The sequence below is a fragment of the Cypionkella sp. TWP1-2-1b2 genome (assembly GCF_049896245.1).
GTDB lineage: Bacteria > Pseudomonadota > Alphaproteobacteria > Rhodobacterales > Rhodobacteraceae > Cypionkella.
In genome coordinates, this window is sequence record NZ_JAFCTX010000027.1 from 1 (window position 1) to 57,671 (window position 57,671).

Genomic DNA, 57,671 nt, shown 5'->3' on the forward strand with positions numbered 1-57,671 from the left:
GGCGTTGTAAGAGCGCCAGTTCGTCGTGCGGTAGGTCGGAGGTGCAGGTTTGCTCATACCCTGCGACTAACACCTTGCAGTCACGCAGGGAATCCCTCACGATTTGTGCAACAGAGCCTTTGCTTGACCTCAATGAAAATCACCTCTGCGCCATCGCGCGCAATCAGATCAATCTCCCCCGCCGAGCCGCGCCAGCGCCGCGCACAAACCGCCCGCCCCGAACGGTCATAAAGCTGCGCTACCTGTTCTTCGGCGGCAAATCCTGCGTGATACGACCGTGCTCCGCTCATGCGCCTGCCCTTTTCAATGCCAGTTGATACACATCCCGCCGCGCCAAGCCATAAGCCTGCGCCACCGCCGCCGCCGCATCTTTCATCGTCATATGCGTCAAAGCCAAATCCAACGCCTGTTCTACCGTTGCCGCATCTGCCGCCTGTTCCGGCGCGCGATCAATCAACACGACGATTTCGCCCTTCACAACGCGCCCGTCAAACGCCACAGCCAATTCGCCCAATGTCCCGCGCGAGATTTCTTCGAATCGCTTGGTCAACTCCCTGCACACAACACTTTTACGCCCTTCCCCCAACTCTCGCACCAAATCATCTAATAATGCCTTAACGCGCTTGGGCGATTCATAAAGAATCACCGTCGCCTGCACCTGTGCCAATTCGCGGATAAACGTCTGCCGCGCGCCCTTGGTCGCTGGCGGAAAGCCTGCGAACAAAAACCGATCCGACGGCAGCCCCGACACCGTCAGCGCGCATAAAACCGCCGATGCCCCCGGCGCGGACAGCACGGGATAGCCTTGCGCAATCGCGGCACGCGCCAACTGGAAACCGGGGTCCGAAATCAGCGGCGTTCCTGCCTCCGAGGCATAGGCCACCGACTTGCCTTCCGCTATCGCGCGCAGCAGGCGCGGCAAGGCGGCGTCGTTGTTATGCTCGTGATAGGCCACCAGCGGGCGGTCCCCAAGGCTAACCCCATGAATTTCCATCAGATGCCGCAGCGTTCTTGTATCTTCCGCCGCCAGAACATCCGCCGAGGCCAGAATATCCAACGCCCGCAAGGTGATATCCCGCGCCGCGCCAATCGGTGTGGCCAAAAAATACAACCCTGACACAAGGCGCTGTTTTTCCGGCGCCGCTCTGCTGATCGTCACCCGGATCGCCTCCCTGACAAGTTTACTTCCCGCCCCGATGCGCTTAATCTGAACATCAGTCCGCCAAGGGTGAGGGAGTTCTATGTTGTCCGTTTTGATGCGGGCCCGCAAGTCGCTGGGCCAAATAGTTGTTGCCGCTGCCGCACTGGTCTTGGCCGCTTGCGTGCCAAGCTCCGGTCCAACTGCAGGGGGCGGCAACGCCTCGGGCAAGATCCAAGTCGCTTTGCTGGTGCCCGCAGGCTCCGGTCAGGCCAGCGATGAGCTGCTCGCCCGCTCGTTGCAAAACGCCGCCCGGATGGCGATTTCTGATCTCGGCGGTGCCGCCCGCGTCGATCTGCGCGTCTACAACACCGCAGGTCAGCCTGCGAGGGCCGCCGCGATGGCGACCCAAGCCGTGGCGGACGGCGCGCAGGTCATCCTTGGCCCGGTGTTCGCGCAAGAGGCCAATGCCGCAGGCGTCGCCGTGGCAGGCTCTGGCGTCAATGTGCTGGCGTTCTCGAACAACCCCGATATTGCCGGCAACAACGTTTTCGTGCTCGGCCCAACCTTTGGCAACACCGCCAACCGTTTGGCATCTTATGCGGTCCGGCAAGGCAAATCGCAGATCATGATCGTACATGATCGCAACACCGCAGGCGAATTGGGCCGTACCGCCATCGCGCAAGCCGTGGCGCAGTCTGGCGGCTCGGTCGTCGCCACCGGCAATTATGAATTCTCGCAAAATGGCGTGGTGGCGGCCGCCCCCGGCATCGCAGCCGCCGCGAAATCCGCAGGCGCGCAGGCGGTGTTCCTGACCGCAGACACCGCTGGCGCTTTGCCTTTGGTCAGCCAGCTTTTGGCCGACAATGGCCTGTCCAGCGCCTCGGCGCAGTTCATTGGCCTGACCCGCTGGGACATTCCCGCCGCCACCCTCGGCCTGCCCGGTGTGCAAGGCGGTTGGTTTGCACTGCCCGATCCGGCGCTTTATGCGCAATATCAAGCCCGCTACCAATCCACCTTCAACGAGCCGCCGCATCCGATTTCCGGCCTTGCTTATGATGGCATCGCGGCGATTGGGGCTTTGATGAAAAAGGCAGGCTCCGGCCCCTTGTCGAAACAAGCCTTGACCCAAGGCGCGGGCTTTGTCGGCGTCAACGGCATCTTCCGTCTGCGCTCGGATGGCACCAATGAACGCGGTCTGGCCATTGCGCAAATCCAAGGTGGCCGCATCGTGGTCATTGATCCCGCCCCGCGCAGCTTTGGCGGCTTTGGGTCTTAAGGCATAGGGCGGAGTCCCGCATGAAACGCGCCGTGGCCCCTGCGGCTGGCCTTGTTGCAGCACCCGATCTGTTGATCCCCGCCGCCGATTTGATCGACGGCGGGGCTTTGCTGGCCGCGATCCGCGCTGAACTTCCCGCAGCCGATGCCCGCGCAGGCCGCGCCGTGGCCGTGCGCCATATGATACAGGCGAAAAACCGCGCCAATGCGGCACTTGAGGCCGCCTTCCTGCTGAACCCGCTGAAAGCCCGCGCGCTGGTTTCCGCGCAATCGCATGTCACCGATGTGCTGGTCACCACCGCCCTCATGATCTCCCGCGATCATCTGCACCGCACCGCCAACCCCACCACCGCCGAGCGCCTGACCGTCCTCGCAGTCGGCGGCTTTGGCCGCGCCGAGATGGCGCCGCATTCCGATGTAGACCTGTTGTTCCTCACGCCATGGAAAATCACCCCGTGGGCGGAATCGGTCATCGAATCCATGCTCTACATGCTGTGGGATCTGAAGCTGAAGGTCGGCCATTCCAGCCGCACCGTCGCCGATTGCATCCGTTTGGGCCGTGAAGACATCACCATCCGCACCGCTTTGCTAGAGCACCGCTTCATCGCGGGCGACGCATCCCTCGCGGCAGAGTTAAACGAACGCCTCTGGTCCGACCTGTTCCGCAACTCCGGCCCCGAATTCATCGAAGCCAAACTCGCCGAACGTGCCGAACGTCACAAACGCCAAGGCGGTCAGCGCTATGTGCTGGAGCCGAATGTCAAAGAGGCCAAAGGCGGTCTGCGCGATCTGCAAACGCTGTATTGGATCGGCAAATATCTGCTGCGGGTGTCCTCCTCCGCTGGCCTCGTCGCCGCAGGCCTGCTGTCGCGCGAGGAATACGACAAGTTCGAGCGCGCCGAGAATTTTCTCTGGGCCGCCCGCTGTCATCTGCACTACATCACCCATCGCGCCGTCGATCAGTTGACCTTCGATGCCCAAGTCGATGTCGCCGCCCGCATGGGCTACCACGATGCCGCAGGCCGCCGCGCGGTTGAGCTGTTCATGCAAGACTACTTCCGCCACGCCACCCATGTCGGTGAGTTGACGCGGATCTTCCTGACCGAACTTGAAGCCCGCCATGCCAAGCCCGAATCCAGCATCCTCGGCATGTTCAGCCGCAAAAAGGTAAAACCGCCCTATAAGCTGGTGCAAAGCCGCATCGACGTGGCCGATCCCACAGCCTTCCTGTCAGACCCGCTCAACCTGCTGCGAGCCTTTGAAGAAGCCTTACGCTCGCGTCACCTGTTGCACCCCAACATAATGCGGGTGATCGCCGCCAACCTTGATCTGATCGACGATAGCCTGCGCGACAATCCCGAAGCCCAGCGCATTTTCCTCGATCTGATGCTGAAACACGGCAACCCCGAGCGTGCGCTGCGCCGGATGAACGAACTCGGTGTATTATCCGCCTTCATCCCCGAGTTTGAAAACATCGTCGCGATGATGCAGTTCAACGTCTACCACCACTACACGGTTGACGAACACATCATCCAAACCATCTCTGTTCTCGCCCAAATCGAGCGCGGCGAGTTGATCGAAGACCTGCCGCTGTCGTCCTCGATCCTGAAAGCCGGGGTCAACCGCCGGGTGATCTATGTGGCATTGCTGCTGCACGATATTGGCAAAGGCCGCCCCGAAGACCATTCGATTATTGGCGCGCAGATGGCCCGTCGGATCTGCCCGCGCTTGGGGTTGAACCAAGAAGAAACCGAAACCGTCGAATGGCTGGTGCGCTATCACCTCTTGATGTCCGACATGGCGCAAAAGCGTGACATCGGCGATCCCCGCACCCTGCGCGATTTCGCCAAAGCGGTGAAAACCCGCAAACGCCTTGACCTTTTGACGGTGCTGACGGTCTGCGACATTCGCGGCGTTGGCCCCACCACTTGGAACAACTGGAAGGCCATGTTGCTGCGCCAACTCTACAGCCTCACCGCTGAAGCCCTGCAAGGCGGCTTGGAAACCATCAACCGCGACAAACGCGAGGATGAGGCGAAAGCCGCGCTCCGCCTCCGCCTCAGCGATTGGACCGAAGCCGAGATCAAGCTTGAAAACGCCCGCCACTACGCGCCCTATTGGCAAGGCCTCAGCACCGACACCCAAGAGGTGTTCGCCCGCCTGCTGCGTGGCCTTGGCGACCATGAGATTCGCATCAACCTGCACCCCGAGCCCGCCCGCGACGCCACCCGAGCCTGCTTCGCTTTGGGCGATCACCCTGGCATTTTCAGCCGCCTCGCAGGCGCACTCGCCTTGGTCGGGGCTAATGTCGTCGATGCTCGCACCTATACCTCAAAAGACGGCTACGCGACGCCGGTGTTCTGGATTCAAGATGCCGACGGACGACCCTACGATGTCGAACGCCTGCCCCGCCTGCGCGGCATGATCGAAAAAACCCTGCGCGGCGAAGTCATCCCGCGCGAAGCCCTCGCAGGCCGCGATAAGGTGAAAAAACGCGACCGCGAGTTCCGCTTCCCGACCCATATCACATTCGACAACGAAGGCTCGGAAATCTACACCATCATCGAGGTCGACACCCGTGACCGCCCCGGCCTGCTCTATGATCTGACCCGCACCTTAGCGGCCAACAACATCTATATCGCCAGCGCGGTGATCGCGACTTACGGCGCGCAAGTGGTCGATGCGTTCTATGTCAAAGACATGTTCGGCTTGAAACTGCACACCAAAAGCAAACAAGAAACGCTGGACCGCAAACTCCGCCAAGCCATCACCGAAGGCGTCGAGCGGGCACAAAACTCCAACTAACGCCTGACCCACTCCCCGGTCAACAAGCCGGGGCCACGACGTTTAAGATGCAACGCAAAAGACCCCGGATCAAGTCCGGGGCGGCGTGTTTTCTGCACAAGCCGAGCTTAGAGGCTAAATCAACCCCGGCCACCCTCTCTGCTCAAACATCCCTCGGCAGTTTGCCATTGGTTCGAGAACTCAATGGCATGGGGTTTGGCACTAACCCGAGTGGGGTGTGAAACCCCCAAAACACCGCCAGCATCACGCGCGTGCAAAAGCAATACTCCAGCGGGGGGACTGGGGGTGCGTAACCCCCAGCCTTTCCGCAAGCACTTACTTGGCAGTCGCGCGCAACATCCAGGCCGCCTGTTCGTGAAACGCCGACCGCCGCGTCGCCAAGTCGGCCGTCACAGGGTCGCTGTTCTTCTCGGCCAGCTTGAACAACGCATGGAACCCAACGGCCACCGCCGCGTGGTCCTTCGCCAGATCTTCGACCATCTCCAGCGTCGACGGCAAGGCCGCCGGATCCTTGATCACCGACAGCTTCATCACCTCGGCAAGTGAATGTGGTGCCAACTGCCCCAAAGCCCGGATCCGCTCGGCCAGATCATCGGCGGCGGGGAACATTTCCTTATACTGCGCGTCCGTCAGATGATGCACCGAGTAAAACAACGGCCCCTCGACATTCCAATGATAAGAGTGGGTCTTGAAAATCAACCGATAGGTATCCGCCACCGCCTGCGTCAATGCCACAGCCAACGCCTTGGTATCTTTTACCCCGGTCTGAACCTTCTCGGCTTTCGGCACCACTTTCATTTGCTCGGTCATTTGGCATCCTATCTTGCATGGCAGCAGCACGGGTTGTGTTGCGATCACAACCTAACGCGTCGCCACCCCAATGGTTCCATACCGCAACACCAGAGGTAGGGTGCGCGATCTCACGCACCCCGCCAGATCGGTATTGCCTACTTCTTCAGATTAACCGACTCTACCGCCATGCTGGTCAGCTTGGCATTGGCCGCCTTCTCCATATCCAGAATTTGCGACAAAAGGTCGTGCGCCTCGGTATGGCCCAAAACCTTTGCCCATTCCCGCAAAGTGCCGTAACGCGCGATCTCATAATGCTCCACCGCTTGTGCCGCGCCGATCAGCATCGCATCCAATGCCGCACCGCTGGCCTCTTTGATGATGCCCTCGGTCTCTTTGATCAGACCCTCAATCGCATCACATTTGACACCTTCGGGCTTTTCGCCAATCGCGGCGAACACTTTTTTCAGCAGCACGATCTGCTGCTTGGTTTCTTCCAAATGATGCATCACCGCCTTTTTCAAATCGGCATTGCCCGCCGCAGCCGCCACTTTCGGCAGAGCCTTGGTCAGTGCGGTTTCGGCATAATAGATGTCTTGCAGGGTATGGTGAAACGCTTCAGCCAAAGTTTTCATGATCATCTCCACAGGTTGGTTTGAGGGAACCGCGCCAAGCCAGCGTCAGTTTTGCAAGAGAAAACCGCCCGCAGCAGTTAAACTGCGCCCGACTTTCTGTCGTCCAGCGCGCCAGACCACTGGCGCGATCGTGTAAGCGTCAGATATAGCCCTTGGCATCCTCGGCTGTCGGCAACCGCCCGTCCGGCGTCATGCCATGCACCGCATCCGGGATCACCCGCGCCAGCCGCTCCAGCAAGGTCTCGCGGCTCAGACCGGTCTTCGCAGTCAACTCGGCCAAAGTGTCCTCACCCAAAGCTGCCGCCAAGTCTTGGCCCGCCACGGGTTTGTTATCGCCGGTGGACACCCAGCTGTCCGCAGCCTCGGCATGACCGTGGCCACGGAACCGGTCCACCAAGCCACCAAGCCCGCCCGAAAGCGCGCTAGCCCCCGACGATCCGGTGAAAAACGACCCAATTTCAGACAGCACGTTTGAGATCGACTGACTGTTATGCCCATCCAACCCGGTTGAGGGCTGATCACCAGAACTGCCCGCCTTACGCAGCATATCGCTGATCTTGTCGCGGTTCTGATAGCCAGCAACCGCCAAAAGCGCCAGCAGCGCCGTCATAGAAGGCATACCTTTAGCCATAGTCTTTCTCCTTAATTGTTCGCCACTGCACCTCAAACCCTTAGGCGCGCCGCGAGGCAAAGCTCCAAACCAGCAGCACGATCACCGCGCCAACCACAGCACCGATCAGACCGGCACCTTCATAGGGGGCATACCATCCCATCGACTGACCCAAATATGTCGCTATAAACGCGCCCACGATGCCAAGCACGGTGGTCAGAATGAACCCCGACGGCTCGTTGCTGCCCGGCGTCAAGAATTTGGCAATCACGCCAGCCACAAAACCTATCAAAACTGTCCAAATGATACCCATGTCATGTCCCCATTCCGATTTCGAAAACCGTTGAACTCCGGCTTGGAAACGCGGCTAGGCCGCAAGCGTTCCATAAGGCCGCACGAATTTATCAACGCCCGCGCCTGCCCTTCATCACCGATAACGGCGCGTAGCCGCCAAAACTCGGTAAGGGTGCGTAATTTCATGCACCTAACCCAGCCCCGCCTTAAACCTTTAACAACCCCTTAACACCCCTGCCCTAACCCCTTGAAATCCCATACCCCACCCCACTGTCCATGCGTGGACACATCCGCGTGGCCACCCTCACCCCGTCAAATTTCCCAATTCACCCCACCGCCAATCCCCTGTAAGCCTTGCCCAAACCAAAGGGCCGCCCATGAAACCGATCAGCCTGCTGCGCTCCATCCTCACCGTCGGCGGCTGGACCCTTTTATCCCGAGGCGCCGGATTCGCCCGCGACATGATGATGGCCGCCTACCTCGGCGCGGGCCCCATCGCCGACGCCTTCAACGTCGCCTTCAGCTTGCCCAACATGTTCCGCCGCTTCTTCGCCGAGGGGGCCTTCAACATGGCCTTCGTGCCAATGTTCGCCAAAAAGCTGGAGGGCGGGGAGGATGCCAACGGCTTCGCCCGCGACGCCTTCAACGGCCTCGCCGCGATCCTGATCCTGTTTTCCATCATCGGCACCTTCGCGATGCCATGGCTGGTCTGGGCGATGGCCAGCGGTTTCGCCAATGACCAACGCTTCGATCTCGCCGTCCTCTACGGCCAGATCGGCTTCAACTACATCCTGTTCATCAGCCTCGTCGCCCTGCTGTCCGGCGTCCTGAATGCCTACGGCCATTTCACCGAGGCAGGCTTCGTCCCCGTCCTGATGAACCTGATCTTCATCGCCATGATGTTCCTCGCCGCCAAATTCGGCTGGGACATCGGCCTGACCCTCGCATGGGCCGTCCCGATCACAGGCGTCGCCCAACTCGCCTTCACTTGGTATTCTGCGGCAAAACTCGGCCTAACCTTCGCCCCCAGATGGCCAAAGATCACTCCCGAACTGAAACGCCTCGCCATCATCGCGGGCCCGGCGATCCTGTCGGGCGGCGTGGTGCAAATCAACATGTTGGTCGGCCGCCAAGTCGCCTCCTACACCGAGGGCGCGGTCAGCTGGCTGGTCTACGCCGACCGCCTCTACCAACTCCCCCTCGGCGTCGTCGCCATCGCCATCGGCACCGTCCTGCTCCCCGACCTAAGCCGTCGCCTGCGCGCCGGAGACGAAGCCGGAGGCCGCGAAAGCTTCAACCGAGGCACCGAACTCGCCCTCGCCCTCACCTTCCCCTGCGCGGTGGCCCTGATGGTGATCGCCCTGCCGCTCACCCAAGTCCTCTATCAACGTGGCGCCTTCACCGCCGATGACACCGCCGCCACCGCCCTTGTGCTCGCGATCTACGGCGCAGGCCTGCCCGCATTCGTGCTGCACAAAGTCTACCAACCGCTCTACTACGCCCGCGAAGACAGCCGCTCGCCGTTCCGCTTCGCCATTGTCTCAATGATCATCAACGCGGCCATCGCCGTCGGCCTGATGCCTTACATCGGCTTCGCCGCCGCCGCTCTAGCCACCACATTGGCAGGCTGGATGATGGCCGCCCAACTCTGGCTTGGCACCAAGCGCATGGGCGACGCCGCCCGCTTTGACACCCGCTTTCGCAGCCGCGCCCCCCTCATCATCATCGCCGCCATCGTGATGGGTTTTGCCCTATATGCCGCCCAAGCCGCATTGGGCGATATGCTGGCAAGCCACGGCTGGCGCTATGCTGGCCTCGCTTTGTTGATCGCGGTGGGCGGCCTGACCTACTACGCCGCAGGCACCGCCATCGGCGCGTTCAAACTCTCAGATTTCCGCAAACTGCGGCGGCGTTAAACCGCATTGGTCGCTGCCATCGCAGCGACCATGCACAGCATTTCCCCGCAAACCCCGGTGGGCCAAAGCCACCGGACAGCGCCTGACCTGCCCATGGCAGGCGCTTCTCGCCCACCAGGTCAGGCGCCGTCCTCTGTCATCTCAGCCGGAAGCGGTCTACCGGATACGTTCCCACATGTGCGGGGCCGATCCTCCATCGGAGGATCGACTTTTCCCGCCCAACCCAAGAACGCCCCTAATTTCCCCATCCCTTGATCCGCTGCCGAACGCGCCCCAACCCGCCCGGACTAACCACAAACGACAGCAAAAATCCCGCCACAAACCCCGGCAAATCCGCCACCCAAGACCAATCATGCCCAACCTGCCCTATGCTGGGCATCAGCATCGGCAACAGCGTGAAGAACGCGCCATAAACCGCCTGAAACACCATCAGCGCGCCAATCAGACTGAACGCGCGCAACTGGTTCACCCCCGTCCCCGCCAGCTTGACCCAGATCAGAAACGAAAACGCCCCGATCAGCCCATAAACTCCCGGAAACGCACCATAAAGCGGCTGGTTCGGCACCAAAAACGCATAGGCCAAGGCCCCCAGAGCGCCCGAGCCCAGAAACACCAAAGCCACCGCCCAGCCCTTGAACACTTCACCGACGAACTTGCCCAAAGCCATCGTCATAGCCACGCCAAACAGCGCCTGCGTCGCTGATCCATGCACAAAGGCAAAACTGAAAAACCGCCGCAACAGCGGCATATCCACCGCCCCGGCCGCCAGATTTTGCCGCCAAAACTCGGGAAACACCCCGTAATCCTGAATGGCCGCAATCCGCCACCCCACCGCCTGCGGTCCACCAATCACCCCGGCATCGGCGAGCGAAAACAAAATCTCCAACGCAATCATCGGCAGCGCCAACAGCCACACCACCCCCGGCAGCTGATTGATCGGCGCAATCTGGTCGGCTCTCAAATCGTCTTGCATCTCACCCCACTTTGGCACCACTGATTGACGCCCCCACCGCGCAGCGTTAAGCCCAAAGCGCAGTAATTTCCAGCCCGCAGCCTTTTCGGGCTGCACCAATTCCAGATGGAGTATCCCATGTCCGAGCCGGTCCAAACGCCTCAGACTTTCCCGACCCGCATCTTCTCGGGCATCCAGCCTTCGGGCGGATTGACCCTTGGCAACTACCTCGGTGCGCTGAAACGCTTCGTGCAAAAGCAGGATGAGGGCATCGAGACGATCTACTGCCTCGTTGACATGCACGCGATCACCACTTGGCAAGACCCCGCCAAACTGCGCCAACAAACGCGCGAAGCCGCCGCTGGCTTCATCGCCGCTGGCATCGATCCCGCGCGCTCAATCCTGTTCAATCAGTCTCAGGTGACAGCCCATGCCGAACTCGGCTGGATCTTCAACTGCGTCGCCCGCATGGGCTGGATGAGCCGGATGACCCAGTTCAAAGACAAGGCGGGCAAAAACTCCGAGAACGTCTCGCTTGGCCTCTATGCCTACCCCGCCCTGATGGCCGCCGATATTCTGGCCTATAAAGCCACGCATGTCCCGGTGGGCGAGGATCAAAAACAGCATATCGAACTCACCCGCGACATCGCACTGAAGTTCAACAACGACTACAAGGTGAACTTCTTCCCCATCACGGAACCCGTAATCGAAGGTGCCGCCACCCGCGTGATGTCCCTGCGCGATGGCACCAAAAAAATGTCAAAATCAGACCCGTCCGACCAATCCCGCATCAACCTGACCGATGATGCCGACACCATCGCCAAAAAGTTCCGCAAGGCCAAAACCGATGCCGAACCCTTGCCCAGCGATCTCGAAGGCCTGTCCGGCAGACCTGACGCCCGCAACCTGATCAACGTCTACGCGGCCTTGGCCGATATGACGCCCGAAGCGGTGATCACCGAATACGCAGGCGCGCAATTCGGCACATTCAAGCCCGCCTTGGCCGATCTCGCGGTGGCAAAACTCTCGCCAATCACCAGCAAGATGAGCCAGCTGATGCAAGACCCCGCCGAAATCGACCGCATCTTGGGCGAAGGCGCCACCCGCGCCGATGCCATCGCCCGGCCCATCGTTGATCAAGTCTACGACATCATCGGCATGATCCGCTCGCGGCAAGTTTGAAATCGTGCCAGCCTGCTGTCATGGTAGGCTGGCACCCGCGCGACGGAGCATAAGATGATCCCCCCGAACCGCAAACCCAATGCGCCCCGCCGCCACAACCGCCACCCGGCGGCGCGAGCGATCTGATGTGGACCCGATGATCTGGAGGCGCATCACCCGCCTGATCCTGCTTGTCATTCTGGCAGGCTCGCTCGCCGGAACCAGCCTCACCGCCGCCCGCATCGCCTCTGATCCGCTGATTGCGCCGTTTGTCGAGGCCAGCAAAGACCAGATCACGGCCACAACCGAACGGATGTTGACTACCGCCGCCACCCCCGAAACCCTCAGCGCCCATATCGCCAATCGCCTCGCAGAATCCCCACGCAACTGGCTTGCGCTCGATGCGCTGGTGGACCTCGCCTACGAGCGCAATATCGCCATCCCCTCAGCCCTGAACGCCGCCGTGCAAACCGCCCGCGAGGATGATCACAGCTATTACGCCACCCTCACCTCTTGCGCCGCCTGCGCTTACGACCCCGCGCAATGCTCCTTAAGCGAAGTGATGATCTGCCAAGCCCCCATCGTCCTCACCCCTATCGGCGACATCGCAGGCATCACCCGCGCCGGCGTCGCCTATGCCAGCGGTGCCGAAGTAGACCAAATCGACCTCGCCCTATCGGTCGTAGGCCTAGGCGCCACCGCCGCCATCCTCGCCTCCGGCGGCACATCCGGCGTGGTCAAAGCCGGAGCCAGCCTCGCCAAACTCGCCCGCAAAATGGGCCGCCTCTCGCCGCGCTTAGTGGAAATGGCGGTAGACGCCGCCCGCACCGGGGTAAACTGGGCCAGCCTCCCCGCCGTGCGCTCCATCGACGACCTGACCGCCGCCATCCGCACCGAATCCTTTCTGCCGCTGACCAACACCCTCACCGACCTCAGCCGCCTGAACACCGCAACAGACGCCACCACCGCCCTGCATTTGCTGCCAATGGTCGATGATGCAGCAGACGCCCGCCGTCTCGCCATCGCCGCCGAAGCCCTTGGCCCCAAACTGGTAGGCCGCGCCGAAGTCCTCGGCAAAGCCCGCCTGTTCCGCGCCACGCTGAGATTTTCCGAAACCGCATGGGCGCTCGGCGCGGGCCTCGTCAGCCTGATGATCTCTACCGCCACTTTGATCAGCAGCATGATCCAACACACCCTGCTCAAACGCCTGCGCCGCAGCCTGAAACAAAAAGCCCCGCCCAAACCAAGAGCCTCCGGCGGAGATATTTGAGCACAGAGGATGATCTAAAGGATTTGCTCTTTTCAAAATACTCCCGCCGGAGGCATCCGCCGCCCGCGCCGAACTCCCAAGCTGATCTGTTAAAACCACCATCAATGCCACGCCGAATTTCGTCTTAGCTTGAAATTCGCCTTCACCAAGATCACTCCGCCATCATCGCCCGCAAAACCGCCTGCGCCGCACCCGAATCCCATTCTGCATCGCCAATCAACCGCGCCACTTCCTGCCCTTCAGGGTTAACGATCACCGTCACCGGCAGCCCCAGCACCCCCATCTGATGCGCCAACCCCGATTTCGGATCGCGCAACACTGGCAGCGAGGTCACCCCCGCCTCGCCGTAAAACTTCACGATCTGCCCGACATCATTCCGCCCCGTCGCCACCGGCACCACCGCAATTTCCGGCATCGCATCCGCCAACCGTTGCAACGCGGGCATCTCCTTGCGACACGGCGCACACCATGTCGCCCAGAAGTTCAGCACCATCCACTTGCCGCGATACTGCGCCAGTGAAGTCTCAAGACCCGCCCCATCCAACAAAACCGCTTCTGGCAAAGCCACAGGCTCCACTACCGCCAGCTTCTTCATATCACCCACCAGCAACCCCTCAAGGCTACCTGCATTTGCACCCCCGACATTTGCACCGCAAGCAAAGGCCGTATACAGAACCACAAACAGCATCTTGCGCATCATGTCGAAGGCCCTTCCATGACCAAACCCGAAAATTCCGCCAACCAGATGTGGGGCGGCCGCTTTGCCTCTGGCCCTGACGCGATCATGACCGCGATCAATGCCTCGATCGGCTTTGACCAGCGGCTTTACGCGCAAGACATTGCAGGCTCGCGCGCCCATGCCGCCATGCTCGCCGCCACCGGTATCCTGACTTCTAGTGATGCCGAGGCGATCGGGGAAGGCCTGCTCACGGTGTTGTCAGAGATCGAGGCCGGGAATTTCACCTTCTCGACCGCCCTCGAAGACATTCACATGAACGTGGAAAGCCGCCTGAAAGACCTGATCGGCGCGCCCGCGGGCCGCCTGCACACGGCGCGCTCGCGCAACGACCAAGTCGCCGTCGATTTCCGACTCTGGGTGCGCGATCAATGCGATGCCGCCATCCAAGGCCTGACCGCTTTGATGAAAGCCTTCCTCGCCCAAGCCGAAGCAGGCGCCGATTGGGTGATGCCCGGCTTCACCCATCTGCAAACCGCGCAACCCGTCACTTGGGGCCATCATATGCTCGCCTATGTCGAGATGCTGGCCCGCGACAAATCCCGCTTTGAAGACGCCCGCCGCCGCATGAACGAATGCCCCCTTGGCGCTGCCGCCCTCGCCGGAACCTCCTTCCCCATCGATCGCCACATGACCGCCAGCGCCTTGGGCTTCGACCGCCCCACCGCAAACTCACTCGATAGCGTCTCTGACCGCGATTTCGCGTTGGAGTTTCTGTCGGCCTCCAGCATCTGCGCCATGCACCTGTCGCGCTTCGCCGAAGAACTGGTGATCTGGTCCTCCGCCCAATTCCGCTTCGTCAAACTGTCGGACAAATGGACCACCGGCAGCAGCATCATGCCGCAAAAGAAAAACCCCGACGCCGCCGAACTTCTGCGCGCCAAACTCGGTCGCATCCTCGGCGCGACCGTCGCGCTGTTCACCATCATGAAGGGCCTCGCCCTGACCTATTCCAAAGACATGCAGGAAGACAAAGAGCAGGTGTTCGACGCCGCCGACACCCTGATGCTGGCGCTGGCCGCGATGACCGGCATGGTCGGCGACATGACCGCCAACCGCGAGGTGCTGGCGACCTCGGCAGCCGGTGGTTTCTCCACCGCCACCGACCTTGCCGACTGGCTGGTCCGCGCGCTGAACCTACCGTTCCGCGACGCCCATCACGTCACCGGAACGCTGGTCGCCCTCGCTGAATCGAAAGCCTGCGACCTGCCCGACCTGTCGATCACCGAAATGAAATCCGTCCACGACGGCATCACCCAAGAGGTCTATTCCGTTCTGGGCGTTGAGAATTCTGTCCGCAGCCGGATGTCCTACGGCGGAACCTCGCCCACCCGCGTCGCCGAGCAAGTCGCCCGCTGGAAAACTCTGCTGGCCTAAGCCACCCTGCCCGAAACCACAGAAAGCCGCCATGCGCCCGCTGATCCTAGCCCTGTTGCTCACCGCCTGCACCGACCCCTACTTGGGCGCAGGGATCGGCATCGGCCCCAACGGCGCAACCATCCGCCCGGTGATTTCAGGCGCAATCGGCGGTGGCCGCATCAGCTATTCCCCGTAAGGATCAAACATGAAATTCCTCCCGCTCATCGCCCTTCTCGCCCTCGCCGCCTGTGGTGCTGATGGCCAACCCACCGCCCCCGCCGCCTCCGGCGTCACAGTGTCTGGCGATGCCCTCGTTGGCGTGACCACGGGCGAAACCCCGTAATCTGCAAAGCCCCGCCACCTTGAATTGCGCCGCGCTTCGCTTCTGCTATACACCAAGCGACTGATTTCATAAGGGCCCGCCGGATGGACCATTTCCTATATCGCGACGGCATCCTGCATGCCGAAGACGTGGCCGTCGCCGACATCGCCGCCCAAGTCGGCACGCCGTTCTATGTCTATTCCAGCGCCACCCTGGCCCGACATTACACTCTGTTCACCGAAGCACTCTCGCCGCTGCCTCACCTCGTCTGCTTTGCAATCAAATCACTGTCGAACATTGCAGTCCTCAAACTGCTGGGCGACCTTGGTGCGGGCATGGATGTGGTCTCCGGCGGCGAATACCGTCGCGCGCAGGCCGCTGGTGTGCCCGGCAACCGCATCGTGTTCTCCGGCGTCGGCAAAACCCGCGACGAAATGCGCCTCGCGCTAGAAAACGGCATCCGCCAATTCAACGTAGAATCCGAGCCCGAACTGCGTGCGCTGTCCGAAGTCGCCACCGCCATGGGCACCACCGCCCCGATCACCATTCGGGTCAATCCAGACGTCGACGCCCGCACGCATGAGAAAATCGCGACGGGCAAGAAAGACAACAAATTCGGCATCCCGATCAGTCGCGCATCCGAAGTCTATGCCGAGGCCGCCAAACTTCCCGGCCTGCAGGTGATCGGCATTGACGTGCATATCGGCAGCCAGCTGACCGAACTCGAACCCTTCGAGCAAGCCTACAAAAAGGTCGCCGACCTCACTCTGCGCCTGCGCTCCGAAGGCCATGTCATCTCGCGCCTCGACCTTGGCGGCGGCTTGGGCATCCCCTATGAACGCTCCAACACCGCCCCCCCCCTCCCGCAGGAATATGGCGCATTGATCAAACGCACCGTCGGCCACCTCGGCTGCGAGATCGAGATCGAACCCGGTCGCCTGATCTCCGGTAACTCCGGGCTGCTCGTCTCAAAGGTGATCTACGTCAAATCCGGTGAGATCAGCGATTTCCTGATCGTCGATGCTGCGATGAACGACCTCGTGCGCCCCTCGATGTACGGCGCGCATCACGACATCATTCCCGTCACCGAAGCCAAAGCCGCCACCTTACCCCACACCTACGACGTGGTTGGCCCGGTCTGCGAAACTGGCGACACTTTCGCCAAAGCCCGCCCACTTGCGCCCTTGAAGGAAGATGATCTGATCGCGTTCCGCTCGGCTGGCGCTTATGGTGCGGTGATGGCCTCCGAATACAACACAAGGCCCCTGATCCCCGAAGTGCTGGTGAAAGGTGATCAATTCGCCGTCATTCGCGCCCGCCCTAGCTATGAAGATATCCTGAACCGCGATACCATTCCCTTGTGGCTTTGAAACTGAGAGGCCGATGACCGAAAGCAGCGAAGCGCAAGCATTAAAACGTATTGAGACCCCACTGCGGATCACGCTTGCGGGGCTTTGGGCTGAACGCATCACCCGCGCCTTCTGGCCGTTCTGGACCATCGCAATCACCAGCCTCGCCGCCGCCGCCTTTGGCCTGCAAGACCTGCTGCCGATCGAGGCCGCATGGTTCGGCATGGTCACAGTCACCCTCGGCCTGAGCTGGGGCATCATCCACGGCATCCGCGCCTTCCGCCGCCCCACACGCGTCGAAGCCCTGATCCGGCTGGACAGCAAACTCCCCGGCCAACCCATCGCCGCCCTGCGCGACACCCAAGCGATTGGCATCACGGATGAGGCGTCAAAAGCCGTCTGGGCCGCCCACCGCGCCCGCATGGCCGCCCGCGCTTCCGGCGCGAAACCCGTTCAGCCCGACCTACAACTGTCCTCGCGTGACCCGTTCGCTTTGCGCTATGTCGCCCTCACCGCGCTGGTGATGGCCCTACTGTTCGGCTCGATCTGGCGCGTCACCTCCGTCGCAGGCCTCACCCCCGGCGGCACCGCCAACGCCGCCGCTGGCCCGGCATGGGAAGGCTGGGCACAGCCGCCCGCCTACACCGGCAAACCCGCGCTTTATCTCAACGACCAGACCGCCGACGCGCTCACCCTCCCAACCGGCACCAAACTGCAAATCCGGCTTTACGGCGAACCCGGCGCGCTGATCGTTTCGGAAACCGTCTCAGGCCGCACCGATGCGCCCCCAGCTTCCCAGCCCACGCAAGATTTCACCGTCACCACCTCCGGCAAACTCGCCATCGAAGGCGCTGCAGGCCGGGAATGGAAGATCATCGCCACCCCAGACAACGCCCCCAGCATCACCCCCGCGGCTGAGATCACCCGCGACGGCGAAGGTCGCTTCAAGCAAAAATTCACCGCCAAAGACGACTATGGCGTCACCAAAGGCGAAGTCACCATCGCCCTCGACCTCGCCGCCGTCCCCCGCAGCTTCGGGTTGAAAACCGACCCCGAATCCATCGCACCCGTCACCCTAGACCTGCCGCTGCCGTTCAAAGGCAGCCGCGCCGAGATCAAAACCACCCTCGTCGATGATCTATCGGAATCGGTGCTGTCGAACCTGCCGGTCACCGTGACCTATGCCGTCACCGACGCCGCAGGCAACACCGGCACTGCCGAGCCCCTCCACCTTATCCTGCCCGGCAAACGCTTTTTTGATCCCCTCGCCGACGCTCTGATCGAAATGCGCCGCGATATCCTGTGGTCGCGCGCCAATGCTCCGGCTTCGCTGGAAATCCTGAAAGCCGTCAGCAACCAGCCGGGCGATATCTTCCCCGATGACACCTCCTACAACCGCCTGAAAGCCGTGATCAAACGACTGGATGCCGAGGCGAAAACCCTCTCCCCGAAAGCCCGCGATGAGATCGCCAAGGAACTCTGGGCGATTTCGTTGATGATCGAAGACGGCAAGCTGAACAACGCCAAAGACCGCATGATGCGCGCGCAAGAACGCCTCGCCGAAGCCATCCGCAAGGGTGCCTCGCCCGAAGAAATCCAGAAACTGATGGATGAGATGCGCGACGCATTGGACGAATACATGGCCGAAGAAGCCAAGAAAAACCCGAAAGACCCCAACGACGAAACCTCGCCGCAGCAAAACGGCCCGAGCATCACCCAAGACCAGATCGACCAGATGCTCAATAAGCTGCAAAAGCTGATGGAAGAAGGCAAAACCGCCGAAGCCGCCGAACTTATGAAGCAACTTCAAGATCTTATGAACAACATGAAGGTCCAGCAAGGCGACGGCACTGGCGGCAAAGGCAGCCCCGGCAAACAGGCAATGAAAGACCTCGGCAACACCCTGCGCGACCAACAGGGCCTTTCCGACGACAGCTTCCGCGATCTGCAAGACGGTCAGGAAGGACCCGGCAAAGACGGCAAAACCCTGTCTGAACGTCAGCAAGAGCTGCGCGACAAACTGCAAGAACTGCGTGACGGCGGCAATCTGCCCGGCCAGGGCGGCGGCAAAAACGCCGAGGGCAAACAGAACCTCGATGACGCGGGCCGCGCCATGGAAGACGCTGAACGCGCGTTGAATGACGGCGATCTGCCCGGCGCATTGGACAAACAAGCCGAGGCGATGGACAAAATGCGCGAAGGGATGCGCGATTTCGGCGAGGCTTTGGCCGATCAGGATCGCCAGCAGGGTGCCACACCCGATGGCACTCAAAAGACCGAAGACCCGCAATCCGGTGGCCCGCGCGATCCCTTGGGTCGCGAGAATGGCCTGCACATCGGTTCCGATGGCAACTTGGCTGAGAACAAAGACATCTACAAACGCGCGCAGGAATTGCTCGACCAGATTCGCAAACGCTCCGCCGATCAATCCCGCAGCGATCAGGAACGCAGCTATCTCAACCGCCTGCTTGATCTGTTCTAACCCGCCGATCACCCTGATTCTTTTTCCGCCCCCCTTGTTTTCCCGCCGAAATTGGCGCATGTAGGCAGAGCGAAACGCTATCTATCGAACATCTGTCTCCTCTCTAGGCCTCAGTTCTCGATTGCTACGACTGAGCCACGTCATCGCATTCCGCGGATGGCACACCAAAACTAGGAGACACACGATGGCCAACGGCACCGTGAAATGGTTTAACGCAACCAAAGGCTTCGGCTTTATCGCACCAGCAAACGGCAACAAAGACGTGTTCGTGCACATTTCCGCAATGGAACGCGCTGGCATCCGTCAGCTGAACGACGGTCAAGCAGTGACCTTCGACATCGAAGCTGGCCGTGATGGCCGCGAGTCGGCGATCAACCTCGCTTTGGCATAAGCCAACCGGGCGGGTCACACCGCCCATCGAGATTTGAGACGGGGGGAGCGCAAGCTGCCCCCGTTTTGCTTTGCAGCACCCGCGCAACACGTGGGCACTTACCCCCAAAACAAAGGCCCCACGCAACCGCAGGGCCTTTCCTTCAAATTTGATTAAAATTTGCTTTCAGACTGGCGCAAATACTCCACGGGAGGTCCGGAGGGTGTGAAACCCTCCGGGGCCCGCCCAGCAAAGCTTAGGCCGCCAAAGCATCCACTTCCGCTTCGCCCTTGGCAATCGCAGCTTCCGGCCCGTAAGCCATCGCATCCGCCGCTGCAAACTGCACATCGGTGATGCCAAAGAAGCCCAGCATGTGGCGGACATAACCCGAAGCGAAATCAATCTCCGAGCCAAACTTGGTGCCATCCGAGGTGAACGCCACAATCGCGCGTTTGCCGGTCAGCAGGCCAACCGGACCGGCTTCGGTATAGTTAAAGGTCTCGCCTTTGCGGGCCAACTGATCAATCCACGACTTCAGCTGCGCTGGCACGCCAAAATTATAGACCGGCAGCGCAATCACCAGCAGGTCAGCGGCTTTGACTTCGGCCAGCAGCGCATCGGCATAAGCCGCAGTCACTTTCTGATCGTCATTGCGCGCGTCCGCCGGGGTGAACACAGCGCCGAGCCAAGCGCCGTCAATCGCAGGCACGCCGGCCGACAGATCGCGGGTCACAACATTTGCGCCCGGATTGGCAGCCAGTACACGCTCCATGATGCGGTCGGTCAGACGGCGCGACACAGCGCCAGCAGGTTTGATCGAGGATTCAACGCGCAGAATATTGGTCATTTTCAGGGTCCAGTTCAGGAGGAGGAGGAATTCTATGCACCCTAGATGCGCCTTTTCCCCTCTCTGCGCAATTAGAGGAATCGCACCCCCGCTGCGCATCTGCGCACATAAAATCACGGAACGGACACATCAGGGAATCCGCTATTCTCAGCCTATTCCTTAATACTTCCTGAACGCCTCCATGTAAGCCGTTGATTTCACTCAGCTCCAAAATGGTCCCGAGTTGGGACCGCAAGTGCCGCCAAAGCAAAAAGGCCGCGCAACCCGCGCGGCCCCTCTGCAAACTCAAGGCAAAGATCACCCCAAAGCCGGATAATCCGTGTAGCCCTTTTCCCCCGGCGTGTAGAACGTGGCAAAGTCCGGCGCGTTCAACTCCGCCCCGGCCTTGTAGCGCGCCACCAGATCAGGGTTGGCAAGGTATGCCCGGCCAAACCCAACCAGATCCGCAGCACCACTGTCCACCGCCGCCTGCCCGGAGACCGCATCAAGACTACCACCGATAATAAACGTCCGGGGCCAAGCCGCCCGCAACTTGGCGCGGAACTCCGCCGGGATCGCCGGATTGCCCATCGCGGCATGATCGACCAGATGCACATAGACCAGCCCGATCTTGTCCAGCGCCGCCATCAGCCCCAGATAAGTCTCATCCACCTCAGCATAAGCCGCCATCCCCGAAGCCGTGCCATAGGGCGAGATGCGGATGCCAACCTTGTCGCCGCCGATCGCCGCCACAACCTCCTGTGCAACCTCCAGCAAGAACCGCGACCGCTTGGCAACCGAACCGCCCCAGCCATCTGTCCGCTTGTTGGTATCGGGCGAGATGAACTGCTCCAGCAAATACCCATTCGCCGAGTGCAACTCAACGCCATCAAATCCCGCAGCAATGGCGTTTTTCGCCGCCGTCACGAACTCCGCCTTGGCCTGCTGAATATCTGCCTCGGTCATTTCCTGCGGCACCGGATAATCCTGCATCCCCTCGGCATCGGTATACATCTGGCCGGCCAAAGCGATCGCCGAAGGCGCCACGATCTTCGACCCGGCAGGCATGTTTCCCGGATGGCTGACCCGCCCGGTGTGCATGATCTGGGCGAAGATCACCGCCCCTTTGGCATGGGCCGCCGCCGTTACCGGCTTCCAAGCCGCCACCTGCGCCTCGCTCCACAGCCCCGGCGTGCGGGCATAGCCACGCCCGTTCGGGCTGGGCGCGGTGCCTTCGGTGACGATCAGCCCAGCCGTGCCGCGCTGGCCGTAATAGGTGGCCATAATCGGCGTCGGCACCGCATCCGCATCGGCGCGCGAGCGGGTCATCGGGTTCATCACAACCCGGTTTTGTAGTTTATGCGAGCCCATCTGGGTCGAGTCAAAAATCGAAGCAGTCATCGTTTTGCGTCCTTTGACAGAAATCTGAACCCGCAAGTTTAGCCACTTTCCCCGCAGAAACCACGCCTGTTTGCGCCCTAACCCCTGTGCAGAAATGCACGCCTGCGCCCCTTGAAACCGGGTGAGGCGGCAACGGTCTGCATCTGTGAAACCCTTAAGATTTCCTTATAAGAAAATGTCATGGCCTTGATAAACATATCAATAAAAATCTGTCCACGCGTGGACACTACCCACGCGCGCTGAAAAAGTCGCTGATCACCTTAGCCATCGCCTCGGATACCCCTGGCACCGCCATCAAATCCGGCACCCCCGCCCTCGACACCGCCTTGGCCGAGCCAAAATGCGCCAGCAATGCCCGTTTTCGAACCGCACCCACTCCCGGAATATCATCCAGCGGCGTGATTGAAACCTGCTTGGCCCGCTTCGCCCGATGCGCCCCATTCGCCCAGCGATGCGCCTCGTCCCGCAGCCTTTGAATGAAGTACAGCACCGGATCATTGCGCTGCAACGCCATCACTGGCATCCCCGTGCGGTAAAACTCCTCCTTGCCCGCATCGCGATCAATTCCCTTCGCAACCCCCACCATCGCGATATCATCGACGCCCAGCTCCGCCAAAATCCCCGCCACAGCCGAGACCTGCCCCGCCCCGCCATCAATCAGCAGCAAGTCCGGCCAAGATCCCGAGGTCCGCTCCGGGTCTTCCTTCAACAGCCGCTCAAACCGCCGCGTCATCACCTCGCGCATCATGCCGAAATCGTCTGAATTCTTCCCCGCCGCCGACTTGATATCAAACTTCCGATACTGCGATTTCAGGAAGCCCTCAGCCCCCGCCACGATCATGCCGCCAACAGCGTCCGAACCCTGAATATGCGCGTTATCATAGACCTCAATCCGCGTCGGCGGCGCATCCAGATCAAACGCCTCGGCCAGCCCCGCCAACAGCTTGTTCTGCGTCGAGCTTTCCGACATCTTCCGCGCCAGACTTTCCCGCGCGTTCCTCACCGCGTTTTCCACCAGTTCCGCCTTCTCCCCGCGCTGCGGCACCGCAAGCTCAACCTTGCGGCCTGCCCTCTCCGCCAGCAGGTTGCTGACCAAATCTTCATTCTCCACCGGATGCGACAGCAAGATCAGCCGGGGCGGCTCTTTATCGTCATAGAACTGCGCCACGAAAGCTTCCAAAATCTCGGCCTCCTCCGCCCCCGCTCCAGTGCGTGGATAGAAGTCGCGGTTGCCCCAAGATTGATTGGCGCGGATGAAGAACACCTGCACGCAGGCCTGTCCGCCCTCCAGATGCAGCGCGATCACATCAGCCTCTGCCACCCCCGCCGGGTTGATGCCCTGCGATTGCTGCACTTGGGTCAGCGCCTTGATCCGGTCCCGCAAAGCCGCCGCGCGCTCAAACTCCATCGCGTCCGAGGCGATGTTCATCTCGGCGGCCAAGTTCGATTGCACCGTGGTTGTCTTCCCCTGCAAAAACCGCTCGGCATCGGCCACCAGAACGGCATAGGCTGGCCGGTCAATCCGCCCGGTGCAGGGGGCAGAGCAGCGTTTGATCTGAAATTGCAGGCAAGGCCGGGTGCGGCTGTCAAACATCGAATCCGAGCAGTTGCGCAGCAGGAACACCTTTTGCAGCTGATTTAGAGTGCGATTCACCGCCCCCGCCGAGGCGAAGGGCCCAAAATAGCTACCCTTTTCGCTGCGCTTGCCCCGGTGTTTCTTCAACTGGGGGAAGGGATGCTCTGTGCTGATCAGAATGTTCGGAAATGATTTATCGTCGCGCAGCAGCACATTATAGCGCGGCTTAAGCTGCTTGATCAGGTTCTGCTCCAGCAGCAGCGCCTCGGTTTCCGTCCGCGTGGTCAGGAACATCATCGAGACGGTCTCGGAAATCATCCGCGCGATACGGCCCGAATGACCCGAAGGGCGGGCATAGTTCGACACCCGCGCGCGCAGATTGCGGGCTTTGCCGACATAAAGCACCTCAGACGCCGCGTTCAACATGCGGTAAACACCGGGGCTACCATCCAGCGTTTTCAGGTAATCCTGAATCAGATCGTGCCCGGTTAGACTGACTTCACTCATGCAGAAACATCGTCCTCGGATTCGTTGATTCTTAACGCTGCCTGCAATGATAGTCGGGCTGGGACAAGAGGAAAGCTATCCCCGCTTTCTGTGGATAACATTGCGGAGAAGATTTCAGAACCGCCAAATTTCCCTTGTTTTTGGCCCCATTCGCCGGATTGCCTATTTTTTAGGCGAAATAATAAGCTACTGATAACAATGGAAAGATTTCTTAACATCTGGCAAATCCCTGATAAGTCAGGACTTTTTGTAACGCATCTGTGAAGCAATTACGAAAAGTGGACAACTTTTGCGAGAGGCCAAATTTCGCCTAGTCGAAATCCAGCACATCGGGGGTTTTCCAACCCAAATGCTGACCACCATCGACGGAGATCATTTGCCCTGTCACGGCGGGGGAATCGAGAAAAAAACCTAACGCTGCGGTGATATCGGCAGTATTTGCGCCGCGTTTCAGGATTGTGGCACCGCGTTGGGTCACAAAGCTTTCGTCGCTTTGGCGCGCACCTTGCAGCGTCGGCCCCGGCCCGATGCCATTCACCCGCACCCGTGGGGCAAGGCCTTGCGCCGTGGTGCGGGTCAGCGCCCAGAGGCCCATTTTCGCAAGTGTATAGGATATGAATTCGGGCGTCAGTTTGTGTACGCGCTGGTCGATCATGTTCAGCACCAAGCCATCGGCAATCGGTTCGCCGTGGTCGTCCAGCTTCGGCGCGGGCACCTGTGCGGCAAACGCCTGTGTCAGCACGAAAGGCGCACGAAGGTTGCTTTCCATGTGGCGATCCCAGCTTTTGCGGGTCACCGTGGCGACAGTGTCATATTCAAAGATCGAGGCATTGTTGATCAGCACGGTCAGCGGACCGCCAAGCCCCTGCACAGCCATCGGCACCAGCTTTTCGACTTGGGTTTCAATCAGCAGATCGGCGCGCAGAGCGACGGCTTTGCGGCCCATTGCGGTGATCTCTTTCACCACCGCCTCGGCCTCTTTGCGGGAACTGGCGTAATGCACCGCCACATCATAGCCACGTCGGGCCAGATACAGCGCCATCTCGCGGCCCAGCCGCTTGCCCGCCCCCGTCACCAGTGCCCTCATCGTCCACCCTTTTTGCAATCGCAGCCCTTAGAGCCAATTACATAGCGCCCGCAGCGTTTGCAGGTAGCCGGATTGGCCAATCCAAGTCGTTTTTTCACCGAATGGCCAATCCGACCGGGGAATAAGGCGTTGCCGACCATGCCAATGGCCAGCATCACCAGCAAAAAAACAAGTACGGCTTTGATCATGTTATAACCCGTAGCGCGCCCAAAGCGCGCGATCTTCCACCAAGGCCAGCGCATCTTCGGCCATATTCACGCCAAAGCGGCTGAGCAGCCCACGCTTTTGCCCCAGCGGCACCAGCTTTACCTTGTCGCCATAAAGCGATTTCAGTTTCGGCACCAGATGTGCCACGCCATCGGTCAGGCCGAGTTCAACGGAAGCTTGGCCAACCCAGATATCGGCGTTGAACAGATCGGCATCGGCCAAACGATTGCCGCGCCGGGCTTTGACATGGGCGATGAAGGCCTCATGGATCGGCGCTTGCAGGGCTTTCAGCCGCTCAACGTCTTCGGGCTTTTGCGGCAGGAACGGATCGGCAAGGCTTTTCTGTTTGCCCATGGCGACGATGCGCCGCTCAACCCCCTGTCTCGCCATCAGTTCGGGGAAGCCAAAGCTGGCGAAGATGACGCCGATGGAGCCGACGATGGAACTGGGATCGACCCAGATCTGATCCGCCGCACAGGCCAACCAATAGCCGCCCGACGCCGCCACATCCTCGACAAAGGCATGAACGGGTACGGATTTCTCCTCCGCCAACCGCCGCACCCGCGCCGCGATCAGGCTGGATTGCACTGGCGATCCGCCCGGCGAATTCACCACCAGCGCCACCGCCGCTGGCTTCATCCGAAACGCCTTCTCGATGATCGCCGCCAGCCCCGCGTCGTTCAGCGCATTGCGGCCAGAGCCAATCGTGCCCGCCAGCCGGATCACCGGCACCACAGGGGATTTCTTCACAAAGGGGATAAATTTCATCATCCCGCAAAGCTAAGGCTTCGCTTCCTCAAGCACAACTCTTGGCATTCCACATTGGCTTAAATATCCCCGCCGGAGGCTCCTTGATCTCCACATCTCTTGCGCATCAAACCATTCCCCGCCACCCTAGACCGATGATCGACAAGCTGGAAATGTTCATCGCCCTCGCCAACGAGCGTCACTTTGGCCGCGCGGCAGAGGTATGCCGGGTAACGCAGCCCAGCCTATCCTCAGCCATCCGCCAGCTAGAGGATCAGTTGGGCGTGCAACTGGTGTTTCGCGGATCGCGCTTTCAGGGTCTGACCCCGGAAGGCCAGCGCGTGCTGGATTGGGCGCGACGGATTGTCGGCGATATGCGGGCACTGAAGGACGAGATGCGTTCGGTGCATTCCGGCCTGTCGGGCAATCTACGGATTGGTGTGATCCCCACGGCCCTGCCGATGGTGGCCGATCTGACAGCACCGTTCACCGCACGCCATCCGAATATGCGTGTCACCTTGCTGTCGCGCACTTCGGTGGAAATTCTGGCGGGTATTGAAAGCCTGGAGTTGGACGCGGGCCTGACCTATCTCGACAACGAACCCTTGGGCCGGGTGGCGCAGACGCCGCTTTATACCGAGTTCTACCGCTATCTCTGCGCGCCAAATTCTCCACTGGCGGATCGGGCACAAGTGACGTGGAGCGAATTGGTTCACGAGCCCCTGTGTCTTCTGACCGCCGATATGCAGAACCGCCGCATCGTCAACCAACATTTGGCCGAGGTTGGCGTGCGGGTGGCACCAACGGTGGAGTCTAATTCCAGCATCGCTTTGGTGGCGCATGTGAAATCGGGGCTTTGGGCCTCGGTGGTACCGATGAAGCTGGCCGAGATGTTCATCGGTCAGGGGCTTTTGGCGATTCCGATTGTTGAACCCGAAGCCGAGCATCTGGTCGGACTGATCACCGCCAAGCGCGATCCGCAAACCCCTGTTCTGCAGGCGCTAATGGATGAAGCGGCAAAGCTGGCGGTGCGCTTGCGTCGATAGACATCTCCTATTGAACAACGGTATATCCATATTGATTTCCATATCAAACGGCGTATCACAGTACAAAGTTACCAAAGGGCCGCCACATGCTTGATTCCGTCGATGTCACTGCTCGGGTTGGGGAAATCCTCAGCGCTCACAAAGGGATGGAAGGGTCGCTGCTACCGATCCTGCACGCCATTCAGGCCGAATTTGGCTATGTGCCGCAAGTGGCTTTGCCGATCATCGCGCAAGACCTGAACCTGTCGAAGGCCGAAGTGCATGGCGTGATGACGTTTTATCACGATTTCCGCGAGTATCCGGCGGGCGATCATGTGCTGAAACTCTGCCGCGCGGAATCTTGTCAGTCGATGGGTGCCGAAAGTGTGGCTGCTCATGCGCAAAAGGCGTTGGGGATTGAGTGGCACGAGACCACCAAAGATGGTCGTTTCACGCTAAAGCCGATTTTCTGCCTCGGCCTCTGCGCCTGTGGCCCCGCCGCGATGATCAACGGCAAGTTGGTGGGCCGGGTCGATGAAGCCCGGATTGACGCGATCATCGGGGGTTTGAAATGAGGATTTACCTCCCCCTCGACAGCGCCGCCGTTGCCCTTGGTGCGGATGAGCTCGCTGAATCCCTGATGTTTCAGGCCAAAGCGCGCGGCATTGCGCTGACGCTGGTGCGCAACGGCTCGCGTGGGATGGTCTGGCTGGAGCCGATGGCCGAAGTGGTTACCGACGCAGGTCGGATGGCGTTTGGTCCGTTGACGCTCGCCGATGTGCCCGCGTTGTTTGATGATCTGACAGCACATCCGAAGGCGCTTGGCCTGACGGAAGATCTGCCATGGCTCAAAGCACAAACCCGCCTAACCTTCGCCCGCGTTGGCGTGATCGACCCGCTGTCACTGGACGACTACAAGGCGCATGGTGGGCTGGCGGGCCTGACGCTGGCGCTTGGCATGGATAAGGCCGCGATTGTCGCCGAAGTCACCAACTCGGGCCTGCGTGGCCGGGGTGGTGCGGGCTTCCCGACCGGGATCAAGTGGAAAACCGTGTCCGAGGCAGTAGCCGACCGCAAATACATCGTCTGCAACGCCGATGAGGGCGACAGCGCCACCTTCGCCGACCGGATGCTGATGGAAGGCGATCCCTTCACGCTGATCGAAGGAATGATCATTGCGGGTCTTGCAACCGGGGCCACCAAGGGATTTGTGTATATCCGTTCGGAATACCCGATTGCGATTGAGGTTATGCAGAAAGCGGTGAAAATCGCCAGATCTGCCGGGGTACTGGGCGCGTCGGTTTTGGGCTTGGGTCCTGCGTTTGATATCGAAATCCGCGTCGGGGCCGGAGCCTATGTTTGCGGCGAGGAAACCTCGCTGCTGAACAGCCTTGAAGGCAAGCGCGGCGTGGTGCGCGCCAAACCGCCACTGCCCGCGTTGCAAGGCTTCATGGCGAAACCGACTGTAGTGAACAACGTGATTTCGCTGGCCTCCGTGCCGGTGATTTTCGAGAAGGGTGCCGAGTTTTACAAGAATTTCGGCCTTGGCCGTTCGCGCGGCACCATCCCGTTGCAGATCGCCGGAAACGTCAAACACGGCGGTCTGTATGAGATCGCTTTCGGCCTGACACTAGGTGAAATCGTTGACAAAATTGCTGGCGGTAGTGCTTCAGGCCGCCCAGTGAAAGCGGTGCAAGTTGGTGGCCCTTTGGGTGCCTATTTCCCGCGCGCGCTGTTCGATACGCCGTTTGGTTACGAGGAGTTCGCGAGTAAGGATGGCTTGATCGGCCATGCCGGTCTGACGGTGTTTGACGACTCAGCCGACATGCTGAAACAGGCCCGCTTCGCGATGGAATTCTGCGCGATTGAATCTTGCGGCAAATGCACCCCCTGCCGGATTGGCGCTGTGCGCGGCGTTGAAACCGTGGATCGGATTGCCAAAGGCGACGCCGCCGCGATCCCGCTGCTGACTGACCTGTGCAACACGATGAAGTCCGGTTCACTTTGCGCTTTGGGTGGCTTCACACCCTATCCGGTTTTGTCCGCGCTAACCCATTTCCCCGATGATTTCTCCGCCATGAAGGAAGCCGCCGAATGAAAGACTTCATCATCCCGGACCGCGATTTCGGCACCCCTGCCGCCAAAAGCAAACAAATGGTCACATTGACCATCGACGGCTTTGACATCACCGTGCCAGAAGGCACTTCGATCATGCGCGCCGCCGCAGAAATTGGCATTTCGGTGCCAAAACTTTGCGCCACCGACAGTATCGACGCTTTCGGTTCCTGCCGGTTGTGCTTGGTGGAAATCGAAGGCCGCAACGGCACGCCTGCTTCCTGCACCACCCCGGTTGCTCCCGGCCTGAAAGTTCACACTCAGAACGCCAAACTGAAGCAGTTGCGCCGTGGCGTTATGGAGCTTTATATCTCGGACCACCCGCTTGATTGTTTGACATGCAGCGCCAATGGCGATTGCGAGTTGCAGGATATGGCGGGTGCCGTGGGCTTGCGCGACGTGCGCTATGAGGCGATTGATACGCATTTCAAGGTGAAAGACACCTCGGGCATCGCCAATACGCACTACATCCCACGTGACGATTCCAACCCATATTTTAGCTACGATCCGCAGAAATGCATCGTCTGCTCGCGCTGTGTGCGGGCTTGCGAGGAAGTGCAAGGCACCTTCGCTTTGACCATCGAGGGCCGGGGTTTCGATAGCCGCGTGTCGTTTGGCGCTAAAACTGACACAGCTTTGTCGTCGGATTGCGTCTCTTGCGGCGCTTGCGTTCAGGCCTGCCCGACCGCGACCTTGCAAGAAAAGTCGATCATCGAGATCGGCACGCCGGAACGCTCTGTCATCACCACATGCGCCTATTGCGGCGTAGGCTGCTCGTTCAAAGCCGAAATGCGCGGCGATGAATTGGTCCGCATGGTGCCCTACAAGCACGGCAAGGCCAACCGGGGCCACTCTTGCGTTAAGGGCCGCTTCGCTTATGGGTACGCGTCGCATAAGGACCGCATCCTGAACCCGATGATCCGCGACAGCATCAACGACCCGTGGCAGGAAGTGTCTTGGGATGAGGCGATGGACTTCACCGCGAACCGGATGAAGGGCATTATTGAGAAGCATGGGCGGCACTCGGTGGGGGTGATTACGTCCTCGCGCTGCACAAATGAAGAAGCTTATCTTGTGCAGAAACTGACCCGCGCCGTGTTTATGAACAATAATACGGATACCTGCGCCCGCGTCTGTCATTCGCCGACTGGCTACGGCTTGGGACAAACCTTGGGAACCTCGGCCGGGACGCAAGACTTTGACTCGGTTGAAGAAACCGATGTTGTGATGATCATCGGCGCCAACCCGGTCGCGGCCCACCCGGTCTTTGCCAGCCGTTTGAAAAAGCGTCTGCGCCAAGGGGCAAAGCTGATTGTGATTGATCCGCGACGGACTGAGATGGTGGAGGCGCCCCATGTCAAAGCCGAGCATCACCTTGCCCTGACACCCGGCACCAACGTCGCCATCGTCACCGCTTTGGCGCATGTGATCGTCACCGAAGGGCTGTTCGACGCCCAATTTATCCAAGATCGCTGCGATTGGGACGAGTTTCAGGACTACGCCGAATTCGTCAGTCAGCCACAAAACTCACCGGAATCGGTGGCTTTGCTGACAGGTGTTCCTGCGGCAGAAGTGCGCGCAGCGGCGCGGCTGTTTGCCAAAGGTGGCAATGGCTCAATCTACTACGGCTTGGGCGTGACAGAGCACAGCCAAGGCTCTACCACCGTGATCGGCATTGCCAACCTTGCGATGATGACCGGGAATATTGGCCGTCCGGGCGTGGGCGTGAACCCACTACGCGGGCAGAACAACGTGCAAGGCTCCTGCGATATGGGGTCGTTCCCGCATGAATTGCCCGGCTATCGCCATGTCAAAGGCGAGGGCGTGCGCGATATTTTTGAGAAGGCATGGGGCGTCAAGATTGATGATGAACCGGGCCTGCGCATCCCGAACATGCTGGATGCGGCGGTTGAGGGCACCTTCAAGGGCCTCTATTGCCAAGGCGAAGACATCCTGCAATCCGACCCCGACACCAAACATGTCGCCGCCGGCCTGGCTGCGATGGAATGCGTGATCGTGCATGATCTGTTTCTGAATGAGACCGCCAATTACGCGCATGTGTTCCTGCCCGGTTCGACCTTCCTAGAGAAGGACGGCACCTTCACCAACGCCGAACGCCGCATCAACATGGTGCGCAAGGTGATGGCACCGCGCAATGGTTATGGCGACTGGGAGATCACCCAGATGCTCGCCAATGCGATGCTGAAAGATACCGGGGGGGCGCAGTGGACCTACACCCATCCCACGCAAATCATGGACGAAATCGCCATGACGACGCCGTCTTTCGCGGGTGTGAACTACGAAAAGCTTGAGGTCATGGGCTCAATCCAATGGCCGTGCAACGACGCTGCCCCCCAAGGCACGCCGCTGATGCATGTGGATGCTTTCGTGCGCGGCAAGGGTAAGTTCATCAACACTGAATATGTCGCGACCGATGAGAAGACCGGGCCGCGCTTCCCGCTATTGCTGACCACGGGCCGCATCCTCAGCCAGTACAACGTTGGCGCGCAAACCCGCCGCACCGGTAACGTCGCTTGGCATGCCGAAGATGTGTTAGAAATCCACCCGCATGATGCCGAAGTGCGTGGCGTCAAGGATGGCGATTTCGTCCGGTTGGCATCCCGTTCCGGCGACACCACCCTGCGCGCGACGATCACCGACAAGGTCAATCCGGGCGTGGTCTACACCACCTTCCACCACCCCGACACCCAAGCCAACGTGATCACCACCGACTTCTCGGATTGGGCCACCAACTGCCCCGAATACAAGGTTACGGCTGTGCAAGTCTCGCCCAGCAACGGCCCATCTGAATGGCAAGAGGAATACAACGCTCAGGCCGCGATGTCGCGTCGTATCGCAGCGGCTGAATGATGCAAACCCACCGCCCTTTGCCGCGACTGACCTTCGGGTTAGGCGCGGGTTTCGGGCAGGCGTCGGCCAGAGAACTGCCGGAGGAAATCGCGGTGGCTTTGTCGTTCAACGGCTCGACCCAAGCCGTGATGATGGCCTCGCCTGCCGATCTGGAAGACTTTGCTTACGGCTTTGCAATGACAGAAGGCATTGCGGAACCTGAAGAAATTCAAAGTATTGAGGTGGTTGAAACTCCGCTTGGCCTTGATGTGCAAATCTGGTTGGAACCGCAAGCCGAGGCCCGCCTGACCAAGCGCCGCCGCACCATGGCGGGGCCAGTGGGCTGTGGTCTATGTGGCATCGACAGTTTGGAGGAAGCCACACGGGTGATGCAGCCTGTGCCCACCAGCATGTTCCGCATGGCCGCTTCCGAAATCATGGCCGCCGTCGCAAGCCTGCCTGCCGCCCAACCGCTGCACGATCTCACCCGCGCAGTCCACGCCGCTGGCTATTACAGCGGCAAGCTGCTGGCCGCCCGCGAAGATGTTGGCCGCCACAACGCGCTGGATAAACTCTGCGGTCATTTGATCCGCACCGCGCACCCTGCCGGAGCCGTCGTGCTGACCAGCCGGGTTTCCATCGACATGGTGCAGAAGGTTGCCGCCCTCGGCGCGCCAATCCTTATCGCCGTGTCCGCCCCAACCGCCCATGCCGTCCGCCTTGCTGACCTCGCTGGCATCACCCTGATCGCCCTCGCCCGCCCGGATCGGTTTGAGGCCTACACCCACACCGACCGCATTTCGCAGGAGACCGCCCATGTCGCTTAACGACACCCACGCAGGCCCGCACGCCAAGCTGATCTATATGGCGAACCAGATCGCCAAGTTCATGGAATCAAAACCGCATGATGAGGGACTGACTCTACTTGCCTCGCATATCAATGACTTCTGGGAACCCCGGATGCGCCGCCATCTGTTTGAAGTGCTGGATGCAGGCGGCGCAGGCCTGCGGCCATTGGTGCTGGAGGCGAAAGCTGCAATCAAACGCCCGGTTCTCGCGGCCTGACCTAAGCTTTTAGGAAAAACTACTTTCCGATCAAGGCCTCACGCGGCAAAACGAGTGCTTGAGCCGTTACGATGTTTATCCTACGCTTATTGAAAGCTATCCGAGTCTCACCGGGTCGGCCATTTTGATCGGATTTTATTATATCGGAGACGTTTCATGCGAAATGTCATTGTGCGATCGGGCTCGTCTGGGCAATCCGTCCGGGATTTGCAAATGGCGCTGAACAATCGGCTGAATCCTTCGCCCAATCTGATCATCAATGGCCTTTTTACTCCGCAAACCGAACGCGCCGTGCTGGCGTTTCAACGTTCTAACTGGCTGGAGATGGACGGCATCGCCGGGCCCTGCACGCTGGATGCGCTTTATGGAACCGAGTCCGCGCCGATCATCCTGCACAACGTGCCCTATCTCAGTCAACCGACGCCAACGACCTGTTGGGCAGCGGCAACGGCGATGTTGACGCGGCTGTCGATCCAAGCCGTCCGCATGACCACACCGCAACGCCTGCTGACTGCCGACGGTTCGCTGATCAATGAAAGTGAGCGTGGCCAAAGGCTTGAGGTGCATCAGACCTTCGCGCAACTGCATCGGCTGCGCTATCAGCCGCCGCAAAGCTGGCCCGTCGCGGCACTGATCGGGTTGTTGCGAAATGGCCCGATCATGCTGGAATTCCTGCATAATCCCGGCTCTTTTCAGCGCGGCACCGGCTCGTCGGGGCATTATGTGGTGATCGTCGGGGCGCGCGGTTCGCACAGCGCCGATGGCACCACCACCACGCTGCGAATTTATGATCCCGATGACAGCGACAGTGAGGGGATTTATTCGGTGGTCTACGGCTCGATGCTGCGCCGCGTGCCGCTGGCGACGTTTGGAATGTTTACCCAGTAGGCACAGCCTAAGTAGGTACAGCGTAAGTAGGTACAGCGTAAGAAGGTACAGCGCAAAATGCTGCGAAGAAGTGGGAATTTTCTGCGCAGCGTCCTTGGATTTGAAAGCCTTTTTCAATCGGTGAGATGGCTGTGCAGAGTTCCGCGGTGAAACTTTGATCTTGCCAGATAATTCGTAAAGTTTGGAAATCGAAAATCTGCCGTGTGATCAGGTATTGCGCCTTATACGTCGCCTCTTTCGCCACAAAAATCCGCAGTGCCTGCAAGCCTTGATGTGGTTGGGGAAGGTCGTTGATTTGTTTGTGTTCCTCTGGCCGAAGCACGGTCGACCAGAGTTCAGCCGGCAGCGGGTGCAAGGGTTCTATATCCAAACCCAGCCCCACATAGTCGCGGGTCAATCCCATCACCGCCAGACAGGCCCCGGCGCAATGGCTGATGCTGCCTGTCGCAGCTTCTGGCCAGATCGGCGCGCGATCCAGAGCCATCGGAATCGCCACAGGGGCAAGGCCCAAATCGCGCAGAGCCTGCCGCGCGGCACTGCGCCCGGCGCCGAATTCTGCCAATCGCGCGGGCACTGCGCCGGGCAAATCTTCTTCCGGCCACAAAGCCATAGGTGCTGTGGCCTCAGCCAGCGTCACGCCGCGTGGTAAAATCGTGCGCAGCCGTGCGGTAATGTCAGACATTCACCTGCCCACGCATCGCCCGCCGCCGCGCCATCGCATCGGCCCGCGCATCGGCACGGTCAGACACCACCGTAGGGGCGGCTTTCGGGCGATCATCCAGATGCGCCGCTAAGGCCTGCAAAACCGGGAATCGGAAGATATCGGTGATCGAAAGTTTCGCTGCCCCCAAGCTCTCCCTGATTTCGCGATGCACCTGAACCGCCAGCAGAGAATGCCCGCCCAAAGCGAAGAAATTGTCCTTCGAGCCGACTTTCGCCACCCCCAAAACCCGCGCCCAAATTGCCGCGATCTGAGCTTCAATATCCGAGGTGGGCGCAACAAAGCTTTGCGATTCCAGCGGCTTGGCGCTTGGAGCAGGCAGTGCCTTACGATCCACCTTACGGTTGGGCGTCAGCGGAAAGCCATCAAGGCTGACGAAATGCGCGGGCATCATATGCTCGGGCAAAAGCCCGACCAATTCTGCCCGCAGTGCCACTTCCGTCGCCGCGCCAACAATATAGGCCACCAACCGCAGATCGCCCGGCGTATCCTCACGCGCCATCACCACGGCTTGCCGCACCCCCGGCTGCGCTTCCAGCACAGATTCAATCTCGCCCAGTTCAATCCGGTAGCCGCGCAGCTTGACCTGATGATCGGCGCGGCCCAGAAAATCGACCTTACCATCTGCCCGCCAGCGCACCAGATCACCGGTGCGATACATCCGCGCGCCCCAAGCACAGGCGCGATCTAGCGAAACAAAACAATCGTTCACAAATCGCTCTGCGGTCAAATCCGGTCGCTGCCAATAGCCGCGAGTCACGCCATCGCCGCCAATCCACAACTCCCCGGCAACACCGGGGGCGACCGGAGTCATCGCCTCATCCAGCACGTAAATTTGCTGATTTGCCAAAGGCTTGCCAATATTGCACACCCCATCAACTTCGTCCACGTCCTCCACCGAGGACCAGATCGTTGTCTCGGTCGGCCCATACATGTTCAACATCCGCGCCGAAGTCGCACGGCGCAAATCGGCAACCAGCGCGCCCGGCAAAGCCTCGCCGCCCAGCATAACCGTCTTCACCCCCGACAAGGCCATTCGTGACTCATCGTTCATCGTGATCATCCGCGCCATCGACGGCGTGCATTGCAAATGCGTCACGCCATGTCGCAAAATCTGCGCCGCGATCGAGAAATCATCCTCGGCCACGACGCCGCCTGCATTGGCGCGCTTGACCACTTCGGCCAGCGGATAAAGCCCCTCCATCACCTTTTCCGGCGTGATGCCAAAGTCGATCAGGCAGGCCACTTCACCGACACCGATCCGCTTCAACTGCTCCACCCGTGCCAGTGCGTCGTCAACCGTGCCGAACAGCCCAGAATCCTCAAAATAGCGCTGGAAGGCGAAGTCGAGGATCGCCTCGGTTTCCTCTGCACTCAAGCTTTGCAGATCAATCTGCATCGGGTTCGACACCCCCTGCGGTTTTTTGAACGCCGGGAAGGCCCAGGCGTATTGCTTGATCAAAGCCGCAGCCGAGCGCAGATAGTCCTTCATCGGCCCGCGTGATACTTCCCGCGCATGATCGCGGTCGCGCGTGATATAGCTGTGCAACATCAGGGTCACGGTATGGTTAGCCGGATCATGCCCAGCTTCGCGAAGCGCTTGATGATAAAGTTTAATCTTGCCCGCAACCTCATCAATCGACTGGCCCAACAGATGTGTCAACACGTTGGCCCCAATCGCCCCAGCCTCGCGCCAAGTCTCAGGGTTGCCCGCCGTCGTCACCCACAGCGGCAACTCTTTCGACACCGGGCGCGGCTGGCTGATCAGTTCAAACGTACCGCCCTCTGCCGTTGGAAAGCCAACCTTTTCGCCGCGCCACAGGCGGCGCACCTGATCGGCGGCGGCAAACATCGCCGCCTTGTTGTTGGGCGGGGTATTCTCAGGCCGCAGCACGAAATCATCCGGGTGCCAGCCCGAAGCCACCGCCACCCCGGCGCGGCCATTGGTCAGATTGTCGATCACCGCCCATTCCTCGGCAATCCGCGCCGGGTGGTGTAGCGGCATCACGCAAGACCCCGCCCGCACGCCGATGGTCTTCGTCACCGCCGCCACCGCAGCGCCCGTCACCGAGGGGTTCGGATAGGGGCCGCCAAAGGCATGAAAATGCCGCTCGGGCGTCCAGACCGCGCAAAAGCCGTGGGTATCGGCGAATTTCGCGCCCTCCAGCAGCAGTTCGTATTTCTTCGGGCCCGCACCATCGTCGTTGCCCCAGTAATACAGCGAGAACTCCATCTTCTGCGCCGAGGTAATCGCCCCTCCTGAAACCAAGCTGCGGTTTTCATCGCTGGTCAGCACCACTTTGAAGCCGCGCGCCAATGTCCAGAACAGCTCCAGCACCGAAATATCAAAGGATAGCGAGGTCACCGCCAGCCAAACCCCGGCCTCGGGACCAATGCGCTGATCCATCCCGGTGAAGAAATTCGCGACGTTGCGATGTTCCACCATCACGCCCTTTGGCCGCCCGGTAGAGCCAGATGTATATATCATATAGGCGAGATCAGCCGAGGTGACACCAGATATGGGGTTGGCATCGCTGGCCTGATTGGGGCGTGCGTCGGTATCCAGACACAGAACTTGCGCGTGATGGCCCGGCAATCCTACGGCAATAGAACTTTGCGTCACGATCACCGGGCAGGCGGAATCTTCTATATACAAAGCGATGCGGTCCGCCGGATAGGCCGGGTCCATCGGCACATAGGCCCCGCCCGCTTTCTGGATCGCCAAAGCGCCAACCATCAGATCAAGACTGCGATGCGCGCAAAGCCCCACCAGCGTGCCGGGCAGAACACCCATACCGATCAGCACATGCGCCACCCGATTGGCGCGGGCGTTAAGTGCCGCATAGGTCAGGCTTTGATCATTGCAGATCAAAGCCACCGCGTCCGGGCTGCGCAGCACTTGGAGCTCAAAGGCCTGATGTACGCAAAGGCTTGAATCGTATGAAGTTTTGGTTTGGTTCCAGCCGTGCAGCACCTGATCCCGCTCGGCATCCGTCAGAGTTGAAATGCTGGACAGGGGTGCATCGGCGGCGGCTTTTGCCAAAGCCGCGACCAGATGAGTGATGCGCGCGCCGTAGGCTTGCGCCTCGGTCAAGGGCAGGCGCGTGGCGTCAAAATGCAGGGCGCTCGGAGTCAGCGTGACGGTGGTTCCCTTGATCGGGCCAGCCTCTGCCACGCCAACTTGCGGACATTGCAGGCCAGCAAGCCCCGTGTCACGCGTCATCAGATCCAGCGCGAAACCCGGTTTCGGCGCCAAATCCAAACTCTTCCGCGACTGCGCCACGCCGCCACCAGCCGCAACCCGCAAAGGTCGCCAACCCGAGGTATAGCCCGCCACCCCCTGCGTCGCCTGCGCCAGATCGACCACCGCCGCGCCAGAAGCCAGTCCAGCGGCCAGCGCAAGATCGACCAGCCCGCCCGAAAGCGGTAGCGTTTGCCAATCTGCCGCCGCCGTGCTCGCATGACCTAGCGCGGCAGGCTGCATCGATTTCAAGGCTTTGCGCAAGCCAGGCTCCGCCAAAGCCAAGCTTTGCCCCAGCGCGGTCAGCCCCTCGACCCCAGCCAACAGCACCGCATCCGTCACTGTCGCGGCTGAAACCGCCAACCCTTTTTCCTGACAAGTTAACCGGAGCAACCGCACCGCACCCACTCCACAGGCCACCAGCAGCCCGGTCTCATCAGCGTGCAAAACCTGTCCCGGCGCGCCCACGCCCTCGGCGATTTCTGCGGCACCCACGTTCAGCACCCGATCCGCACAGGCAATTTTCGCCGTGGTCAGCGGGTTCCAATAGCGCCCGTGATCCAAGGCCCGCACCAAGCGCACCACCGCCTCGGCCGGCTGCCAGAAATCAATACGCCCCATCGCTGCCGGGCGATCATGGCGCAAAAACAGCCGACGCTGGCTTAAATCCTGCGGCTTGCACTGCAAATTGCCGCTCTCCATCTGTGCCAAAACGCTGGGGAAACTCTCCATTGCTGCTTCAAAACACCGGGTGTTCAAGGTCAGCGCGGTGTCCTGCGGCGCGATCTCAAAGCTGCGGCTTTCCAGCATGTCGCCTTCATCGACGCCACCTTCGATCAGGTGCCATGAAATCCCATGTTGAGCCTCGCCGTTCAAAATCGCCCAGACCGGCGCGTTCAGACCGGCATAGGGCGGCAAAGGTCCGTCGTGAAAGTTCACGGCCCCCTGCGCCAAGGCCAAAACCTCTGGCTCGATCACCGACAAGTTGGCCACCGACAGCAGCCAATCGACGCGCTCGCCCAAACGCGCCGCCAGATCACGCCCATAGGCCTCTACCCGCAGCCCCCGGCTTTCGGCCCACTGCCGCACATCCGCGTTGCGCGTCACCACGGCAGTCAGCTTATGGCCACCCGCCAACAGCATTTCACCGCACTGGCGGGTCAGGGTTTCATTGCCGATCAGATAGGCGGAAAACTGGGTCATCTTGGCGTCCTTACCCCTCGGTCGTCCGGGGTGATTTGGCTACAGCGGCAGGTTTGCCGAAAACGGGACTGACCGCCGCGCGCATGGCATGCAGCGTCAGATCTGTCAGATACAGTGGTGGATCGCCGCGGTCTTTGCGCTGGATCAGCAGCCGCGCGCGCCACAGGATACCGCCCGCAAGCAGCGCCAGTGTGGCGGCGTATGCATAGCCAACGCCATGGTTTTTCACAAAATAATGCAAACGGCTGTCCAGCCAGAACCCCGGTATGCGCTGCCATTCCCGCATCCCCGTCGAGGCTGATCCGATATGCATCACCCGGCTTTCCACCACATAATCCGTCGGCCAACCCGCCAAAGCCGCCCTGCGACACAGATCGGTTTCCTCAAAATACAGGAAGAACCGCTCATCAAACAGGCCGATCTGTTCCAGCACCGCCATCCGCATCATCAGGCTTGCCCCCGCCAACCAATCCACCCGACAGGTGGCTTGCGGGATTGGCTGCGCGACAATCCAGCGGTTGAGCGCGCGGCTGACCGGGCCAAACCTGATCTGCGCCTCAAACTCCGATGCAATCGAGGGGAAACGGAACGCCGTGCGGTGCGGCGCACCATCGTCGCCATAAATGAAACTGCCCGCAAATCCAGTTGCTGGATGGGCCTGCAAATGCGTCAGCAAGGCCCGGATTGCATCGCGGTCGGGAAAGGCATCCGAATTCAGGATATAGATAAATTCCGGCGCAGAACCGTCTGGCATCCCCGCCCGAATCCCAAAATTATTGCCCGCGCCAAAGCCGCCATTATGCCCCGATTGCAGCACCCGCACACTCTGCGCACCAGTGTCCCAGCCGCGTTTTTGCACCGCAGTTGTCATCATCTCAAACGATCCATCGCCGGAATCGTTGTCCACAATCACCAGAGCCCCTGCGATCCCGTCCAATGCCAGCAATGCCGATTCCGCCGCCCGCAGCGTCATTTCGGCCGAGCGCCAGTTCAGCAAAACCGTAAGCAAGCCCGCCATGCTCACTCCGCCGCAGTGGCGAGGGGGACGATGTTCGTCGCGCCCTTCTCGGCTTCAGCAATCACCGCCCGCAGCTTTGCCGCCAGCACCCGCACATTCGGCTCTAGCACCATGCTGTCGTGGTCGCCGGGCACCTCGATCGTCACAAGCGTGGGCGCGAAGAGAGTCAAGTCGTTGTCGTAAAACACATATTCCTTGGCTTTCGACACCCAGTTGCCAGCCGTCACCGTCCAGTGCTTGTCCAAAGGCGGGCGGAACAACACCGTCGCCCCACGCCGCTCTGTCATCTGATACAACGGCAGTGCCGCGCGGAAAGCAGCCTCAATCGCCGCATTATGGAACTGCGCATCGCTTTGTTCGGTCACCTGCGGTTGGCGCTTTTGCATCTCCCAAGCCCAACGTTTGCGCGCCCATTCGGCCAGATAGCCGGGGCCCTTGGCGCGCAGTTCTGCAAGTTTAATCAAGATCTTATCAGGGCGTTTTAAGCTTGGTCGCAAGGGCAACGGTGTGTCCAGCAGCACCAGCAAAGACACCGCTTCCCCCGCAGCTTCCAACTGTCGCGCCATCTCCCACGCGGTCAGACCGCCACCCGAGAAACCGCCCAGCATATAGGGGCCAACGGGCTGCACCTGACGCAACTCGGCAATGTAATCGGCAGCCGCTTCCAGCAATGTCGTATGCGGCGCGGCATCGCCATAAAGCCCGCGCGCCTGCAGGCCATAGAACGGTTGATCGCCCCCCAACAGTTGCGCCAAATGCCGCAGATTCAACACGTTACCGAACATCCCCGCCACAAGGAAGAACGGTTGTTTTGCGCCTCCCTCGCCCTGATGCATCGGCACCAGATGGGTAAACCGCCGCGCCGGGGCCACCAGTTTCGCAGGCACATCGCCGCTCACATCGCCAATCTGGGCCACGATCAGCGCCGCACAGCGCGCAATCGTCGGAGCTTCAAACAGCACCGAAATCGAAAAATCTACGCGGTAAGCCTTCTTGACCATCGCAAACAGCCGCACCGCGATCAGACTGTGGCCGCCAAGATCGAAAAAGCTGTCCTCCACCCCCACTTGGGCGACGCCCAGCAACTCCTGCCAAAACCCGACCAGCGTGCGTTCGACATCATTGCGCGGCTCGACATAGGCCGTGTCCAGATCTGGCCGCTCGAACGCCTTGCCCTCGGATTTTGCCGCCTCCGCCTCAGCAGTCTGCCGAACCAACGCGGGCAGATCGAGGCTGGAGACGATGATCTGACTGCCGCCCAAAGCCACAGCACGGCCAAAAGCCTCGGCGCCCTCGCTGGGTTTTATGCCCAAACTGAAGGCGTGCAGCAAGCGTTCCTCGGCGGGGGACACCGGCTTTGCGGCCACATCATCATAGCTCAATTCGCGCGGATCGGGGACGGTAAAGCTGAGCCCTCCCGCCAGCTTGTGAATGTTAAAGCCTTCAATTTCAACGCAAACCTCACCTTCAGGCGTGGCAAGCGTCACATCAAAACTTGCGGTCTGCGCGCCCGCACGATTGTCTGCCGCATTGCGCACCCAGGACACAATCTCTGCTGGAAGCGGGCGCAGCACGCGGATGCAGGCATACGACACAGGCACCCAAAGGTGATCCGGCTGGTAGCCCTCAATCAGCCCCATCGCCCAGCCGGTCGCCATATCCATCAGCGCCGGATGCAGCAGCCATGGCCCCGCCTCAGCCGCAAACTCCGCAGGCAAAACCAGCCGCGCCAGCCCTTCACTGCCGCCAATCGCGCGCGCGCGCAGCACCCGCCAGCGCGGCCCAAACGCCAGATGCTCCTCTTGCGGGCTGCGCAGGCCGACGCCAACCTCAGCCGCTGGCAACCGTCCGGCAATCGCCAGCACATCAATTTTAGCAGGAGTCGCAGCCAGACGAACCGCCCGCGCCTGCGCGTGCAACTGCCAGCCCAACCGCCCCTTCACCGTCACGCCCGAGCGCAATTCAAACCCATAGCCCTCATCCGTGCGGGAAAGCGTAGCGCGCACCTGCCGCGCCTCACCCTTGCTCACATCCAATGGCCGGAAGAAATACAGATCGCGCAACTCAAATGCGCCCGTCTCACCCTGCGCCCGCAAGGCTTCGGCGGCGATTTCAATCGTGCCGGTGCCGGGGATCAACGCCTGCCCCGACGTGGTGCGATGACCATCCAGCACCCAGCGATCCAAGCTATAAGAGGCTGTAAACAGACGATTTCCCTGACCGTCAAAGCTGACTTCATCCAGCATCGGCGCGAAAATCGGCAGGCGCGGGGCAGGCGGCGCGCCCGTGCGATCCGCCAAAGCCTCTGCCGCCATGCCAACGCCCGTCCAGATACCCCAGTTCAGCGCCACAACCTTAGTTTTGCCGCGGCTGCGCGATTTCGAATAAGCGTTCAGGAATTCATTCGCCGCCACATAATCAATCTGGCCCGCAGGCCCGGTCACCGTCGAGGTCGAGGCAAACAGCACCAGCAGATCAATCGACCCATCCGGGAACAAACGGTCCAACACCAGCGTGCCATGCAGTTTCGGCGCGAACACTTCCTCAACCTGCGCCGGCGTCTTCAGCATCAGCGGTCCATCATCGACCACACCCGCCGCATGGATCACCGCGCAGATCGGCCCAAATCGGTTGGTCCCGGCTTCCACCGCAGCCCGCATATCCTCCATGTTGCAAACATCCGCCGGGGCGACAAGAACTTCGCCCCCCAAAGCCTCCAGCCGCTGCAACGCCAAAATCCGCCGCGCAATCGGGCTGGCAGGGTCATGCGCTGCCAGATACTTCGCCCAAGTGCCGCGATCCGGCAGATTGCGCCGCGCGATCAGGGTGATTTTCGCACCAAAGCGTTGGATCAGGTCCTCGGCGATGGTCAAACCGATGCCACCAAAGCCGCCGGTGATCAGCACATGCCCGGCTTGCGGCAATGTGAATATTTGTTCAGGAAGGCTGGCAGCTTTCAGTCCCAACTCATAGCGCTTTTCACCCCGCAGGGCTGCTATGACGCCGGCAGGTTCAGCCAAAAGCTCTTCTAAGACCTGATCTGCCAGCGGTTGCAACCCAGCTTTTCCTCGGCGCGGCACTGCTGGCAAAGTCACGTCCAAAGTCGAAACCGTCACTCCCGGCAACTCTCGTGGGATCACCCGTGCCGGGCCAAGAATGGTGGCTTTTTCAGGGTCAACCAGCACCTCAGATTTCACCTGAACCGCCCCGGTTGAGGCGACGGTTATATGGATCGGGCGCGGCAGGTTTTCCTCGGCAATCGCTTGGGCAAGAAACAACAAGCTGTAGAAACCCTGCTCTAGGTTGCGGTGGAAAAAGCTGGAACCGGGGCGGAAATCCTGTCCACGCGTCACCAGCCAGAAATGCGCGATCCGGCTGGGGGTGTGGCCCTTTGCAACCAGGTCGCGGATCAGCAGATCATAGCCTTCGCGACCCCGCTCTGGGGCCAGAAGATAGCCACCCTCGCCATCACGACCAAAGGCATCGCCCGCGCGCACGGTGGTTACTTGATGGCCAGCGCCGCGCAAGCGCGCCGCACATTCCATGCCAAGCCCTTCTGTATCAAGAAAAATCAGCCACGTCTCTGGCTTTGCATCCGCAAAGTCCGCCGCATAATCAAACCCTGTCGCCGCAGGTCGCCAATGCGGCTTCCAGCCCCAATCGCCAATATTGTCAATTCGCGCAGGCAGCGCGACGGCTTCAACTTCTGCGCCCTTGCCGGGTTCAATGAAGTAAGATTTGCGCTGAAACGCATAGGTCGGCAACACGACACGCTTGCGCGCGGCTCCGCCCCAAATCGGTTCCCAATCCACCGGAACACCGCAAGCCCACAGCCGCGCGATCGAGGCGACATGCCACGCATCATCCGGCATCTTCTGCTCGGGATGCCGCAGCGCCGCGATCACCTGCCCCTGCGGCACGCCATTGGCCTGTGCCAGCGACGACAGCGCCCGCCCCGGCCCCATCTCAAGGTAAACCCGCCCCGGCTCGGTCATTAGATCGGCCATGCAGGCTTGGAAATTTACCGTATTGCGCAGGTGCTGCACCCAGTAGTCCTGGCTGGTCGCCTGCGCATCGGTCAAACGAATTCCTGAACGATTGCTCACAATTGGAATCTGCGGTGCGCTTAAGTGAATTTTTGTGAGGTAATCGCCAAACCGCGCCAAAATCGGCTCCAACATCCGGCTATGCGCGGCGATGTCGATCTGGACGCGCTGGGTTTCCACATCGGCTTTCGCCAGTTCCGCAGCCAAAGCCACCAACGCCGCATCCGGCCCGGAAACCACACACAACCCCGGCGCATTGACCGAGGCCAGATCGAGATCACCAGCGATATAGGGCCGCAAATCAGCCTCAGCCAGTGGCACCGAAAGCATCCCTCCCGGCGCAATCGTGTCAAACAGCGTGCCGCGCAGATGCACGAGGCCGATGCAATCCTCAAACCCGATCACACCCGCCAGACAAGCCGCCGTATTCTCGCCCATCGAATGACCAACCAGCACCGCAGGCGTCACCCCCCACGACATATACAACTGCGCCAGCGCATATTCGGTGATCATGATCAGCGGCAGTTGCACCGAGGGGCGCTTCAACCGCTCATTCGCAGCGGCCTCTTGTCCCGGTTCTGGCAACCACAACGCCCGAATGTCGTAGTCGAGCTTCGGTTGCAGAACCGCAAGACCCTTGTCCATCCAATCGGCAAACACCGGCTCGGTCGCGTAAATATCCCGCGCCATGCCCGCATATTGCGCACCGCCACCAGGAAACATGAACACCACCTCGGGGTTCTCGCCCAAGAAGTCATGGTTAAACACCCGACGCGGATCGCCACCTTCCAGCAACGCTGCCGCCTCATCATGCGAGCCCGCCACCAGCACCCGGCGCTTTTCAAACGCGTGGCGGCCTTCTTTCAACGTATAGGCAACATCGGCCAGATCCTGCGCCGGATCGCCGCGCAAATGCGCTGCCAGACGCGCAGCCCCCGCATCCAGCGCGCCCTTGGATTTGGCCGAGATAACAATCGGTTGGAACGGCCAAAGGCTTTGCTCTCCCACAGCCCGTACGGGCGCTTCCTGCAACACCACATGCGCATTGGTGCCGCCAACACCAAGGCTATTCACCCCCGCCCGGCGCGGCCTGTCGCTGACCCAATCGGTCAGCCGATCATTCACCTTGAACGGGCTGGTTTCAAAATCAATCGACGGGTTCGGCGCCTCATAGCCCAAACTTGGCGGCAGTTGCCGATGATGCAGCGACAGCGCCACCTTGATCAGCGAGGCCACCCCCGCCGCCGTGTCCAGATGCCCAATGTTGGTCTTGACCGAGCCGATCCGGCACGTCCCCACCGCATCGGTGGTCTGCCGAAACGCCGCAGTCAGCGCCGCCACCTCAATCGGATCGCCCAAGTAAGTACCGGTGCCATGACATTCTACATAAGACACATCCGCCGCAGAAACCCCAGCAACCGCCTGCGCTTCGGCAATACAGCGCGCCTGCCCATCCACGGAAGGGGCGAGATACCCAGCCTTCGCGGCCCCATCATTGTTGACCGCCGAGCCTTTCAAAATCGCCCAGATATGATCGCCGTCGCGCAGCGCATCTTTCGCCCGCCGCAGCACCACCGCCCCCGCGCCAGAGCCGAACACCGTGCCCTCTGCGCGATGATCAAAAGCATGGCAATGACCGTCTGGCGACAGAATTTCGCCCTCGGTGTAAAGATATCCCCGTGCGTGTGGCAGCTCAATCGTCACACCGCCCGCCAACGCCATATCGCACTCGCCGTTCAACAAGGCTTGGGTGGCGAAATGCACCGCCACCAAAGATGTCGAACACGCGGTTTGCAGGTTGATCGACGGGCCTTTCAGATCGAAAATATGGCTGACCCGCGTTGCCAGAAAATCCTTGTCGTTGCCAGTGTGGCGCAGCAGGAACATGCCGGTCTGATCGACCAGATCGCGGTTTGAGCACAGGTTGAAATAGAAATAGCTGCCCATGCCGCAGCCTGCGTAAACCCCTATCGCACCGGGGAAATTCTCGGGAGGATGGCCTGCATTCTCCAATGCCTCCCACGCCACTTCCAGAAACTGGCGATGTTGCGGGTCCAGGATCGCCGCCTCCTTCGGCGAAAAGCCAAAGAAATCCGCGTCAAAATCGGCAAACCCCTCCAAAACAGCCGCTGAGGCCACATAATTCGCTTTGCGCAGCCGCGCCGCAGATTCACCCGCTGCCAGAAGTTCAGCCTCAGACAGCACCCGGATCGATTCGACCCCACCCGCAAGATTGGCCCAATAGGCGGCAATATCCGCAGCGCCCGGCAGATGCGCCGCCATACCAACAACGGCGATATCGCTATCGCTGATGGCCGAGGGATCAAAATCTTCGCTCATGCGCCTTCTCTCTCTCACCGCCCGCAGGTTAAAACCCTTGGGACGGATCTCAACAATTTACCGCAAAACCCACAACTCTTATACCCTAGCACGCTCTTAAATGGAGCGTGCATGGCTATTGAACAATCCCGCACTACTGACACAATACGGCCCGGTTATGGCAAAGTTTCGGGCAAATCGGCTACCAATGCCCAACACCTGTGCCGCGCCACATCGCCCATTGCGCCCGGCAGTAGACCACCAAATCAAAGCCAAAACCCAAAATCGTCACCAAGATCCGCTTAGGGCGGAGCAGATCGCGCGGGTTTGCGACAGCGCGCGCCAGCCGTTTGGTCAGGAAATGCCATGGCACATAGCCGAACGGCCAGCGCGGCAGGCCCGCCCGCAGTGCCTCTCCCAGCCATTCCGCATCGCCCGCCGCCCGCGCCAATTCTGCGTGCCGCGCAATCTCTGGCACCGCCACCAACGCGCCAAAGCCCGCAAAATTCACCGCCGAGCCGATCACAATCCGCACCTGATGCCGGATCAGCGCGCCAACCGACCGCTCTGACGCATAGATGTGAAACACCCCCTCCGCCCCACCAATCCGGCTGAAATCTTCCGGTCCCGTCAGGGCATCCGTCAACACCATCGCGCGCAGAAAACCATCCTCAACGGGAAGGCCAATCGGCAGATGAAACCGCCGCGCCACGGTCGCAGGCATCGCGTAAAGCTGACCGCAGATCGCCGTCTTCCAATCGTCCAAGCCGCCGCCCGCCGCCGCGATGATCTTGTCCATCACAGACAATCCCTCAGGCCGCGCCACGATATCCTTCACCGGCTGGCTGTTGATCACCCAATGTGATCCCATCGCCTGCACCAAGCGCCGCAAAGCCCCCGCATCACAGAATGCGATATCGGCATCGACAAACACCAACACATCGGCATCCGCCCGCGCCAAATCATGCACAAAACGGTTCCATGTCCGTGACTTACCGCCCTCGGGCAGATCAACCACCTCAACCCCGGAAACCCGCGCCACCGTGTCATCCGAACACCCATTCGCCAGCACCAGAATCCGCGCCGAGAAGGCCGGATCGGCCAAAATATCCTGCGCCAACAGCCGCGCCACCATCGCCGCAATCCCATGCGCCTCGTTATGGGCAAAGATGCCGATATCCACCTGCATCAAATTACCGTCCGCTTCTGCTTACCGCCCCGCAAGCCACCGCGCAGCACCGCCCGGCTTTCAGCCAGGCGCAAGCGCCGCATCCGCTCGGCCTCGCCCAGCAGCCCGCCAGCCATCAGCCAAGTGAACGGAATATGCGTGGCATTGGGCAGCAGATCGACCATGTTCGCCGCCAAGATCAGTGCCAATCCCGCCGTATAGCGGTTGAACGGGGCGGCAAACCGCGACAGCGCCTCGCGCCCCAAAATCAACAGCGGCAACCCGGTGAGCCCAAACTCGGCAATAAAACCAAGCCAGCCATAAGTGCCCATCACGATCACCCAAGCGCCATCGGCGATCGTCGTCATCTGCCCGGTGATCGGATCATGCAGAAACGCCCGGCCATAGCCGCCCCAGCCGAACAAAGCCTTTTCCTGCGCCCGCGCCAGCAGTTCTTCCTCGTTGTCGATACGGAATTGCAACGATCCCGCCCGATCCGCGCTGAAGCTATTGGCGAAATCGACGATCTGCTGCATGGGCACCAAATGCAACCCGCGCAAGATCGGATAGCTGATCACCACCACCGTCAAAACCGCCGCCACCAAGACCTGCACCCGCCAGCTGGCCAGCAACACCAGAGGTGCCAGGCACAAAGCATAGACCGTCACCCCAGCACTTTTGCAGACAAAAAGCATGAAGGCCAAATACAGCACGATCACCAAAGCCTTGGGCCGCAGCTCGGCAGTGGTGTCGCGCAATCGAACCACGGCTGCCAGCAGACACATCAGCGCGAAAAACGCCACCCACAGCCCATGCGGCAAGAACACCACCGGGCGATAGCCGCCCTGCCGGATGGTCTGGAAAAAGTCATGCTGAAAAAAACCGTAAACCCAGACGTTCATCTGCGGCGAGAACCGCGCCTCGATCAGCATCGGCACGGAATACCAAAGCCCGGCCAGGACAAGCGCCTCAATCACCGCCCGCATCCCCTCGGGCGTACCCAGATAGCGTCGCGCCAGAAAGAACGGAAGCAACGCGATGAACTGGTTCGCCACCGCCGCCGCCGAGTCGTAAACCTTCATGCCCTGCACATCCGCGCCCGGAAAAATCAGCGGATCGGTATTGGTCAGCACTGTCGCGAACGGCGAAAGAATATACATCAGGATCAGGGCCTTGCCCATCCGCCCCTCGGGCAGAAAGCTGATCTTGTCGCGCACCACATAAAGCGCACAATACCATGCGATCAGGTTCGGGATCGTGGTTTTATCCAGATCGGGGATGATCGGAAAGTTGATCACCGTCAGCGGCGGCATGATCAGATAGCCGCCCAGCACCGTCCAGATCAGCGCCCGCGCCGGGTCCAGCCGTTTCCACAGCTTCCAGCACACAATCGGCCAGACAAACAGCATCAGATAGGCGAGGATATTGGGCGAGGCCACGACGTGGATCAGCTTTCTGTAAACAATGCCAGCGTTTTAGCATAGACCGCCGACACTGGCCAATGTCGCAAGCCGAATGTCAGGTCAGGCGCAGGAAAACCGGGATGCGGCGCAAGATCACCACAGCGGCCCAACTCATCCCGAAGGTGGCAAGGGTAGCCAGCATCCTGTCAACGTCTGGCCCGGCGAATTTATAGGTCACCAGCATGAAGAACGGGTGCAACAGATAGATGCCAAACGCCGCCTGCCCCAGCTTTGGCAACACCCTATGCTGCATCTGCACGCGCCAGAACGCCTCAAACAACAATACGGCAGCGAAAACCGTCCAAGCCCAGGGCGCGGCTTCTGTTACCAGATAGGCCCCAACCGCCATCGCTCCCGCTGCGATCACCGGCCAAGCCGCACGCCCCATCGGATGCGCCACCCCCACCAGCAGGCCCAGCGCGTAAACTGGCAGTGAATACAACCACTGGGGCAGCGGCGCAGGCGGGGCGTAGGAATGCATCGCCCAGAACATCGGCACCGAAATCAGCACCAACGCTACCAAGACCCCAGCCAGCCGCTCCGGCGTTGTCACAAAATGCCCGACAGGTTTCACCAACAGCATCGCTAAAATGATAAACGGCAAGAACCACAAATGGATCGCAGAGCCAACGAACAGCGTCAAGGGATCTTGAAGCACCTGCCATTTGTCAGGCGAATCGGAAACCTTCAAATCGACCAAGCGGAAAAACGCCGCCCAAAACAGCCATGGCAGCAGCAACCTTTCGGCCCGAGAGCGGAAATTATACGCCCCGCCCGCGCGCATGTAGGATTGCATCGCCAGAAACCCGGTCAGCACCAGAAAAAGCCCAAGTGACAGATGCCCGACCCAATCATCCTCCACCGCATAGGCGTGGGCCGCCACGATGCCAAAACAAGCAAGGAAGCGGGCCAGATCAACCGATTGGCGATGATTACTGACTTTACTCATCCCTCGTGGGTAATCCATAACGCCAAAACGATGCAACGGCTTCTATGCGTGCCGACGCGAAACAGATTGTTCGCATTTACCAAGCCTGCCGCCACATATCTGCCATGTTGCTGTGGAAGGCCCGCGGAAAAGCAAGAGGATTCCGGTGCAGTTTCGGTTTGAGACAACCACGATCACGGTGAATATCGCCAACCGCGCCGCCTTATTGGCCGCCGTGGGGCAGCGTTTTGCTGTGCAGGACGGCTTTGCCCTTGCCACGATTAACCTCGATCACTTGGTGAAACTGCGCGCCTCGCCTGCATTCCGCGCAAACTATGCCGCACAAGATTTCGTCGTGGCCGATGGCAATCCGATCGTTTGGCTGTCCCGCCTCGCCCGCCGCCCGGTCGAGCTGGTGCCGGGATCGGATATGGTGATCCCACTGGTGCAGCTGGCGGTGCAATCAGGTCGCCGCGTGGCGCTGATTGGCACCACAGAATCCGCTCTGGCCACCGCCGCCACAGCCCTTGAATCGCAAATCCCCGGTCTGAAAATCGCCCTCAGCATCGCCCCGCCAATGGGCTTTGACCCGCAGAGACCCGAGGCGCGGGCCATCCTCGCCCGCCTTGCAACCGCTGACATCGGCTTCTGCGTCATCGCCTTGCCCGCAGGCAAGCAAGAGGCGCTCGCCGCCCTCGGCCGCAGACTTGCCCCGCATACAGGTTTCGCCAACTTCGGCGCAGGCCTCGATTTTCTCGCAGGCAGCCAAACCCGCGCGCCACGCTGGATGCGCGCCTTGGCGATGGAATGGCTGTGGCGCGCGCTGTCCGACCCACACCGGATGCTGCCGCGCTACATCGCTTGCTTGGCGATCCTGCCGGGCCAGATTATCGCCGCACTGAAATTGCGCTAACTACTTATATTCGATCAGCCCGCGCCTGCGCCCGCGCACCCGGTTGACCCAATAACTCATCACCCCGCGCGCTTCGGCAAACTTGCCCACGACGGTGAAATACCCCCACGCGAAGCCGCCGCGCCGCGCCAACCGCAACATCTGCACAGGATAAATCAGCGCCAAAAGCCAACCCAGCGGATGGGTCAACCCCGCCAAAACCACCAGCACAGGCAGCAGCATCCCCCAGAAAACCGCCCGCCGCACCTCGACAACCCAATGCCGCTCCGGTGCCGTCCCATAGCGCGCCGCGCCCTCGGCAAAGGCATATCCCGCCCGCACCATGCGCCGCCACCACTGACCAAACCGCAGCAGATTTGCATCATGCAAGGTCATCTCGGCGTCGATCCGCCAGACCTCACCGCCCTCGCGCGCCAACCGCAGACACAACTCCGGCTCCTCTCCGGCGATCAGGCTGGCGTCATAGCCGCCCAACGCCTGCACCGCCGCAAACCGCATCAGCGCATCACCGCCGCAGGCCAGCGCCTGACCCACCGCAGTATCCCATTCCATATCCGCCAACCGATTATATACCGAGGCCTCCGGAAAACGCTCGCGCCTGCGCCCGCAGATCACAACCGCCGCCGGATGCACTGCAAACCCCGCCAAGGCCGCCGCAAACCAGCCCACCTGCACTTGGCAATCGCCATCGACAAACTGCACAAACTCCGGCGCATCCAGCACCGCCAGCCCCGCATTGCGCGCCCGCGCCGCCGTGAAGCCAAGCCGCACGTCTAGCGCCACCACCTCGGCCCCCAGCGCCAGCGCAGCCGCCACCGAGCCATCGGTTGAGCCGGAATCCACATAAACCAACCGCCGCACCCGGCCTTGCAACGACTGCAAACAGGCGATCAACCGCGCGCCCTCGTTGCGCCCGATCACCACCGCGTCAATCACTGCATCTTGCATCAAGCACCCCTTAACCTGCTGCCAATCTAAGGCCATGTTTGTGCCTTGGCTATGCCCCGCTGCACATGCAGCATGGCCCGCAAGTCTTTCAATTCGAGGGCAGTTCAGCTATGTATGCGCCTTCTGGTCGGGGGCCCGGACAAATCTTTCATCACGCTGAGCCATGCGGCGCAGTTTTTTGCAGGCTTTGTTCTTCACCACCCCCAGCCTTGGTTGGGTCTTTGTTTAAATGGTTGCGTCCCGGTCCGGCGCAGTTTTGCAGGAGCCTGACCTTCAGATGAGCAGACACAATATCTTGACGTCGCGGCCCACTGGCCCCGCAGATCTGGAGCTTTCGGCCATGACTGCCAACCATACCGGTCCTCGCAAAGACGGCAAAGCCAGCGGCATCTCGGTATTCGGCACGGGCCAGACCACCGCACCACATGATGTCTCGCCCGATCTGATCACTGGACGCGAGATTTTTTCCACCAACCTGCCAGCCCTGTTCAACCCGGCAAGGGTGTGGGAATCGCTCGCCGCCATTCAGACCGACACAAAGTCAAAATCTGGAAACGGTCTGTTTCTCGAAGCATCCAGCCACCCCGCCGCCACCGCCTTCGACATCCTGCGCACCCGGCTGTTGCGCGGTCTGGCCGAAAAAGGCTGGAAGCGGATCGCCGTCACCTCGCCCACCCACGGCTGCGGCAAATCCTTTGTCGCCACCAACCTTGCCTTTTCTCTGGCACGTCGCCCGGCCAGCCGCACCGTGCTGATGGATTTCGATCTGCGCCACCCCGAAATTGCGCAAATTCTTGGCGTCAAAGACGATATCAACCTTGGTGACTTCCTTGCCGGCGAAAAGCCGTTGGAAAGCCAATTCCGCCGCTTTGGCGGCACCCTCGCGTTGGGTCTGAACACCCGTCCAATCAAGCAGGCTTCGGAAACCCTGCACGACCCCGACACCGTCGCAGCCCTGGCCGCGATGATCGAACAGCTTGACCCCGAGGTGGTGATCTACGACCTGCCCCCGGCTTTGGTGAACGATGATCTGCTTGCCCTTGGCCCGTCGCTGGATGCTGTGCTGCTGATCACCGATGGCTCAAAATCCTCACCACAGGAAATCCGCGCCTGCGAGAAACTGTTTGAAGGCCGCATCCCGCTGCTGGGCGTGGTGCTGAACCGCGCGCAAGATTTCAACGCGGGCCGCTACCGCTACGCCAAGAAGTAAATCATGGGTCAAATTCAATCTATTGAAGAACTTATCAGCCTGTTGCTGCGCCGCCGCTGGATGATCATCCTGATCACCATTGCGGGCCTGCTGGCCGCCGTGATCTTCGCCAAATCGCGTCCCGACATCTTTGAGACCGCCGCCGTGATCCAGATTGAGGGCGCGCAGGTCGCCGAACCCACCGCCCAAGGCGCGCAAGTGCAACCCGATGGTGGGGGTGCCGCGCAAATCCTGCAAACCATCGAACAACGCCTGACCACCCGCGACGCGCTGGGTGCGGTGATCGAACGCCACAAGCTTTTCACCGATCAACCACAACTGACCAGCGATGAAAAACTCGTTGCCCTGCGCAGTGCGGTCACTTTCCAAGCCGTTGACAGCGCCGGGGGCCAAGCTTTTGGCCAAGGCCGCAGCATTTCGGCGATCATCATCTCGGTCCGTTTCGGTGATCCCGCAACTGCCGCCGAACTCGCCAATGATTTTGCCCAAGGCATCCTTGACCAAAGCGCCGCTGGCCAGCGCGACCGTGCCGACAAGAACGTCGCCTTCTTCAAGGAAGAAGAAGCCCGCATCTATGAGCAGATCGCCAAGCTGGAAGATGACGTGACTGCGTATAAAAACGCCCATGCCGATGCGATGCCGACCTTGTCCGATGCCCGTCGCGATGAAATCGTCAGCCTCGCCGATGATCTGCGCCAAGCCACGCAAGACCTCGTCGGCCTGCAAGGCGAGCAAGCCGCCATCGCGGCAAAGCAACAGCAGCGCGAAACCGACAAGCGCCGTCTGGATGATATAGCCACGCAAATCGACGTACTGAACGCCCAGATCGCCTCGATCAATGCCCGCAAAGCCGCTGTCGAAACCGCCCTCGCCGCCACGCCCGAGGTGGAGCGAGTCTTGGCCGGATATGATCGCCAGCTTCAGCAGTTGCAGGGCCAATACGACAACGTCACGCAGCGCATGGCCGAAGCCGAAACCACCCAACGCCTCGCCGAGCGTCAGCAGTCCGAGCGTTTCACCTTGCTCGACCGCGCCTTGTCGCCAGAATACGCCACCGGCGGCGGCAAAAAGAAGATCGCGATAGCTGGGGCCATCGCCAGCCTGCTCGGGGCCATAGCCCTCGCCTTTCTGCTGGATCTCGCCAAACCCGTGGTGCGCACCGCCGCCCAGATGCAGCGGCAACTTGATCTGGAACCCGTTGTCTGCATCCCCGAAATCCGCGCCCCGAAAGGCCGTGTCGGCAGCGCAGCCCTGCGCCTGATCGACGATCCGAAACGCCCGATCTTCGGCCTGCCGCGCTTTGCCGTGCTGGCAGCAGCGACGACCTTGGCGCTGGTGCTTATGGCGGCTTTCGTCGCATGAAGCGGCAAGAGGTCTAATGGCTGCGCAAGCAACCGGTATGCCTGATACAAAGCCATCTTGGCAGCACACTTTGGGGTTAATGATTAGCTGGAACACAGCGCGCTAGCGTCAACCACAACATATTGTGGTTTCGCCAAAGCCAAACTATCAAAAACCACAAGTCATTCCCAGCTGGGAAGGCTCTCCACCTGCCAAAGCCTGCATTGATCTTATGAAAAACCCGCCCCGTGTCCAGGGGCGGGCCTCTTGATCGGCGAAAATCTCAATACCCGGTGCCGTGCACCACAACACCCACCGTTGCAGCCAGCACCTTCACATCGGTCAGCAACGACAGATCAGCCTCATAGTCATCATCGTACTGAGCCCGCGCCTCAAACGTCGTGCGGTTGCGCCCCGTGGTCTGCCAATAGCCGGTGATACCCGGCCGCAGCGCGTAATAGGCTTGCCCCGGATACAGGCTCTGCTGGCTGATCATCATCGGGCGCGGCCCCACCAGACTCATATCGCCCACCAGCACGTTCCACAGCTGTGGCAACTCATCCAGCGATGATTTGCGCAGGAACTTCCCCATCCGGGTGATGCGCGGATCTGCCTTCAGCTTTTGCGTGCTGTCCCACTCCATGCGCATATCGGGGTTAGAGGCTAAGAATTCCTCCATCCGCTCATCCGCATCGCGCACCATCGAGCGCAGCTTCCACATCCGAAACCGCTTGCCGCCCTTACCGACCCGCATCTGGGTGTAGAATGGGCTTCCACCATCACGCGCCACCAGAACCGCAGCAATCGCCACAATCGGCAACACCGCAGGGGCCGCCAGCACAATCGCCGTGATGTCAAAGGCGCGTTTGAAAAACCCCCTGTACGGCCCGCGCGCCGTTGGGGTGGCCACGATCAGCGATGCCGCTGAGGTATCGTCAGCCCCACTTGCGGATTGAGCCGAAGCAGATCGGAAATTGTAGAATTCTCTGTAACTGATCGTCATTGCGCATCACCAAACGACATAATGACACCACCGTCCCGCCCCACCATCTCGTGAGTTTCAGGAAACAAACCAAACGCCGGTTGCCCGGATTCGATTCAAAACCAGCAGTTCATTTGCCGCACTTACCAAGTACGCCCCCGTAGTCAATTTAGCCGTTTCAAAGGGTGCTTGGCGACAGCTATTGAGAGGGTGCGAACGTATTTAAGCCACTTTAACCAAGATATTTTGCCATATTGCCGCCATGATCTCGCCATGTTTCAAACCAGCGCAACCTTGACGTGAAACGATGAAACGCCTCTCCGCCGCAAGTGCACAGTGAATACGGCAGCGCAGCATCGGCGTGCGAATCACCCGGCGCGCGGTAGGCTTGGCGGTGCATCTGCAACACCAAGCTATTGTTTCGACTAAATCACCAATGCCGCGCGACGCTCAAAAGCGCCCGTCATCCTGTCGGCCCAAACTGAGTGCTGCAAATGCCATAGTCGCCAGCATCCCCCCCAAAGCATAGGACAACAACGCTTGCGTCAACCCACTGCCATGCGCAAGCGAGACCACCAAAGCAGTCGTTCCACCCGAAATCGCACTGAACAGCACTCCGACAATCATCTTCCACCACGCTTTATCAGACTATTCCTGACAGGATCAGTTTTACAGGATTCCGAAACAATGCTAGCGAAAAATGCAAAAAATTTGCTGGGACGCTACAAATTTCAACCCTGACGTGAGGATTACCTACTTACTCGGAAACAATCCCCAGTAAATATCGGCCATAATCGTTCTTTTTGAAAATATCAGCCCGCGCCAGTAGCGCGGCTTTATCAATCCAACCCGCGCGATAGGCGATCTCATCCGGGCAGCCCACCTGCAAACCCTGCCGCGCCTCAAGCGTGCGTACGAAATTGCCGGCGTCCAGCAAACTGCCATGCGTGCCGGTATCCAGCCAAGCAAAGCCCCGGCCCATTTTTTCCACCGTCAAACTGCCCTCGGCACGGTAGATCTCTAACAGATCGGCGATCTCCAATTCGCCGCGCGGTGAAGGCTTCACCCGCGCCGCCAATTCCGGCGCGCGACCATCCAGATAATACAACCCGGTTACCGCGTAATTTGACGGCGGCACCTCGGGCTTCTCGATGATCGCCTGCACATTTCCCTGCGCATCAAACTGCACCACGCCATAGCGCTCAGGGTCCGACACGCGGTAGCCGAACACCGTGCCGCCCATCGTTTTTGCGGCAGCCGAGGCCAAAATCTCGGGCAGGCCATGGCCAAAGAAAATATTGTCGCCCAACACCAGCACACTCGCCGCGCCGTCTAGAAAATCCTTGGCCAACAGATAGGCCTGCGCCAAACCATCAGGGCTGGGTTGCACGATGTAAGTTAAGCACAGCCCCCATTGGCTGCCATCTCCCAACAACCGGATGAACTGATCCTGATCGTCCGGCGTGGTGATGATGGCAATCTCGCGCACCCCGCCCAACATCAGCACCGACAGCGGATAATAGATCATTGGTTTGTCGTATATCGGCAGCAGCTGCTTCGACACCCCCATGGTGATCGGCCACAACCGCGTGCCAGAACCGCCCGCCAGAATGATACCCTTGCGCGTCATACTGCCAACTCCTGCAAAATCTTGTCCAAACCAACCCGCCACTCCGGCCGCGCAATGCCAAATGCCGCCAATCCGCTGCAATCGAGCCGCGAGTTTAGCGGGCGCTTCGCGGGCGTCGGATAAGCGCTTGACGGGATGTCATGCACCACACAAGCCAAACCCGCCCGCGCCATGATCTCGCGTGCAAAATCGGCCCAAGAGCAATCCGGCCCACCCGCAAAATGCTGCACCCCGCCCGGCTTGCCTGCACGCAAGCCCGCCGCCATCACATACAAGGCATCGGCAATATCCGCCGCAGGCGTCGGTCCGCCGATCTGATCCGCCACCACGTTCAGACTGTCCCGCTCAGCCCCCAACCTGCACATAGTCTTGACGAAATTGCTGCCATGCGCCGAGACAACCCAAGACGTCCGCAGGATCACATGTACCCCACCCGCCGCCTGCACGGCCTGTTCACCCGCCAACTTGGTCCGCCCATAAGCTCCCAAGGGCGCTGTCGGATAATCCACGCCAAACGGAGCCTGTCCCGCGCCATCAAACACATAATCCGTCGAGATATGCAAAAACGGCAAGCTCCGCGCCGCACAGGCCCGCGCGATAGCACCCGGAGCCTCGCCATTCACGATCCAAGCCGCCGCTTCCTCCGCCTCGGCACGATCCACCGCCGTCCAGGCCGCCGCGTTGATCACCACATCCGCGTCAGACGCCATCACCGCTGCCGCACAAGCCGCAGGGTCCGCCAAATCAGCTTGACCGCGCCCCAAAAACTCCGCCGTAAGC

At 60.4% G+C, this 57,671-nt stretch carries 46 protein-coding genes and 1 pseudogene (1 of these 47 running past the window's edge); 21 read left to right on the plus strand and 26 right to left on the minus strand.

The features are described 5' to 3' along the window. Window positions 1-119: 119 nt before the first annotated feature. A pseudogene (locus tag ACP7AP_RS16520) lies at window positions 120-290 on the minus strand (YraN family protein); the annotation flags it as partial. After that, the gene (gene rsmI / locus ACP7AP_RS16525) at window positions 287-1,159 is read right to left on the minus strand and encodes a 16S rRNA (cytidine(1402)-2'-O)-methyltransferase (protein ID WP_426035745.1); all 873 of its coding nucleotides are present in this window, start codon (window positions 1,157-1,159) and stop codon (window positions 287-289) included. The gene rsmI and the pseudogene ACP7AP_RS16520, both read right to left, overlap by 4 nt. Before the next feature lie 82 nt (window positions 1,160-1,241). Here rsmI and ACP7AP_RS16530 point away from each other — a divergent pair, with 82 nt between their 5' ends. Both ACP7AP_RS16530 and ACP7AP_RS16535 read left to right on the plus strand, forming a co-directional pair. After that, a complete protein-coding gene (locus ACP7AP_RS16530) occupies window positions 1,242-2,417 on the plus strand; it encodes a penicillin-binding protein activator (RefSeq protein WP_426035747.1) in 1,176 nt (391 codons plus the stop codon). 20 nt (window positions 2,418-2,437) lie between these two features. After that, window positions 2,438-5,221 carry a [protein-PII] uridylyltransferase gene (locus ACP7AP_RS16535; protein WP_426035749.1) on the plus strand — a complete coding sequence of 928 codons (2,784 nt, stop codon included), beginning with the start codon at window positions 2,438-2,440 and terminating at the stop codon, window positions 5,219-5,221. Between the two features lie 315 nt (window positions 5,222-5,536). On the opposite strand, the gene ACP7AP_RS16540 is transcribed toward ACP7AP_RS16535, so the two are convergent. From ACP7AP_RS16540 to ACP7AP_RS16555, 4 genes are all read right to left on the minus strand, one after another. After that, entirely contained in the window at window positions 5,537-6,031 is a 495-nt protein-coding gene (locus ACP7AP_RS16540; RefSeq protein WP_426035751.1) for a Dps family protein, read from the minus strand. A gap of 137 nt (window positions 6,032-6,168) precedes the next feature. Continuing rightward, entirely contained in the window at window positions 6,169-6,645 is a 477-nt protein-coding gene (locus ACP7AP_RS16545; protein ID WP_426035753.1) for a ferritin-like domain-containing protein, read from the minus strand. 139 nt (window positions 6,646-6,784) lie between these two features. Next, a complete protein-coding gene (locus ACP7AP_RS16550) occupies window positions 6,785-7,276 on the minus strand; it encodes a YidB family protein (RefSeq protein WP_426035755.1) in 492 nt (163 codons plus the stop codon). 40 nt (window positions 7,277-7,316) lie between these two features. Beyond that, window positions 7,317-7,568, minus strand: coding sequence for a GlsB/YeaQ/YmgE family stress response membrane protein (locus ACP7AP_RS16555; RefSeq protein ID WP_426035757.1), 252 nt, complete (start codon window positions 7,566-7,568; stop codon window positions 7,317-7,319). Window positions 7,569-7,926: 358 nt separating this feature from the next. Here ACP7AP_RS16555 and murJ point away from each other — a divergent pair, with 358 nt between their 5' ends. Continuing rightward, window positions 7,927-9,465 (plus strand): murein biosynthesis integral membrane protein MurJ, encoded by a 1,539-nt coding sequence (gene murJ, locus ACP7AP_RS16560; RefSeq protein WP_426035759.1) that lies wholly within the window; start codon window positions 7,927-7,929, stop codon window positions 9,463-9,465. 235 nt (window positions 9,466-9,700) lie between these two features. On the opposite strand, the gene ACP7AP_RS16565 is transcribed toward murJ, so the two are convergent. Further along, the gene (locus tag ACP7AP_RS16565) at window positions 9,701-10,438 is read right to left on the minus strand and encodes a rhomboid family intramembrane serine protease (protein ID WP_426035761.1); all 738 of its coding nucleotides are present in this window, start codon (window positions 10,436-10,438) and stop codon (window positions 9,701-9,703) included. 117 nt (window positions 10,439-10,555) lie between these two features. On the opposite strand from ACP7AP_RS16565, the gene trpS reads away from it, so the two are divergent. Together trpS and ACP7AP_RS16575 are read left to right on the plus strand one after the other, a co-directional pair. Next, window positions 10,556-11,599: a tryptophan--tRNA ligase gene (gene trpS, locus ACP7AP_RS16570; RefSeq protein ID WP_426035763.1), complete on the plus strand. Its 1,044-nt coding sequence runs from the start codon at window positions 10,556-10,558 to the stop codon at window positions 11,597-11,599. Between the two features lie 136 nt (window positions 11,600-11,735). Continuing rightward, window positions 11,736-12,848: a hypothetical protein gene (locus ACP7AP_RS16575; protein WP_426035765.1), complete on the plus strand. Its 1,113-nt coding sequence runs from the start codon at window positions 11,736-11,738 to the stop codon at window positions 12,846-12,848. A 151-nt stretch (window positions 12,849-12,999) separates the two neighbouring features. On the opposite strand, the gene ACP7AP_RS16580 is transcribed toward ACP7AP_RS16575, so the two are convergent. Then, window positions 13,000-13,545, minus strand: a complete 546-nt coding sequence (locus tag ACP7AP_RS16580) for a TlpA family protein disulfide reductase (protein WP_426035848.1) — start codon at window positions 13,543-13,545, stop codon at window positions 13,000-13,002. Between the two features lie 18 nt (window positions 13,546-13,563). Between ACP7AP_RS16580 and argH the strand changes: the two genes are divergently transcribed. The 6 genes from argH to ACP7AP_RS16610 all read left to right on the plus strand — a co-directional run bounded on the left by argH (window position 13,564) and on the right by ACP7AP_RS16610 (window position 19,487). Further along, on the plus strand, window positions 13,564-14,961 hold the full coding sequence (gene argH / locus ACP7AP_RS16585; protein ID WP_426035767.1) for an argininosuccinate lyase: 1,398 nt from the start codon (window positions 13,564-13,566) through the stop codon (window positions 14,959-14,961). A gap of 31 nt (window positions 14,962-14,992) precedes the next feature. Beyond that, window positions 14,993-15,139, plus strand: coding sequence for a hypothetical protein (locus ACP7AP_RS16590; protein ID WP_426035769.1), 147 nt, complete (start codon window positions 14,993-14,995; stop codon window positions 15,137-15,139). 9 nt (window positions 15,140-15,148) lie between these two features. Beyond that, window positions 15,149-15,286: an argininosuccinate lyase gene (locus tag ACP7AP_RS16595; RefSeq protein WP_426035771.1), complete on the plus strand. Its 138-nt coding sequence runs from the start codon at window positions 15,149-15,151 to the stop codon at window positions 15,284-15,286. Between the two features lie 83 nt (window positions 15,287-15,369). Continuing rightward, entirely contained in the window at window positions 15,370-16,635 is a 1,266-nt protein-coding gene (gene lysA, locus ACP7AP_RS16600) for a diaminopimelate decarboxylase (protein ID WP_426035773.1), read from the plus strand. 13 nt (window positions 16,636-16,648) lie between these two features. Beyond that, window positions 16,649-19,096, plus strand: coding sequence for a DUF4175 domain-containing protein (locus ACP7AP_RS16605; RefSeq protein WP_426035775.1), 2,448 nt, complete (start codon window positions 16,649-16,651; stop codon window positions 19,094-19,096). A gap of 184 nt (window positions 19,097-19,280) precedes the next feature. Next, window positions 19,281-19,487 carry a cold-shock protein gene (locus ACP7AP_RS16610; RefSeq protein ID WP_054005407.1) on the plus strand — a complete coding sequence of 69 codons (207 nt, stop codon included), beginning with the start codon at window positions 19,281-19,283 and terminating at the stop codon, window positions 19,485-19,487. A gap of 235 nt (window positions 19,488-19,722) precedes the next feature. On the opposite strand, the gene ACP7AP_RS16615 is transcribed toward ACP7AP_RS16610, so the two are convergent. The 6 genes from ACP7AP_RS16615 to ACP7AP_RS16640 all read right to left on the minus strand — a co-directional run bounded on the left by ACP7AP_RS16615 (window position 19,723) and on the right by ACP7AP_RS16640 (window position 25,841). Further along, window positions 19,723-20,313 (minus strand): FMN-dependent NADH-azoreductase, encoded by a 591-nt coding sequence (locus ACP7AP_RS16615; RefSeq protein WP_426035777.1) that lies wholly within the window; start codon window positions 20,311-20,313, stop codon window positions 19,723-19,725. Window positions 20,314-20,610: 297 nt separating this feature from the next. Next, on the minus strand, window positions 20,611-21,693 hold the full coding sequence (locus tag ACP7AP_RS16620) for an alkene reductase (RefSeq protein WP_426035779.1): 1,083 nt from the start codon (window positions 21,691-21,693) through the stop codon (window positions 20,611-20,613). Between the two features lie 226 nt (window positions 21,694-21,919). Continuing rightward, window positions 21,920-23,776, minus strand: coding sequence for an excinuclease ABC subunit UvrC (gene uvrC, locus ACP7AP_RS16625; RefSeq protein WP_426035781.1), 1,857 nt, complete (start codon window positions 23,774-23,776; stop codon window positions 21,920-21,922). A gap of 310 nt (window positions 23,777-24,086) precedes the next feature. Beyond that, window positions 24,087-24,863: an SDR family oxidoreductase gene (locus ACP7AP_RS16630; protein ID WP_426035783.1), complete on the minus strand. Its 777-nt coding sequence runs from the start codon at window positions 24,861-24,863 to the stop codon at window positions 24,087-24,089. Beyond that, window positions 24,860-25,051, minus strand: a complete 192-nt coding sequence (locus ACP7AP_RS16635; protein WP_426035785.1) for a hypothetical protein — start codon at window positions 25,049-25,051, stop codon at window positions 24,860-24,862. Before ACP7AP_RS16635 ends, ACP7AP_RS16630 begins: the two co-directional genes overlap by 4 nt. Window position 25,052: 1 nt before the next feature. Beyond that, a complete protein-coding gene (locus tag ACP7AP_RS16640) occupies window positions 25,053-25,841 on the minus strand; it encodes a S49 family peptidase (protein WP_426035787.1) in 789 nt (262 codons plus the stop codon). Between the two features lie 131 nt (window positions 25,842-25,972). Between ACP7AP_RS16640 and ACP7AP_RS16645 the strand changes: the two genes are divergently transcribed. From ACP7AP_RS16645 to ACP7AP_RS16675, 7 genes are all read left to right on the plus strand, one after another. Further along, window positions 25,973-26,863: a LysR family transcriptional regulator gene (locus tag ACP7AP_RS16645; RefSeq protein WP_426035850.1), complete on the plus strand. Its 891-nt coding sequence runs from the start codon at window positions 25,973-25,975 to the stop codon at window positions 26,861-26,863. Between the two features lie 86 nt (window positions 26,864-26,949). After that, window positions 26,950-27,417 (plus strand): formate dehydrogenase subunit gamma, encoded by a 468-nt coding sequence (locus ACP7AP_RS16650; protein ID WP_426035789.1) that lies wholly within the window; start codon window positions 26,950-26,952, stop codon window positions 27,415-27,417. Continuing rightward, window positions 27,414-28,940, plus strand: a complete 1,527-nt coding sequence (locus ACP7AP_RS16655) for a formate dehydrogenase beta subunit (protein ID WP_426035791.1) — start codon at window positions 27,414-27,416, stop codon at window positions 28,938-28,940. The genes ACP7AP_RS16650 and ACP7AP_RS16655 overlap by 4 nt, the downstream gene beginning before the upstream one ends. Further along, on the plus strand, window positions 28,937-31,828 hold the full coding sequence (fdhF, locus tag ACP7AP_RS16660; RefSeq protein WP_426035793.1) for a formate dehydrogenase subunit alpha: 2,892 nt from the start codon (window positions 28,937-28,939) through the stop codon (window positions 31,826-31,828). The genes ACP7AP_RS16655 and fdhF overlap by 4 nt, the downstream gene beginning before the upstream one ends. Next, the gene (fdhD, locus tag ACP7AP_RS16665; protein WP_426035794.1) at window positions 31,825-32,634 is read left to right on the plus strand and encodes a formate dehydrogenase accessory sulfurtransferase FdhD; all 810 of its coding nucleotides are present in this window, start codon (window positions 31,825-31,827) and stop codon (window positions 32,632-32,634) included. Before fdhF ends, fdhD begins: the two co-directional genes overlap by 4 nt. Then, window positions 32,624-32,872 (plus strand): formate dehydrogenase subunit delta, encoded by a 249-nt coding sequence (locus ACP7AP_RS16670; RefSeq protein ID WP_426035796.1) that lies wholly within the window; start codon window positions 32,624-32,626, stop codon window positions 32,870-32,872. The genes fdhD and ACP7AP_RS16670 overlap by 11 nt, the downstream gene beginning before the upstream one ends. A gap of 156 nt (window positions 32,873-33,028) precedes the next feature. Then, window positions 33,029-33,760, plus strand: coding sequence for a peptidoglycan-binding protein (locus ACP7AP_RS16675; RefSeq protein ID WP_426035798.1), 732 nt, complete (start codon window positions 33,029-33,031; stop codon window positions 33,758-33,760). Between the two features lie 7 nt (window positions 33,761-33,767). Here ACP7AP_RS16675 and ACP7AP_RS16680 read toward each other — a convergent pair whose 3' ends face one another. The 7 genes from ACP7AP_RS16680 to ACP7AP_RS16710 all read right to left on the minus strand — a co-directional run bounded on the left by ACP7AP_RS16680 (window position 33,768) and on the right by ACP7AP_RS16710 (window position 49,888). Further along, on the minus strand, window positions 33,768-34,442 hold the full coding sequence (locus ACP7AP_RS16680; RefSeq protein ID WP_426035800.1) for a 4'-phosphopantetheinyl transferase family protein: 675 nt from the start codon (window positions 34,440-34,442) through the stop codon (window positions 33,768-33,770). After that, a complete protein-coding gene (locus tag ACP7AP_RS16685) occupies window positions 34,435-38,925 on the minus strand; it encodes a MupA/Atu3671 family FMN-dependent luciferase-like monooxygenase (protein ID WP_426035802.1) in 4,491 nt (1,496 codons plus the stop codon). The genes ACP7AP_RS16680 and ACP7AP_RS16685 overlap by 8 nt, the downstream gene beginning before the upstream one ends. Window positions 38,926-38,935: 10 nt before the next feature. Then, a complete protein-coding gene (locus ACP7AP_RS16690; RefSeq protein WP_426035804.1) occupies window positions 38,936-39,943 on the minus strand; it encodes a glycosyltransferase in 1,008 nt (335 codons plus the stop codon). A 2-nt stretch (window positions 39,944-39,945) separates the two neighbouring features. After that, window positions 39,946-46,329, minus strand: a complete 6,384-nt coding sequence (locus ACP7AP_RS16695) for a type I polyketide synthase (protein ID WP_426035806.1) — start codon at window positions 46,327-46,329, stop codon at window positions 39,946-39,948. 181 nt (window positions 46,330-46,510) lie between these two features. After that, window positions 46,511-47,497: a glycosyltransferase gene (locus ACP7AP_RS16700; RefSeq protein ID WP_426035808.1), complete on the minus strand. Its 987-nt coding sequence runs from the start codon at window positions 47,495-47,497 to the stop codon at window positions 46,511-46,513. Then, a complete protein-coding gene (locus ACP7AP_RS16705; protein ID WP_426035810.1) occupies window positions 47,497-48,915 on the minus strand; it encodes a hypothetical protein in 1,419 nt (472 codons plus the stop codon). Before ACP7AP_RS16705 ends, ACP7AP_RS16700 begins: the two co-directional genes overlap by 1 nt. Window positions 48,916-48,994: 79 nt before the next feature. Continuing rightward, window positions 48,995-49,888, minus strand: coding sequence for an acyltransferase family protein (locus ACP7AP_RS16710; protein WP_426035812.1), 894 nt, complete (start codon window positions 49,886-49,888; stop codon window positions 48,995-48,997). Between the two features lie 145 nt (window positions 49,889-50,033). On the opposite strand from ACP7AP_RS16710, the gene ACP7AP_RS16715 reads away from it, so the two are divergent. Next, window positions 50,034-50,780, plus strand: coding sequence for a WecB/TagA/CpsF family glycosyltransferase (locus tag ACP7AP_RS16715; protein WP_426035814.1), 747 nt, complete (start codon window positions 50,034-50,036; stop codon window positions 50,778-50,780). Here ACP7AP_RS16715 and ACP7AP_RS16720 read toward each other — a convergent pair whose 3' ends face one another. Further along, entirely contained in the window at window positions 50,781-51,728 is a 948-nt protein-coding gene (locus ACP7AP_RS16720) for a glycosyltransferase family 2 protein (RefSeq protein ID WP_426035816.1), read from the minus strand. 277 nt (window positions 51,729-52,005) lie between these two features. Here ACP7AP_RS16720 and ACP7AP_RS16725 point away from each other — a divergent pair, with 277 nt between their 5' ends. Together ACP7AP_RS16725 and ACP7AP_RS16730 are read left to right on the plus strand one after the other, a co-directional pair. After that, window positions 52,006-52,938 (plus strand): CpsD/CapB family tyrosine-protein kinase, encoded by a 933-nt coding sequence (locus ACP7AP_RS16725; protein WP_426035818.1) that lies wholly within the window; start codon window positions 52,006-52,008, stop codon window positions 52,936-52,938. A 3-nt stretch (window positions 52,939-52,941) separates the two neighbouring features. Continuing rightward, complete coding sequence (locus ACP7AP_RS16730; RefSeq protein ID WP_426035820.1) at window positions 52,942-54,300, plus strand: GumC family protein; 1,359 nt, start codon at window positions 52,942-52,944, stop codon at window positions 54,298-54,300. A gap of 262 nt (window positions 54,301-54,562) precedes the next feature. On the opposite strand, the gene ACP7AP_RS16735 is transcribed toward ACP7AP_RS16730, so the two are convergent. The 4 genes from ACP7AP_RS16735 to rfbD all read right to left on the minus strand — a co-directional run. Beyond that, window positions 54,563-55,282: a sugar transferase gene (locus ACP7AP_RS16735; protein ID WP_426035822.1), complete on the minus strand. Its 720-nt coding sequence runs from the start codon at window positions 55,280-55,282 to the stop codon at window positions 54,563-54,565. 429 nt (window positions 55,283-55,711) lie between these two features. Continuing rightward, window positions 55,712-55,888, minus strand: coding sequence for a hypothetical protein (locus ACP7AP_RS16740; RefSeq protein WP_426035824.1), 177 nt, complete (start codon window positions 55,886-55,888; stop codon window positions 55,712-55,714). A 130-nt stretch (window positions 55,889-56,018) separates the two neighbouring features. Beyond that, window positions 56,019-56,891, minus strand: coding sequence for a glucose-1-phosphate thymidylyltransferase RfbA (rfbA, locus tag ACP7AP_RS16745; protein WP_426035826.1), 873 nt, complete (start codon window positions 56,889-56,891; stop codon window positions 56,019-56,021). Then, on the minus strand, window positions 56,888-57,671 hold the 3' portion of the coding sequence (rfbD, locus tag ACP7AP_RS16750; RefSeq protein ID WP_426035828.1) for a dTDP-4-dehydrorhamnose reductase. 68 nt of this gene lie beyond the right edge of the window; the window shows 784 of its 852 coding nt (coding positions 69-852); its start codon lies beyond the right edge, outside the window; it ends in the stop codon at window positions 56,888-56,890. The genes rfbA and rfbD overlap by 4 nt, the downstream gene beginning before the upstream one ends.

Coding starts and splice junctions, on each gene's coding strand:
- ACP7AP_RS16530 (WP_426035747.1), top strand. CDS start 1,242: ATGTTGTCCGTTTTGATGCGGGCCCGCAAGTCGCTGGGCCAAATAGTT.
- ACP7AP_RS16535 (WP_426035749.1), top strand. CDS start 2,438: ATGAAACGCGCCGTGGCCCCTGCGGCTGGCCTTGTTGCAGCACCCGAT.
- ACP7AP_RS16540 (WP_426035751.1), bottom strand. CDS start 6,031: ATGACCGAGCAAATGAAAGTGGTGCCGAAAGCCGAGAAGGTTCAGACC.
- ACP7AP_RS16545 (WP_426035753.1), bottom strand. CDS start 6,645: ATGAAAACTTTGGCTGAAGCGTTTCACCATACCCTGCAAGACATCTAT.
- ACP7AP_RS16550 (WP_426035755.1), bottom strand. CDS start 7,276: ATGGCTAAAGGTATGCCTTCTATGACGGCGCTGCTGGCGCTTTTGGCG.
- ACP7AP_RS16555 (WP_426035757.1), bottom strand. CDS start 7,568: ATGGGTATCATTTGGACAGTTTTGATAGGTTTTGTGGCTGGCGTGATT.
- murJ (WP_426035759.1), top strand. CDS start 7,927: ATGAAACCGATCAGCCTGCTGCGCTCCATCCTCACCGTCGGCGGCTGG.
- ACP7AP_RS16565 (WP_426035761.1), bottom strand. CDS start 10,438: ATGCAAGACGATTTGAGAGCCGACCAGATTGCGCCGATCAATCAGCTG.
- trpS (WP_426035763.1), top strand. CDS start 10,556: ATGTCCGAGCCGGTCCAAACGCCTCAGACTTTCCCGACCCGCATCTTC.
- ACP7AP_RS16575 (WP_426035765.1), top strand. CDS start 11,736: ATGATCTGGAGGCGCATCACCCGCCTGATCCTGCTTGTCATTCTGGCA.
- ACP7AP_RS16580 (WP_426035848.1), bottom strand. CDS start 13,545: ATGCGCAAGATGCTGTTTGTGGTTCTGTATACGGCCTTTGCTTGCGGT.
- argH (WP_426035767.1), top strand. CDS start 13,564: ATGACCAAACCCGAAAATTCCGCCAACCAGATGTGGGGCGGCCGCTTT.
- ACP7AP_RS16590 (WP_426035769.1), top strand. CDS start 14,993: ATGCGCCCGCTGATCCTAGCCCTGTTGCTCACCGCCTGCACCGACCCC.
- ACP7AP_RS16595 (WP_426035771.1), top strand. CDS start 15,149: ATGAAATTCCTCCCGCTCATCGCCCTTCTCGCCCTCGCCGCCTGTGGT.
- lysA (WP_426035773.1), top strand. CDS start 15,370: ATGGACCATTTCCTATATCGCGACGGCATCCTGCATGCCGAAGACGTG.
- ACP7AP_RS16605 (WP_426035775.1), top strand. CDS start 16,649: ATGACCGAAAGCAGCGAAGCGCAAGCATTAAAACGTATTGAGACCCCA.
- ACP7AP_RS16610 (WP_054005407.1), top strand. CDS start 19,281: ATGGCCAACGGCACCGTGAAATGGTTTAACGCAACCAAAGGCTTCGGC.
- ACP7AP_RS16615 (WP_426035777.1), bottom strand. CDS start 20,313: ATGACCAATATTCTGCGCGTTGAATCCTCGATCAAACCTGCTGGCGCT.
- ACP7AP_RS16620 (WP_426035779.1), bottom strand. CDS start 21,693: ATGACTGCTTCGATTTTTGACTCGACCCAGATGGGCTCGCATAAACTA.
- uvrC (WP_426035781.1), bottom strand. CDS start 23,776: ATGAGTGAAGTCAGTCTAACCGGGCACGATCTGATTCAGGATTACCTG.
- ACP7AP_RS16630 (WP_426035783.1), bottom strand. CDS start 24,863: ATGAGGGCACTGGTGACGGGGGCGGGCAAGCGGCTGGGCCGCGAGATG.
- ACP7AP_RS16635 (WP_426035785.1), bottom strand. CDS start 25,051: ATGATCAAAGCCGTACTTGTTTTTTTGCTGGTGATGCTGGCCATTGGC.
- ACP7AP_RS16640 (WP_426035787.1), bottom strand. CDS start 25,841: ATGATGAAATTTATCCCCTTTGTGAAGAAATCCCCTGTGGTGCCGGTG.
- ACP7AP_RS16645 (WP_426035850.1), top strand. CDS start 25,973: ATGATCGACAAGCTGGAAATGTTCATCGCCCTCGCCAACGAGCGTCAC.
- ACP7AP_RS16650 (WP_426035789.1), top strand. CDS start 26,950: ATGCTTGATTCCGTCGATGTCACTGCTCGGGTTGGGGAAATCCTCAGC.
- ACP7AP_RS16655 (WP_426035791.1), top strand. CDS start 27,414: ATGAGGATTTACCTCCCCCTCGACAGCGCCGCCGTTGCCCTTGGTGCG.
- fdhF (WP_426035793.1), top strand. CDS start 28,937: ATGAAAGACTTCATCATCCCGGACCGCGATTTCGGCACCCCTGCCGCC.
- fdhD (WP_426035794.1), top strand. CDS start 31,825: ATGATGCAAACCCACCGCCCTTTGCCGCGACTGACCTTCGGGTTAGGC.
- ACP7AP_RS16670 (WP_426035796.1), top strand. CDS start 32,624: ATGTCGCTTAACGACACCCACGCAGGCCCGCACGCCAAGCTGATCTAT.
- ACP7AP_RS16675 (WP_426035798.1), top strand. CDS start 33,029: ATGCGAAATGTCATTGTGCGATCGGGCTCGTCTGGGCAATCCGTCCGG.
- ACP7AP_RS16680 (WP_426035800.1), bottom strand. CDS start 34,442: ATGTCTGACATTACCGCACGGCTGCGCACGATTTTACCACGCGGCGTG.
- ACP7AP_RS16685 (WP_426035802.1), bottom strand. CDS start 38,925: ATGACCCAGTTTTCCGCCTATCTGATCGGCAATGAAACCCTGACCCGC.
- ACP7AP_RS16690 (WP_426035804.1), bottom strand. CDS start 39,943: ATGGCGGGCTTGCTTACGGTTTTGCTGAACTGGCGCTCGGCCGAAATG.
- ACP7AP_RS16695 (WP_426035806.1), bottom strand. CDS start 46,329: ATGAGCGAAGATTTTGATCCCTCGGCCATCAGCGATAGCGATATCGCC.
- ACP7AP_RS16700 (WP_426035808.1), bottom strand. CDS start 47,497: ATGCAGGTGGATATCGGCATCTTTGCCCATAACGAGGCGCATGGGATT.
- ACP7AP_RS16710 (WP_426035812.1), bottom strand. CDS start 49,888: ATGAGTAAAGTCAGTAATCATCGCCAATCGGTTGATCTGGCCCGCTTC.
- ACP7AP_RS16720 (WP_426035816.1), bottom strand. CDS start 51,728: ATGCAAGATGCAGTGATTGACGCGGTGGTGATCGGGCGCAACGAGGGC.
- ACP7AP_RS16725 (WP_426035818.1), top strand. CDS start 52,006: ATGAGCAGACACAATATCTTGACGTCGCGGCCCACTGGCCCCGCAGAT.
- ACP7AP_RS16730 (WP_426035820.1), top strand. CDS start 52,942: ATGGGTCAAATTCAATCTATTGAAGAACTTATCAGCCTGTTGCTGCGC.
- ACP7AP_RS16735 (WP_426035822.1), bottom strand. CDS start 55,282: ATGACGATCAGTTACAGAGAATTCTACAATTTCCGATCTGCTTCGGCT.
- ACP7AP_RS16740 (WP_426035824.1), bottom strand. CDS start 55,888: ATGATTGTCGGAGTGCTGTTCAGTGCGATTTCGGGTGGAACGACTGCT.
- rfbA (WP_426035826.1), bottom strand. CDS start 56,891: ATGACGCGCAAGGGTATCATTCTGGCGGGCGGTTCTGGCACGCGGTTG.